54 protein-coding genes and 1 riboswitch (1 of these 55 only partly in view) are annotated in these 56,514 nt (G+C 69.4%); of the genes, 25 read left to right on the forward strand and 29 right to left on the reverse strand.

Annotated features, from left to right (window positions below; all coding sequences use genetic code 11):
* The first annotated feature begins 146 nt into the window (after positions 1 to 146).
* The 3 genes from NBG84_RS10315 (at position 147) to NBG84_RS10325 (ending at position 2,529) form a co-directional block, all read left to right on the forward strand.
* Positions 147 to 545 (forward strand): transcriptional regulator, encoded by a 399-nt coding sequence (locus NBG84_RS10315; protein ID WP_250919024.1) that lies wholly within the window; start codon positions 147 to 149, stop codon positions 543 to 545.
* Positions 542 to 1,525: an ABC transporter ATP-binding protein gene (locus NBG84_RS10320; RefSeq protein ID WP_425608604.1), complete on the forward strand. Its 984-nt coding sequence runs from the start codon at positions 542 to 544 to the stop codon at positions 1,523 to 1,525. The genes NBG84_RS10315 and NBG84_RS10320 overlap by 4 nt, the downstream gene beginning before the upstream one ends.
* Positions 1,526 to 1,644: 119 nt before the next feature.
* Entirely contained in the window at positions 1,645 to 2,529 is an 885-nt protein-coding gene (locus tag NBG84_RS10325; RefSeq protein WP_250919166.1) for an ABC transporter permease, read from the forward strand.
* Between the two features lie 238 nt (positions 2,530 to 2,767).
* On the opposite strand, the gene NBG84_RS10330 is transcribed toward NBG84_RS10325, so the two are convergent.
* Positions 2,768 to 2,953, reverse strand: a complete 186-nt coding sequence (locus NBG84_RS10330; protein WP_250919025.1) for a hypothetical protein — start codon at positions 2,951 to 2,953, stop codon at positions 2,768 to 2,770.
* 487 nt (positions 2,954 to 3,440) lie between these two features.
* On the opposite strand from NBG84_RS10330, the gene NBG84_RS10335 reads away from it, so the two are divergent.
* Both NBG84_RS10335 and NBG84_RS10340 read left to right on the forward strand, forming a co-directional pair.
* On the forward strand, positions 3,441 to 3,899 hold the full coding sequence (locus tag NBG84_RS10335; protein WP_250919026.1) for a phosphatase domain-containing protein: 459 nt from the start codon (positions 3,441 to 3,443) through the stop codon (positions 3,897 to 3,899).
* A 4-nt stretch (positions 3,900 to 3,903) separates the two neighbouring features.
* A complete protein-coding gene (locus NBG84_RS10340) occupies positions 3,904 to 4,155 on the forward strand; it encodes a DUF2277 domain-containing protein (RefSeq protein WP_250919027.1) in 252 nt (83 codons plus the stop codon).
* Here the strand turns inward: NBG84_RS10340 and NBG84_RS10345 are convergent.
* From NBG84_RS10345 to NBG84_RS10360, 4 genes are all read right to left on the reverse strand, one after another.
* Complete coding sequence (locus NBG84_RS10345; RefSeq protein ID WP_250919028.1) at positions 4,112 to 4,765, reverse strand: DedA family protein; 654 nt, start codon at positions 4,763 to 4,765, stop codon at positions 4,112 to 4,114. The two genes, NBG84_RS10340 and NBG84_RS10345, sit on opposite strands and share 44 nt — an antisense overlap.
* Before the next feature lie 318 nt (positions 4,766 to 5,083).
* Positions 5,084 to 5,557, reverse strand: a complete 474-nt coding sequence (locus NBG84_RS10350; RefSeq protein WP_425608605.1) for a DoxX family protein — start codon at positions 5,555 to 5,557, stop codon at positions 5,084 to 5,086.
* A gap of 111 nt (positions 5,558 to 5,668) precedes the next feature.
* Positions 5,669 to 7,534 carry an alkaline phosphatase D family protein gene (locus NBG84_RS10355; RefSeq protein ID WP_250919029.1) on the reverse strand — a complete coding sequence of 622 codons (1,866 nt, stop codon included), beginning with the start codon at positions 7,532 to 7,534 and terminating at the stop codon, positions 5,669 to 5,671.
* A gap of 139 nt (positions 7,535 to 7,673) precedes the next feature.
* A complete protein-coding gene (locus tag NBG84_RS10360; protein WP_250919030.1) occupies positions 7,674 to 8,348 on the reverse strand; it encodes an HNH endonuclease family protein in 675 nt (224 codons plus the stop codon).
* Positions 8,349 to 8,516: 168 nt separating this feature from the next.
* Between NBG84_RS10360 and NBG84_RS10365 the strand changes: the two genes are divergently transcribed.
* The 5 genes from NBG84_RS10365 (at position 8,517) to NBG84_RS10385 (ending at position 14,983) form a co-directional block, all read left to right on the forward strand.
* Positions 8,517 to 9,260 (forward strand): ABC transporter permease, encoded by a 744-nt coding sequence (locus tag NBG84_RS10365; RefSeq protein ID WP_250919031.1) that lies wholly within the window; start codon positions 8,517 to 8,519, stop codon positions 9,258 to 9,260.
* A 246-nt stretch (positions 9,261 to 9,506) separates the two neighbouring features.
* Complete coding sequence (locus tag NBG84_RS10370) at positions 9,507 to 10,091, forward strand: TMEM165/GDT1 family protein (RefSeq protein WP_250919032.1); 585 nt, start codon at positions 9,507 to 9,509, stop codon at positions 10,089 to 10,091.
* A gap of 229 nt (positions 10,092 to 10,320) precedes the next feature.
* Positions 10,321 to 11,481 carry a toll/interleukin-1 receptor domain-containing protein gene (locus tag NBG84_RS10375; RefSeq protein ID WP_250919033.1) on the forward strand — a complete coding sequence of 387 codons (1,161 nt, stop codon included), beginning with the start codon at positions 10,321 to 10,323 and terminating at the stop codon, positions 11,479 to 11,481.
* Positions 11,482 to 11,559: 78 nt separating this feature from the next.
* Positions 11,560 to 14,052 carry a WD40 repeat domain-containing protein gene (locus tag NBG84_RS10380; protein WP_250919034.1) on the forward strand — a complete coding sequence of 831 codons (2,493 nt, stop codon included), beginning with the start codon at positions 11,560 to 11,562 and terminating at the stop codon, positions 14,050 to 14,052.
* A 43-nt stretch (positions 14,053 to 14,095) separates the two neighbouring features.
* Complete coding sequence (locus tag NBG84_RS10385) at positions 14,096 to 14,983, forward strand: DUF4231 domain-containing protein (protein ID WP_250919035.1); 888 nt, start codon at positions 14,096 to 14,098, stop codon at positions 14,981 to 14,983.
* A gap of 65 nt (positions 14,984 to 15,048) precedes the next feature.
* On the opposite strand, the gene NBG84_RS10390 is transcribed toward NBG84_RS10385, so the two are convergent.
* Entirely contained in the window at positions 15,049 to 15,525 is a 477-nt protein-coding gene (locus tag NBG84_RS10390; RefSeq protein WP_250919036.1) for a hypothetical protein, read from the reverse strand.
* Between the two features lie 472 nt (positions 15,526 to 15,997).
* Here NBG84_RS10390 and NBG84_RS10395 point away from each other — a divergent pair, with 472 nt between their 5' ends.
* A complete protein-coding gene (locus NBG84_RS10395) occupies positions 15,998 to 18,796 on the forward strand; it encodes an alpha/beta hydrolase (protein ID WP_425608606.1) in 2,799 nt (932 codons plus the stop codon).
* Positions 18,797 to 18,950: 154 nt separating this feature from the next.
* Here the strand turns inward: NBG84_RS10395 and NBG84_RS10400 are convergent, their stop codons facing one another.
* Positions 18,951 to 19,610, reverse strand: a complete 660-nt coding sequence (locus tag NBG84_RS10400; protein WP_250919038.1) for an HAD-IA family hydrolase — start codon at positions 19,608 to 19,610, stop codon at positions 18,951 to 18,953.
* 123 nt (positions 19,611 to 19,733) lie between these two features.
* Between NBG84_RS10400 and NBG84_RS10405 the strand changes: the two genes are divergently transcribed.
* Together NBG84_RS10405 and NBG84_RS10410 are read left to right on the forward strand one after the other, a co-directional pair.
* Positions 19,734 to 21,872 carry an MFS transporter gene (locus NBG84_RS10405; RefSeq protein ID WP_425608607.1) on the forward strand — a complete coding sequence of 713 codons (2,139 nt, stop codon included), beginning with the start codon at positions 19,734 to 19,736 and terminating at the stop codon, positions 21,870 to 21,872.
* Positions 21,873 to 22,056: 184 nt separating this feature from the next.
* Positions 22,057 to 22,674, forward strand: coding sequence for a TOPRIM nucleotidyl transferase/hydrolase domain-containing protein (locus NBG84_RS10410; protein ID WP_250919040.1), 618 nt, complete (start codon positions 22,057 to 22,059; stop codon positions 22,672 to 22,674).
* A 24-nt stretch (positions 22,675 to 22,698) separates the two neighbouring features.
* On the opposite strand, the gene NBG84_RS10415 is transcribed toward NBG84_RS10410, so the two are convergent.
* The 4 genes from NBG84_RS10415 to NBG84_RS10430 all read right to left on the reverse strand — a co-directional run bounded on the left by NBG84_RS10415 (position 22,699) and on the right by NBG84_RS10430 (position 25,919).
* Positions 22,699 to 23,178, reverse strand: coding sequence for a GNAT family N-acetyltransferase (locus NBG84_RS10415; protein WP_250919041.1), 480 nt, complete (start codon positions 23,176 to 23,178; stop codon positions 22,699 to 22,701).
* Between the two features lie 201 nt (positions 23,179 to 23,379).
* Positions 23,380 to 23,847, reverse strand: a complete 468-nt coding sequence (locus NBG84_RS10420) for a DUF6069 family protein (protein ID WP_250919042.1) — start codon at positions 23,845 to 23,847, stop codon at positions 23,380 to 23,382.
* The gene (locus NBG84_RS10425; RefSeq protein WP_250919043.1) at positions 23,844 to 24,464 is read right to left on the reverse strand and encodes a TetR/AcrR family transcriptional regulator; all 621 of its coding nucleotides are present in this window, start codon (positions 24,462 to 24,464) and stop codon (positions 23,844 to 23,846) included. The genes NBG84_RS10420 and NBG84_RS10425 overlap by 4 nt, the downstream gene beginning before the upstream one ends.
* 120 nt (positions 24,465 to 24,584) lie before the next feature.
* Positions 24,585 to 25,919, reverse strand: a complete 1,335-nt coding sequence (locus NBG84_RS10430; RefSeq protein WP_425608614.1) for an NsdA family TPR-like regulatory protein — start codon at positions 25,917 to 25,919, stop codon at positions 24,585 to 24,587.
* Positions 25,920 to 26,191: 272 nt separating this feature from the next.
* On the opposite strand from NBG84_RS10430, the gene NBG84_RS10435 reads away from it, so the two are divergent.
* The 4 genes from NBG84_RS10435 (at position 26,192) to NBG84_RS10450 (ending at position 29,182) form a co-directional block, all read left to right on the forward strand.
* Complete coding sequence (locus NBG84_RS10435) at positions 26,192 to 26,470, forward strand: hypothetical protein (RefSeq protein WP_250919045.1); 279 nt, start codon at positions 26,192 to 26,194, stop codon at positions 26,468 to 26,470.
* The gene (locus NBG84_RS10440; RefSeq protein ID WP_250919046.1) at positions 26,463 to 26,945 is read left to right on the forward strand and encodes a hypothetical protein; all 483 of its coding nucleotides are present in this window, start codon (positions 26,463 to 26,465) and stop codon (positions 26,943 to 26,945) included. The genes NBG84_RS10435 and NBG84_RS10440 overlap by 8 nt, the downstream gene beginning before the upstream one ends.
* Positions 26,946 to 27,137: 192 nt before the next feature.
* Positions 27,138 to 28,022, forward strand: a complete 885-nt coding sequence (locus tag NBG84_RS10445) for a radical SAM/SPASM domain-containing protein (protein WP_250919047.1) — start codon at positions 27,138 to 27,140, stop codon at positions 28,020 to 28,022.
* Between the two features lie 11 nt (positions 28,023 to 28,033).
* Positions 28,034 to 29,182 carry a methyltransferase domain-containing protein gene (locus NBG84_RS10450; RefSeq protein WP_250919048.1) on the forward strand — a complete coding sequence of 383 codons (1,149 nt, stop codon included), beginning with the start codon at positions 28,034 to 28,036 and terminating at the stop codon, positions 29,180 to 29,182.
* Positions 29,183 to 29,308: 126 nt separating this feature from the next.
* On the opposite strand, the gene NBG84_RS10455 is transcribed toward NBG84_RS10450, so the two are convergent.
* The 5 genes from NBG84_RS10455 to NBG84_RS10475 form a co-directional block, all read right to left on the reverse strand.
* Positions 29,309 to 29,683: an antibiotic biosynthesis monooxygenase family protein gene (locus NBG84_RS10455; RefSeq protein WP_308312039.1), complete on the reverse strand. Its 375-nt coding sequence runs from the start codon at positions 29,681 to 29,683 to the stop codon at positions 29,309 to 29,311.
* A gap of 138 nt (positions 29,684 to 29,821) precedes the next feature.
* Entirely contained in the window at positions 29,822 to 29,962 is a 141-nt protein-coding gene (locus NBG84_RS41065; RefSeq protein WP_308312040.1) for a hypothetical protein, read from the reverse strand.
* A 451-nt stretch (positions 29,963 to 30,413) separates the two neighbouring features.
* Positions 30,414 to 32,690, reverse strand: coding sequence for a tetratricopeptide repeat protein (locus NBG84_RS10465; RefSeq protein ID WP_250919049.1), 2,277 nt, complete (start codon positions 32,688 to 32,690; stop codon positions 30,414 to 30,416).
* Positions 32,687 to 32,854 carry a hypothetical protein gene (locus NBG84_RS10470; protein ID WP_250919050.1) on the reverse strand — a complete coding sequence of 56 codons (168 nt, stop codon included), beginning with the start codon at positions 32,852 to 32,854 and terminating at the stop codon, positions 32,687 to 32,689. Before NBG84_RS10470 ends, NBG84_RS10465 begins: the two co-directional genes overlap by 4 nt.
* A 227-nt stretch (positions 32,855 to 33,081) precedes the next feature.
* On the reverse strand, positions 33,082 to 33,759 hold the full coding sequence (locus NBG84_RS10475; protein WP_250919051.1) for a MerR family transcriptional regulator: 678 nt from the start codon (positions 33,757 to 33,759) through the stop codon (positions 33,082 to 33,084).
* Between the two features lie 113 nt (positions 33,760 to 33,872).
* Here NBG84_RS10475 and NBG84_RS10480 point away from each other — a divergent pair, with 113 nt between their 5' ends.
* Positions 33,873 to 34,280: a DUF3291 domain-containing protein gene (locus NBG84_RS10480; RefSeq protein ID WP_250919052.1), complete on the forward strand. Its 408-nt coding sequence runs from the start codon at positions 33,873 to 33,875 to the stop codon at positions 34,278 to 34,280.
* A gap of 353 nt (positions 34,281 to 34,633) precedes the next feature.
* On the opposite strand, the gene NBG84_RS10485 is transcribed toward NBG84_RS10480, so the two are convergent.
* A complete protein-coding gene (locus NBG84_RS10485; protein ID WP_250919053.1) occupies positions 34,634 to 35,356 on the reverse strand; it encodes an O-methyltransferase in 723 nt (240 codons plus the stop codon).
* Between the two features lie 283 nt (positions 35,357 to 35,639).
* Here NBG84_RS10485 and NBG84_RS10490 point away from each other — a divergent pair, with 283 nt between their 5' ends.
* Positions 35,640 to 37,766, forward strand: a complete 2,127-nt coding sequence (locus NBG84_RS10490) for a bifunctional glycosyltransferase 87/phosphatase PAP2 family protein (RefSeq protein ID WP_250919054.1) — start codon at positions 35,640 to 35,642, stop codon at positions 37,764 to 37,766.
* Between the two features lie 286 nt (positions 37,767 to 38,052).
* On the opposite strand, the gene NBG84_RS10495 is transcribed toward NBG84_RS10490, so the two are convergent.
* The 7 genes from NBG84_RS10495 to NBG84_RS10525 form a co-directional block, all read right to left on the reverse strand.
* Positions 38,053 to 38,493, reverse strand: a complete 441-nt coding sequence (locus tag NBG84_RS10495) for an aggregation-promoting factor C-terminal-like domain-containing protein (RefSeq protein WP_250919055.1) — start codon at positions 38,491 to 38,493, stop codon at positions 38,053 to 38,055.
* A gap of 283 nt (positions 38,494 to 38,776) precedes the next feature.
* Positions 38,777 to 39,640 (reverse strand): ECF transporter S component, encoded by an 864-nt coding sequence (locus tag NBG84_RS10500; protein WP_250919056.1) that lies wholly within the window; start codon positions 39,638 to 39,640, stop codon positions 38,777 to 38,779.
* Positions 39,637 to 41,286, reverse strand: a complete 1,650-nt coding sequence (locus NBG84_RS10505) for an ABC transporter ATP-binding protein (protein WP_250919057.1) — start codon at positions 41,284 to 41,286, stop codon at positions 39,637 to 39,639. Before NBG84_RS10505 ends, NBG84_RS10500 begins: the two co-directional genes overlap by 4 nt.
* Positions 41,283 to 42,503, reverse strand: coding sequence for a CbiQ family ECF transporter T component (locus NBG84_RS10510; RefSeq protein ID WP_250919058.1), 1,221 nt, complete (start codon positions 42,501 to 42,503; stop codon positions 41,283 to 41,285). The genes NBG84_RS10505 and NBG84_RS10510 overlap by 4 nt, the downstream gene beginning before the upstream one ends.
* On the reverse strand, positions 42,500 to 43,159 hold the full coding sequence (locus NBG84_RS10515; protein ID WP_250919059.1) for an SCO2322 family protein: 660 nt from the start codon (positions 43,157 to 43,159) through the stop codon (positions 42,500 to 42,502). The genes NBG84_RS10510 and NBG84_RS10515 overlap by 4 nt, the downstream gene beginning before the upstream one ends.
* A complete protein-coding gene (locus tag NBG84_RS10520; RefSeq protein WP_250919060.1) occupies positions 43,159 to 44,370 on the reverse strand; it encodes an SCO2321 family membrane protein in 1,212 nt (403 codons plus the stop codon). Before NBG84_RS10520 ends, NBG84_RS10515 begins: the two co-directional genes overlap by 1 nt.
* Positions 44,371 to 44,501: 131 nt before the next feature.
* Positions 44,502 to 44,574, reverse strand: a riboswitch (cobalamin riboswitch).
* A 341-nt stretch (positions 44,575 to 44,915) separates the two neighbouring features.
* A complete protein-coding gene (locus tag NBG84_RS10525) occupies positions 44,916 to 45,587 on the reverse strand; it encodes a TetR family transcriptional regulator (RefSeq protein WP_250919061.1) in 672 nt (223 codons plus the stop codon).
* 398 nt (positions 45,588 to 45,985) lie between these two features.
* Here NBG84_RS10525 and NBG84_RS10530 point away from each other — a divergent pair, with 398 nt between their 5' ends.
* The 3 genes from NBG84_RS10530 to NBG84_RS10540 all read left to right on the forward strand — a co-directional run bounded on the left by NBG84_RS10530 (position 45,986) and on the right by NBG84_RS10540 (position 49,213).
* Positions 45,986 to 47,302: a glycosyltransferase family 4 protein gene (locus NBG84_RS10530; protein ID WP_285366603.1), complete on the forward strand. Its 1,317-nt coding sequence runs from the start codon at positions 45,986 to 45,988 to the stop codon at positions 47,300 to 47,302.
* Between the two features lie 106 nt (positions 47,303 to 47,408).
* Entirely contained in the window at positions 47,409 to 48,140 is a 732-nt protein-coding gene (locus NBG84_RS10535; protein ID WP_250919169.1) for a class I SAM-dependent methyltransferase, read from the forward strand.
* Entirely contained in the window at positions 48,137 to 49,213 is a 1,077-nt protein-coding gene (locus tag NBG84_RS10540; protein ID WP_250919063.1) for a prenyltransferase/squalene oxidase repeat-containing protein, read from the forward strand. The genes NBG84_RS10535 and NBG84_RS10540 overlap by 4 nt, the downstream gene beginning before the upstream one ends.
* Before the next feature lie 202 nt (positions 49,214 to 49,415).
* Here the strand turns inward: NBG84_RS10540 and NBG84_RS10545 are convergent, their stop codons facing one another.
* On the reverse strand, positions 49,416 to 49,709 hold the full coding sequence (locus NBG84_RS10545) for a hypothetical protein (RefSeq protein WP_250919064.1): 294 nt from the start codon (positions 49,707 to 49,709) through the stop codon (positions 49,416 to 49,418).
* 140 nt (positions 49,710 to 49,849) lie between these two features.
* On the opposite strand from NBG84_RS10545, the gene NBG84_RS10550 reads away from it, so the two are divergent.
* Entirely contained in the window at positions 49,850 to 50,401 is a 552-nt protein-coding gene (locus NBG84_RS10550; protein ID WP_250919065.1) for a hypothetical protein, read from the forward strand.
* 112 nt (positions 50,402 to 50,513) lie between these two features.
* On the opposite strand, the gene NBG84_RS10555 is transcribed toward NBG84_RS10550, so the two are convergent.
* The 4 genes from NBG84_RS10555 to NBG84_RS10570 all read right to left on the reverse strand — a co-directional run bounded on the left by NBG84_RS10555 (position 50,514) and on the right by NBG84_RS10570 (position 54,509).
* Positions 50,514 to 51,524, reverse strand: coding sequence for an LLM class F420-dependent oxidoreductase (locus NBG84_RS10555; protein WP_250919066.1), 1,011 nt, complete (start codon positions 51,522 to 51,524; stop codon positions 50,514 to 50,516).
* Positions 51,525 to 51,654: 130 nt separating this feature from the next.
* The gene (locus tag NBG84_RS10560; protein WP_250919067.1) at positions 51,655 to 52,473 is read right to left on the reverse strand and encodes a DUF5336 domain-containing protein; all 819 of its coding nucleotides are present in this window, start codon (positions 52,471 to 52,473) and stop codon (positions 51,655 to 51,657) included.
* 310 nt (positions 52,474 to 52,783) lie between these two features.
* Positions 52,784 to 53,731 carry an N-acetylmuramoyl-L-alanine amidase gene (locus NBG84_RS10565; RefSeq protein WP_250919068.1) on the reverse strand — a complete coding sequence of 316 codons (948 nt, stop codon included), beginning with the start codon at positions 53,729 to 53,731 and terminating at the stop codon, positions 52,784 to 52,786.
* Positions 53,732 to 53,861: 130 nt separating this feature from the next.
* Positions 53,862 to 54,509 (reverse strand): class I SAM-dependent methyltransferase, encoded by a 648-nt coding sequence (locus NBG84_RS10570; protein WP_250919069.1) that lies wholly within the window; start codon positions 54,507 to 54,509, stop codon positions 53,862 to 53,864.
* Positions 54,510 to 54,789: 280 nt separating this feature from the next.
* Between NBG84_RS10570 and NBG84_RS10575 the strand changes: the two genes are divergently transcribed.
* Positions 54,790 to 55,650, forward strand: coding sequence for a hypothetical protein (locus tag NBG84_RS10575; RefSeq protein ID WP_250919070.1), 861 nt, complete (start codon positions 54,790 to 54,792; stop codon positions 55,648 to 55,650).
* Positions 55,651 to 56,016: 366 nt separating this feature from the next.
* Positions 56,017 to 56,514: the beginning of an MFS transporter gene (locus NBG84_RS10580; protein ID WP_425608608.1), read on the forward strand. Its footprint extends 942 nt past the window's final position; 498 of the gene's 1,440 nt are visible here — the first part of the coding sequence; it begins with the start codon at positions 56,017 to 56,019; its stop codon lies off the right edge, out of view.

Raw genomic sequence — 56,514 nt, forward strand, 5'->3', positions numbered from 1 at the left:
TCCGGCCGTCTGCTCGGGTCGCTGGAGCCGATCCACGCCAGTCTGATCCAGGCCACGGTCTCGGCGGCGGTGTTCCTGCTGTTCGTCGGGCCGGCGAATCGCTGGGCAACAGGCTCATTGCGCGGCCGCGGTGCATGGGCGGGCCGATGAGCATCCCCACCGGCTTCGACGAGCTGATCCATCCCGCTACCCGGCTGTCGGTGGTCGCGCTGCTCGCCACCACCGAATGGGCGGACTTCGCGTTCATCCGCGACAGCCTCTCGCTCAGCGACTCCGCGCTCTCCAAGCAGCTGCACACCCTGGAAGAGGCCGGATACCTGGAAATCCACAAGGAGGGCGGCGGTCGCAAGCGGCGCACCAGGCTACGGCTGACGGAACGCGGCCGCACCGCCTTCGAGGGGCATGTGGCGGCGCTCCAGGCGATCGTCGAGAGTGCTCGGCGCACCGTGACGACCAGCCCGGCAACGGCAGCGGGCGACATTTCCACGACAGCCGCGACCGGGATGGCACAACAGCAGCAGCACCGCGCGGAGGCCGGACGATGACAACGCTCAAGCGCACATCCGCACCGCACACCGCGCCCCCCGGCCACACCCCGGCCACGCCGTCCCCCACCGCGCGACCCATCGTCCAGGCACGCGGCCTGACCATGGCATACGGCGATACCCATGTCCTTCATGGCATCGATCTGGACATCCACCGCGGCGAGGTCTTCGCCCTGCTCGGTCCCAACGGCGCCGGGAAGACCACCACCGTCGAGATCCTGGAGGGCTTTCGGCAGCGCTCCGCCGGAGAGGTCCGCGTCCTCGGTTCGGACCCGGAGCGGGGCGATGACGCCTGGCGCGGTCGCATCGGACTGGTCTTGCAGTCCTGGCGCGACCACCGCCGCTGGCGGGTCGCCGAGTTGCTGACGCACTTCGCGATGTACTACCCCGACCCGCGCGACCCGGCCGAACTGCTGGCCCTGGTCGGCCTCACCGAACAGGCCGACCAGCGGGTGGAGCGGCTGTCCGGCGGCCAGCGCCGACGGCTTGATGTCGCTCTCGGCATCGTCGGCCGCCCCGAGCTCCTCTTCCTGGACGAGCCAACCACCGGCTTCGATCCGCAGGCGCGGCACGAGTTCCACGTCCTGGTCGAACGGCTCGCCCGCGACGAAGGCGTCACCGTACTGCTCACCACCCACGATCTGGTGGAGGCCGAGCGGCTCGCCGATCGGATCGCCATGCTGGTCAACGGCCGGATCCGGGCCTGCGGCACCCCATCGGAACTGGCCCGGCGGGCCGCCGCGCAGGCCGAGGTCCGCTGGACGGCAGATGACGGGACGCCCCGCCGCGAACGCACCGAGGACCCCTCCCAGCTGGTCTGGGAACTCCACCGGGATGCCGGCGGCCCGATCGCCGACCTGGAGGTCCGCCGCCCGACGCTGGAGGACACCTATCTGCACATGGTGCATCGGAAGGCCGACGGTGCCGACGGTGCCGACGGTACGGACGTGGTCGTGGACCGGGAGGCACCGGCCGTATGAAGGGGGCACACATGACGAACAAGATGGCGAGGGCCGACAAGAGTGTGAAGACGGACAGCCCCCACACGGCAGGCCACGCCGACGCGACAGGCGGGCTGGGCATCTCGGACCGGACAGACATGCCGAACGGTGGCGCTGCCCCGGACGGGACGCGCCGCCGCTACTGGCGTGCCGGCCTCCTCCGCGGCCGCATCGAGCTACGGCACCTCCTGCGCAACCCCAAGGAGCTGTCCGGCCATCTGACCAATGTGGTCGTCGCGCTACTGATCGCCGGCTACGTCAGCGACGATGTGCCCGGCACCGACAGCCCGATGGCCCATCTGGTGATCGCGGGCTTCGCCGCCTATCTGCTGTTCCAGATCGGTCTGATCAACCTCCCGCAGATGCTGGTGACCGAGCGGGAGGAGGGCGTACTGCTGCGGCTGCGCGCCACGCCCGGCGGTATACCCGCCTATCTCGTCGCCAAGTGTCTGCTGGTGGTCGTCACGGCGGTCGGCACCCTGGCCCTGCTGCTGGTGATCGCCGCGCTGCTGGTGGACGGGCCACTGCCGCACGGGCCGGGCGGCTGGCTGACGCTGCTGTGGGTCATGACGCTCGGGCTGCTCGCCGTCGTACCACTGGGCGCGGCCATAGGCGCCGTGCTGCCCAACCCGCGCGAGGCACTGGCGTTGATCATGCTGCCCACGATGGGGCTGCTGGTCACCTCCGGAGCGGTGTTCCCGATCACCTCGCTGCCCGTGGTGGTCCAGCAGGTCGCCTCCGTCTTCCCGCTCAAGTGGATGGCACAGGGCCTGCGTTCAGCGCTGCTGCCGGACTCCGCACGGGTCGCCGAGGCGGCCGGCTCCTGGGAGCTGCCGATGGTCGCCCTGGTACTGACCGCCTGGGCGGTCCTCGGGTTCCTCCTCGCGATACCCCTCCTGCGCCGCGCCGCCCGCCGAGAGTCCGGATCCCGACTGACCGCGCGCCACCGCAAGGCGGCGCAGAGCGGGGCGATGCCCGCTTAGGCGGGCTCGTACGGTCGATGGCGCCCGCGCCCACCGAGGGATGAGGTTGCTCCAGAGGAGGGCCCCACCCGCAGCCTCGGGCCACGGCCCCTGCGAACGGGCCCCACAAAGCCACGGCCCCGGTCAACCGCCTGTCCCGGCCCCGGGCGCGGTCAACCGTCTGCCCCCCGCCCGCGGTCAACTACGCGCACCCGGGGCCGAGCCCGATGCCAGGGCCTGCTCGCTGCGGTGTGCCGGGTCAGTGGATCAGAGTGCGCAGGACGGGGACGCTCACCCCGGTGGCGGTCAGGCCGGCCAGCACGGCGCTCGGCACGGTTCCCGTCGACCAGAAGGTGATGGTCCCGAACACTGTTCCGAAGAAGACGGAGGTGAGCAGAATCAGGACCGTGCGAGCGGTGAGGAAAGGCGGCTGAGGGTTCGTCATGCCTCAATGAAAACGCTGGACGCGCCTCTGACCTGTAGGGATGGAACAAGCCGAACCGAGATCGACCACCCGTGAACATTCCGGTACGAAAGAGGATGCGCCCGGAACACCCACCTCGTCACCCGTTCCGTTCCCACCTGTTCTGAAGAGTTCTCACCTGTTCCCCCGAACTCCCTCTACGTTGTCGGAATGCTCCACGGACCACCGGTGATCCGGTTCCGTTCTCACCTCGTTGATCACTGCCGAAGAGGGCCCCGCGATCACCGGCGAAGTGTGTCCGTCAGGAGGCTCGAAGCCCGTACGCTGGCGGTCTTGCGGCCGTAAGGTCTTCCCCGGTACAACCTTCCCGTTCGGCGGATTCCGGCGCTGCCGGATCGAGGAATTGCCGCGTTCACACCGTGATAGCGCACACCCTGACAGCGAGGGGGTAGCACTGCATGGGACATCTGAGGAAACCGTTGCCAGTCCCGAGAAGGCGTGAACAAAGATGACCTGGGCCTCTGATACACCGGGCGTACTGCGACTGCCCTCCGGGCGGGTCATCCGGGGGCGAGGGCTTCGACACCCCTTGCCCGAGGGGGAGAAGCCCACCTTCGCCGTCTATCTCCTCGGCCGGCAGCCACCCGAGGTCGACTGGGAGTCCCGCTGGTTGACCTGGCCCGATTTTCGACTGCCTCGTGACCGCGATCTCGCCCGGCGACTGTTCGGTGAGGCATGGGAACGCGCCGCGCGGGAGCGAGTGGAAGTCGCCTGCGGCGGGGGGCGAGGGCGTACGGGCACTGCTCTTGCCTGTATTGCCGTGCTCGACGGCTGTCCGCCCGATCAGGCGGTTGCCTTTGTCCGCGCGGGCTATGAGCGCCATGCGGTGGAGACGCCCTGGCAGCGGCGGTATGTCAGCGGCTTTGTCGGCCCTGCCCGCACACCGGGCCCGATGGAGGCAGACTGAAGGTATGTGCCGCAGTATTAAGACTCTCCGCCCGCCCGTCCTCCCCGATGAGGCCACCGAGGACGATATCCACGCCGCCGCACTTCAGTACGTACGCAAAGTGTCCGGCTTCCGAGCCCCTGCCGAACACAACCGTGAGGTGTTCGAGCAGGCCGTCGAGGAGATCGCCGATGCCACTCAGCGGCTGCTCGACGGGCTGGAGATCAGAGGGGCTAGGCCGCCTCGGGAGCGGTCTGCCGCGTCGGACGCCGCATGACGTACGCCGCCAAGGCGCCGGCACCGAAGAGCGCGAGCACGGAGACCGCCGCCCCGACCCAGCTGGCGCCCAGCCACTGTCCGCCGAAGTAGCCGAGGCCGACGCTGTAGCCCGCCCAGGTCACGCCGGCCAGCGCGGACCAGGGTAGGAAGTGCTTGACCTTGCGGTGGGCGGTGCCGGCGGCGAGCGAGACGACCGAACGTCCGGCAGGGGCGAAGCGGGCGATCACGACAAGCGCACCGCCTCCCTTGTTCAGCGCGGTGCCGAGCCTTGCCTGAGCGGTGGTGAGCCTGCGCGACTTGGCGATGGCACGGTCGAAGCGGTCACCGCCGCGCCGGGCGAGGCGATAGGCGACCAGATCGCCGACCACGGAGGCCGAGGCGGCGCAGAGCACCAGAATCAGGAGCGAGGGCACCTCGTGCGGCACCTTCTCGGCTGCGCCGGCCACTTTGGTGACCGTGGTCGAACCAGCTGCGGCGGCTGCGGTCGCCGCGGTGATCACCAGAACACCGCTGGGGAGGATCGGCAGAAAAACATCAAGCAATACGGACAAACCGATAATCGCGTAGATCCAAGGGCTGCCGGTCAGGAACCCCAGACTTTCCAGCACCTTGTACTCTCCCCGTTTCCCCGATTCGTGAACTTGCCGCTACGTACAGTGGTCGGTTACGGCGGCGGTAACAGCTGTACAGCGTACGCGGGAAGTCCCCCTTTTGATCACTCAGGGGCCATCGTTGTTGTGATGATCACTTTCTGTCCGAATTTTGACCCATCGACATGATGTCAACAGCGCCTAAAGCCTCCCTGTAGAGGCTTTAGGCGCTGGTGGGTTTCTCGCGTCGCGCGGAGTCAGCTGGGTGGTCTGTTGTGGGGGCTACCGACCATTTACGTGCGATGACGCGGTGATCGCCGCTGATCCGCCGGGACTTCAGGCGGTTGCGGCCGTCCTGCCGTGCTCGCCGTCGTTCTTCTGCTGGGCGATGCGTCCCTCGCTGCGCGCCCCAAACAGCCTGTCCAATGCAAATGCGCCAGGCCCGGTGAAGACGAGCAGCAGGAAGGCCCAGCAGAAGAACGCCGACGCTTCACCGGAGTTCTCCAGCGGGAACAGGCCCTCGGGCTGGTGGACCTTGAAGTAGGCGTACGCCATCGAACCCGAGCAGATGAAAGCGGCGCTGCGGGTTCCTACGCCGAGCACCACCAGGCTGCCGCCGACGAGCTGGATCACCGCCGCGTACCACCCCGGCCAGGTGCCGGCCTCGATGGTGCCGCCGCCGTGGGCTCCGCCGAGCACTCCGAAGAGGGATGCGGCGCCATGGCACGCGAAGAGCAGGCCTATGACGATCCGGAAGAGACCCAGCGCGTAAGGCTGGGACTGATTGAGCTTGGCGCTCAGTGAGTTCATGGGGGGACTCCCGTTGTGTGGGGTACAGGGAACCGACGCTGCCAAGTTAGGCAGCCCTAAAATATGCTTGCAAGTTCAACATTCGATTTTCGGGGCTTTCTCATGCAACTCTCATCCGGTCGAGGCCGGAGTGCCTCCTTCCGCCAACTGCCTCTCATCCACGGTCAGTAGACGCGCGGCTACCCCCCTTCCCCCGCCCTGAGTCTTCCGTTCGGTCGGCTCGGTCCCTGCCTGCTCCAACCGGAGCCGGGCGGATCGCCCGCGCAGGGTCAGGGTCATCAACTGGTTGCCGAACCACGGACCGCCGGAGCGGGACCAGTGCACTGGTGGTCTGCCCGTGCGGCCATGACGGGCCAGCAGGTGCCCCAGTCGCCTACCCATCCGACTCCAGCCGAAGTGGAAACCCAACTGGATCATCCGGGGGATGGAGTTGTGCACCGGAGAGCAGGTCAGTTGGAACACCCGGGAGTCGGGATCGCCCGCACCACGCCAGTCCGGTTCGGCCACATAGGCGTGGTGCACATCCCCGGAGAGCACGGAGATCGTGGCCGGAGCGTGCGCGCCGGTGCCGACCTCCGCCACCAGGGCGGTCAGTTCGTCGAAGGAGCGGGGGAAGGCCGCCCAGTGCTCCAGGTCGGCCGCCCTGCGCAGTCGTTCGCCGAACCGCGCCCAGCGTGCTCCCCGTTCCCCCCGGCACAGGGCCGCGTTCCAGCTCTCCGTGTCATGGATCAGGGGCGGCAGCAGCCAGGGCAGTGAGGTGCCGATCAGCAGATGGTCATACGCGGCGCCCGCTGTGGGGTCGGACCCCGCCGAAGTCGGCTCCGGTTGCGCTGCGGGCATCGCTCCCGCCGGGACCGCGTCGGTCTCCCGCCCCAGTGGGTCCACCGAAGTGGGCGTTCCGCCCGAAACCGGACCGTCCACCGGTCCCCTGGGCGGCAGCCCCTCCAGCGCCTGTTCCCGTAGCCAGTGCGCTTCCTCCGGGTCCAGCATCGCCCGGTGCTGTTCATCGAGCACCCGGGCCGCCCGGGTGTCCACCATGAGCAGCCGGGTCCGGTCGAAGTCCCGGCGGTAGCTCCAGCGGGTGGAGAGGGGGTCCGCGTCGGCCCGCTCCGCGAACTCCCGCAGGGCGGCGGTTCCATCGGAACTCGCCCGTACGGCCTGGAACAGTTCATCCGATTCCAGTTCGGCGGGCGAGAGATTGCCCAGGTGCTGGTAGACCCAGTACGACATGAGCCCGCTGAGAATCCGTTCGTGCCACCACGGTTGGGCGCGGATCTCCGTCAGCCAGGAGGCGCTGGTGTTCCAGTCGTCGATCACATCGTGGTCGTCGAAGACCATCAGACTGGGGATGGTGGAGAACAGCCAGCGCACCTCGGGGTCGAGCCAGGACTCGTCATAGAGATGGGTGTACTCCTCGTAGTTCGTCACCTCGGCGCCCGGGGGCTCGCTGAGATCGCGGCGCTCGGCGAGCCAGGCCCGGGTCGCCTTGGAGGTCTCGTCCGCGTACACCTGATCGCCGAGCAGCAGCAGGACGTCGGGACGCGCCGCGAGGGGGTCGTGGGCGAGCCGGGCGGCCAGGGTGTCGAGGGCGTCCGGGCCGACGGGGTCGTGCTCGCCGGCGGGGGCTGCCGCCCAGCGGCAGGACCCGAAGGAGACCGTGACACCCGTCGAGGGCACCTGGGGTGTGGTGATGGTCGACGCCGGGAACGCGGAGTTCGCCAGTGGCCAGACCGTCGCCCCGTCGAGGCGGACTTCATAGGCGGTGCTCGTGCCGGGCGTCAGTCCGCGGACGGTCACCAGCGCGTAGTGGTGGTCGGCGATCCTGAAGGTGGACGACGAACCGCTGGCGCCGTCCGCGCAGCGGACCTCGACCGTGCAGGGGCGGTCGGTCTCGACCCAGACGGTCGCGTGGTCCCCGGCCTCCCAGTCGACATAGCGCAGCAGCGGTCCCAGTCGAAGTCCTGCCGAGTCGGCCATGGGTGTCCTCCTCTGTCGCCCCGTACGGTACGGAACGACAGAGGGATACGGACAGAGGTTCGGCCGCTCACGCGCCGGGCGTTCATCGAGTTAGCCGATGGTGCCCCGAATGCCGGTGTTGAGGACGGCCGTAAGGGGGCTAGCAGCCGTTCAGGGTCGACCGGAGTGCGCTCTTCTCCGCCGTGTCCACGGTCATTCCGTAGGAGTGCTTCACCTGCACCCACATCCGGACGTAGACACAGCGGTACGCGGTGCGCGGGGGCAGCCACTCGGCCGGGTCCTTGTCGCCCTTGGCCTGGTTGACGTTGTCGGTGACCGCGATCAACTGGGGCCCGCTGAGGTCATTGGCGAAGGCCTGCCGTCGGGCCGTGGTCCAACTACTGGCGCCCGAACGCCATGCCTCGGCGAGCGGCACGATGTGGTCGATGTCCACATCGGACGCGGCGGACCAGGTCGCCCCGTCGAACTCCGAGTACCAGGTGCCGCTGACCGCCGCACAGCCCGCGTCCTGCACCACATTGCGGCCATCGCGCTTGAGGACCGTCTCCCGGGTGTTGCAGGTACCCGACTGGGTGATCCAGTGCGGGAACCTGGAACGGCTGTAGCCGCTCGAACTTCCCTCCGCCCGCTCGGTGAGCTGGCCCAGATAGGAGCGCGCGGTGGCCGCGCTGACCGGTGTGGGTGGTGCCGCCTGCGCGGTGGGTGCGCTGGTCAGGAGGCTGGTGAGGGCGAGCGCGACGGCTGGGACCAGAACGGTGGTACGCCTCGGACGGCTGTTGCCGCGACGGATGTGACGCGCGTAGAGGGTGGTCATGCGAACTCCTCTGGAGTGGGGGGAGTTTGACCGCGGGGGCACGGCCACTGCTGATGGCGCCCCGACTTCCCGGGGGAGGGGCCCAGACAACAGAGTGACGACATGCCCACGTCAAATCAAGGGTGCTGACGGACCGCCATGCCCGCGGGACCGGCGTAGGGTTGCCGCGTGCTGCTGCCGGTCAATGTCACCTTTGGCGCCGTTCTGGCCGTACTGCTCGCCGTGGCGGCGGTGGTGGCCGCCCTCGCTCATCTCGGGCGCTCCCGAGAGATCGTCATCGCGGGAGTGCGGGCGGCGATTCAGCTCGCCGTCGTTTCGCTGATCATCGGCGCGGTGGTGCGCTCCCTCCCGCTGCTGCTCTGCTTCGTGCTGCTGATGTACGCCGTCGCCGTACGCACGGCGGGTCGCCGGATCACCAGGAACGCCAGCTGGTGGTGGGCCGGGCTGCCCATCGCGGCCGGAGTCTTTCCCGTGGTGTCGGCGCTGCTGCTCACCGGACTGCTGCCGCTGAAGGGCATCGCGCTCATCCCGGTCACCGGGATCCTCATCGGTGGCGCGCTGACCGTGACCGTGCTCGCGGGAAGGCGGGCCCTGGACGAGCTGGCGCTGCGGCACGGCGAGGTCGAGGCCGGGATGGCGCTGGGCCTGCTCGACCGGGACGCCCGCCTTGAGGTGGCGCGGGCCCCGGCCGCGGACGCCCTTCTGCCGGGACTGGATCAGACCAGGACCGTGGGGCTCGTCACACTGCCGGGAGCGTTCGTCGGGATGCTGCTGGGGGGCGCCTCACCGTTGCTGGCCGGGGCCGTACAGCTCTTTGTGCTGGTGGGGCTGATGGCGGTGCAGGCGGTGGCGGTGGCGGTCGTCCTGGAGCTGGTCACCCGGGGGAGGATCTACCGGGACGTGGAGGTCTGAGGCCCGCAGAGGTCCGTGGCGTATCATGGGCCGAGCAGAAGGGGAGTAGCTCTTCGCCGGAACGTCGACATACTGCTGGGCCTCGTGCCTGGCCGGCGCCCGGAGGCAGGTTCTGGCCGATCGGCTCGGACCTTGCCAGCGAGACCTTCGGCCGCAGTGTCCTACTTGATGCTGCCGTGCCGAAGCGACCCCTTTTCCTCCCAGGTCTCTCGGTGTGGGCAGCCCGACCGACAGAGGAACCAATCCATGATCAGCTTCACCATCATGGCGATCACCTTCGGCGTTGTCTTCCTGGCCGAGCTCCCCGACAAGACCGCCCTCGCCGGGCTGATGCTCGGCACCCGCTACCGAGCGTCCTATGTCTTCGTCGGCGTCGCCGCGGCCTTCGCGGTCCATGTGGCGCTCGCCATCGCCGCGGGCAGTGTGCTGACCCTGCTGCCGCAGCGGCTCGTACAGGCCGTGGTCGGGCTGCTGTTCCTCGCGGGGGCGCTGATTCTGCTCCTGAAGAAGAACGACGAGGACGAGGAGAACATCAAGGCCCCGGCCGACCAGTCGTTCTGGAAGGTGTCGGGGGCCGGGTTCATGCTGATCCTGGTCGCTGAGTTCGGCGATCTGACCCAGATCATGACGGCCAACCTGGCGGCTCGGTACGACGACCCGGTGTCGGTGGGCCTCGGGGCGGTGCTGGCGCTGTGGGCGGTGGCGGGGATCGGCATCCTCGGCGGGCGCACCCTGATGAAGTACGTGCCCCTGCGGTTGATCACCAAGGTCGCGGCCGGGTTGATGCTGCTGCTCGCGGGATTCAGCCTCTACGAGGCGCTGACGGGCTGACCCTCGGGGTGAATCCCGGTGGGGGGCTCGCGCTTCCCAGCCCCCCCGCCGGGGGTCTCCGTGGGGGACGGGCATCAGGGCACCGGCGGTGTCGGGTGGTCCGCTCCGGAGCCGAGTTGGGGTGGTGGATCGAAATCAGCCAGAGCACGGCGGCATTATTGATTCACCCCGGCATGGGCGGTACCTAGGGTGGCTCCTACCAGTCGGTACTGTGCTCGCGGGGGTGGGCTTGCGAACGACGTCCAGGGAGCGCGGCAGCCGTCGTAGACGCCTGTGGTGGCTGTTCAGTTGTGTCCTTGCGTGGGCGTTGTGCCTTCCGCTCGTCGGCCCCTGGGCTGCCTTCATCGGCTTGACCGTGCCCGCGGCGGTCTTCATCCGCTGTGTACCCCTGTGGCTGTACCGGTTGGGCCCCACGGGGAGCATCACCGACTATCGGTTGCGCTGGTCCTGGAGCGCCCTGGCAGACCCCGAGCGCGTCCTCTTCCTGGTGTGCGCGGGGTCGCTGGGCACCGGCATGCTCTGGCTGCTCGAACCGCTGGTGCCCGCGCCCCTGTACTGGCTCGCCCAACTCACCATCGCGCTGGAAGTGCTGCTGTGGATGGGAGCACTGACCGTGGTGCCGGCCGGGCGCCCCTGGACCCCCGCCGAAGAAGCAGTGGTACCCACCCGCCGACCAGAGGTCTTCATCGTCGGGTGCGCTCTGGCCGGGGCCGTCCTCTACGGGGTGGCCGCCTGGTGCGTCCGGCGGTTGGCGCTGCCGGTCGGGCGGCGCACCGGATCGTTCAGGTGGGAACTGCCCCGTCTGGAGGACGGCGTTCGATGGCTGGACGGCCAGATCGCCGACAGCCTGTTCGGGGTGTCGCTGCCTCAGCCGTACTGGCCGCTGCTGGCCGCCGGTGCCGGGCTGATCGCGGGAGGCGCGGCCGCCACCGCCCGTGAACTCGTCATGCGCGCCGCCACCGTCGGCCAACTCTTCGAGGAACTCGCCGAGGCCCAGGAGGAGGGGCCCGGGGCCGCCAAGATCGGGAAGGTGTTCGTCAGCTACTCCCGGCGGGACAGCGCCTTCGCCGAGCAGTTGCGGGTACGACTCGCCACTCGGGTCCGAGAGGTGTGGGTGGACTGGCTGAGCATCGAACCGTCGACCCAGTGGCGGCAGAGCATCGACGACGCCATTCAGGGCTCGGACGCGGTGGTGGTGCTGCTCAGCAAGGACGCGTTGCGGTCGAAGTACTGCTGGTCCGAGTGCGAGCGAGCCATTGAGCTGGGCAAGCGCATACTGCCCGTGATCATCGACCCCGGCTTGGAGAAGGGCGCCAGCGCGGCGCTCCGGGCCGATGGCTGGGACTCCCTGACGGGCTATCAACTCCTGCGGATGAGCCGCCCGGAGTAGTTCGACTCCGGTGCGGAGCGCATCCACTCCTTCGTCGAGAGCCGGTACCGCTGGACCGCCTTCCACACCCGGATCGGTGTGCGCGCACAGGAATGGCACAGCAGCGGTCGCCTGGGAGGCCTGCTGCTGCGCGGACACGAGTTGGTCATCGCGGAGGCGTGGCGACGTCACGCACCGGCGGCCGACGAGGAGTACCGGGCGGTGCTCACCGATGGCCAGACGGCCTTCCTGGAGGCGAGCAGGGCAGCGGCGCGCCGACGTAGCGCCAGACTGGGCTTCGGCGTGACAGCCACCAGCCTCGCGCTCGCGGCCCTTGCCTCCCTGGTCGTCTCCAGCGAGTCCACGGCCGTGGCTCAGGGGCGCGAGGCCGATTCACGGCGGCTGGCCGCGGACGCCAACGAGCGGGCGACTGCCGATGTGCGTCGAGCGGTCCTGCTGAGCGCCGCCGCTTTCCACCAGTCCGACTCGGCCGAGGCGCGCGAGTCGATGGTCCGGCAGCTCACCCGATTCAACCAGGTGCGCGGTGTGATTCCGGCCGGGAAGTCGGGGGTCACCGGCATGACCCTGAGCCAGGACGAGAAACTGCTCGTCCTCTGGCGCGCGGATGAGACGGTCGAGGTCTGGGACACGGTCGCCATGCGATCCCGTGGCACCCTGCCGGGCAGACGAATGTCCAGTGAGGCCGGGGGCGACCTCAGTGCCAACGGCCAGCTTCTCGGCATCCTGCGCAATGGCGTCGCGATCATCGTCGACACCCGCACGATGAAGGAACTCCACCAGGCCGATCTCCGGGCTTTTGGAACCACCGGGATCTTCAGTAACGCTGATCTGACCAGGGACGGCAGAACGCTGATGCTGAGAGCGGAACGCGTCCACGGCGAGGAGAACTACATCTGGCTGTGGGATGTGGCCGCCGCTAAGGTGATCAGGAAGGTGCGGGGAGACCTCCTGGCCGCCGGGGCATACGGCACGGCGACGGAGACCTGGGGAGACAACGAGGGGCCCAGCACGATCCGTGACCTGGCGGACCCGAAACGCCTGGTCACCATGCCGCCCGGTACGAGGTTCCTCGGACTGAGCGAGTCCGGCGCCCCCGTGGTGATCGACAGTGGGACCGTGAAGGTGCTTTCCCCCTTCAGCACCAAACTGTCCTGGACCATGGGAAGCGGCTATACGGCGGAGAAGATCACATCCAACGGCCGCTTCCTGGCGGTCAGCCGAACCGCCGAACCGGGCCGGTACGAGGTGTGGGACCTGCGCAAGCGCAAGCGGATCAGCCGAGTACTCGCCTCGGCGAACGTCGGCGGATACGGCCCGGAGACCATCCTCAGCGGCGACGGAAGCCGACTCGCCGTGGCCAACACCTCCTTCGACATCTACCGGGAGACATCCCAGTACTCCGTCTACAACACACTGACCGGGCGCAGGGAAGCCGAGCTGCCGGGGCCGGTGACGGTACTTGGCCCTGGACGTCTCATGGCCGGCGCGGCCACCGCCGGGACGGTGACCTTGTGGGACCGCGGCCCCTCAGGAAGCCTCCTCACCCGGCACAAGACACCCGTTCCCGTCGCCCCGTACATCGCGGTCGCTGCACGGGCCTCTACCATGGCCGTCTTCGGTAAGAAGGGCCGCACGGCAGGTTCGGATGGCACGGTGCGGCTGCTGCGCCGGTCAGACGGTCGGCTTCTGCGGACGATCCGCCTCGCCGCGTCCCCGTTCGAGCTGGCGCTCTCCCCCGATGGGAAACTCCTCGCCGTGGCGGAAGCCGATGGGCGGGAGTGGGAACGGCAGGCGTATGTCGAGGTGTTCGATACGGCGACCGGGCGCCGTCTCAAGCACCTGATGGGCGGCGGAATCCACTCGCCCCGTATCCGACCCAGCACCCTGATGTTCTCCCCCGACGGAAGCCGGCTGTATCTGGGCGAGGTAAACGGTGTGTCCGTCTATGAATGGCATACGGACACCTGGCGGCGGGGCCACCGCTACGGCCCCGACGGGGACACCGGCGCTGTGGCCTACAGCGCGGTGAGCCCGGACGGTGCGATCCTCGCGGTCGGCGGTGGCCAGAAGAGAGTGCAACTCTGGGACACGGCCACCGGAAAGCGGCTGGGCAAGCCCATCCTGGATGCCGTCGCGGTCGGCTTCCGCCCTGATGGGCTGCTGGTCACGGGTGGTGTGGGCGGTGGAGATCCAGCCGTGCGCCTGTGGGAGCCGTATGAACGACGCCTCCTCGCGGCAGGGCCGGACGTGGGTGAGCGGACTCTGGGACTCGCCGTCAGCCCCGACGGCCAGACCGTGGCATCGGCAACGGGTGATCAGCGCCTGCTGCTGTGGGACTCGGAGCTCGATCGGAACATCCCGATCGAGGGAGTGACGGTTCCGGACAGCAGCGCCATGGCGTTCACCGGCGAAGGAGACAGGCTGGTCATCGCACAGCCCGGGGAATCCCTCTCACTGCTCGTGGGGCCGCGCCGCTGGCTGTCGGCGTTGTGCCGGATCGCCGGCGGGCCGATGACGCCCGCCGAATGGCAGGCCGCGGCGCCCGGTGAGCGCTACCGGCGGATCTGCTGACATCGCGTTGCGCTGCGGATCACCCACTCTGCACAATCCGCGTATGAGTGAACTCGGGTCTGTGTCCGCGGAGATGGCGGTCTGGGATGAGCAGAGCGTATGGTCGCAGGCGGCCAACAACCTCAAGAGGAAGATCGGTTGGGCGCGCGCCGCATCGCTCCTGCTGGGAATCGCAGCGGCCGCTCTGGGCACGGTAGCCGCCCAGACCATGAACTGGAACGAGACGGTCGGCAAGAGCGCCGCCTTTGCGTCGGCTCTCGCCGCAGGGTTGATTCCGCTCCTCGCCGGCCGTCTCGGGGCGACCACCATCGAGAACTGGACCCGGCTGCGCTCGGTGAGCGAAGCGATGAAGCACGAGGTCTATGCCTTCCTCGCCGGAGTGACCCCCTATCGCACTCAGGAGGCGCGTTCCGCGCTGACCGGAAAGATCGACCAACTGAAGGCCGACTCCTCCGACCTGCTGCCGCACACCACCGGTATCACCCCGGTTCGCCGTGAGCTCCCAGCGGTCACGGACATCGCGTCGTACACCGAAATCCGAGTGAAGGGTCAGATATCCGGCTACTACCGGCCGAAGGCCGAGTGGATGGGGCGCCGTGCGGCGACCGCGCGACGGGTACAGCTCGCGCTAGGTGCCCTGGGCGCCCTTCTGGGCGCACTGGCCGGAGCCTTCGGTCTGCAACACGCCGCGGCCTGGGTGGCGGTCGTGGCCACCGTGGGTACCGCGATCAGCGTGCACGCACTGGCGGCGAAGTACGACTACCAGCACATCGAGTTCACTCGCACCGCCGCCGAGCTACAACGACTGCTCGGTCAACGGCGGCTGGCGTCCGAGGGGGACCCACTGAGTGAGGACGACTTCGTCAACCAGTGCGAACAGGTGATCTCGATCCTCAACGACGCGTGGATGGCGAAATGGAACACCCAGTGAGCTCATCACGACCGGGCTGAGGAGCAGGCATTCACCCCGTGCCGGTGTGCTGCGCGTCGCGACCCCTAGGGCGCGACGGGGCAGTCCGACTGGGCCGTCCAGGTCGCCACGAGATCGCGGCAGACCACGGTGATGGTGCCCTCCCAGAAGGCGATCTCATGGCTGCAGCCGATCTCATGGGGCAGGACCTCGTCCAAGACCAGCGAACCGATGTCCAGGGTGTGATCGACCCCGGGCGGATCGGTGACCAGACTGGACACTCCTGTGTAGTGGATGACCAGGTCTTCGTCATGCTTCCAGCAGTTGTGCCGAAACGTGATCTCCAGCTCGCCGTCAGCGCCGCCGACGCCCCGGATGCGCTGAAGCGTGAGGTCCTTCACACACCGTTTGCCGGAGAAGTCGTAGTGGCCGCTCGCCGTGGCGAATGCCCTGGCTCCCACCGGCAGCGCGGAAGCCAGCGCGGGCAGCTGTTCCAGATAGGGCACGGGGTCCAGCACGCCGGATATATCACCGATCTGTGCATCGAGATTGACGTACTTCACCGTTTTTCGTTTCCTTTGTGGCTTTCTATGGACCGCTGAATCTTTGCACGCCATCCATGGCTCCTCGCCGCGGCCGCCCCTGAGGCACGGTGTCCTTGACGTGCGGTGTTCCTCAGGGCCGGTGTCCTCGCGGCACGGTGTTCCTGAGGCACGGTGTCCTTGAGGCACGGGGGAGGAGACCTGGCGCGCTGTTGTGAGTCGGCGGGGCGGTGGGTGCTGTGTTCGTGGGTCGGGTGCTGCTCTGGCCGACGAAGCTCGGGCCATCCGGTACGGGCTGGTGGCTCCGCGGTTCACCAGGGCGTCCGGTGAGACAGGAGGCACGCCCGGGGCGCCCATGGCGGCGTGGCAGGTCTCCATACAGCCTCAATGCGCGCCATGAGGCAACCAGGGGGCATCAGTTGCCGTCCTCCGGGATCGAGACCCCAGGGATCTCCGGGGTGCTCGGTCATGACTAATGACAGGGAGGACCACCTTGATCCGTGTCTCGCGCAGGGTGACCGCCGCTGTGGCGGTGCTCGCGCTGACGGTGGGGTTGCCAGGGTTGGCACATGCGTCGCCCGGCTCGACGCAAGCACAGCGATCCACCGGTCTCATAGCGTCCGCACCGGGAAACCCTGATGGACAACTCCCCGCCGGCTGGCGAATATCCGGTACGGGCGCCGAGCGGCAGTTGGTCTGGACGTCGGCCAAGCCGGTGCCCGTGGGAAACGCCCGTATCGAGTTCTACGCCGGGGACCGGCTCCTCGGCCGACCGGAGCCGACAAAGGACCAGCGGGAGTTCCGACTCGGTCTGGACGGGGTGCGGATCGGGTCGGCGGACGAGCTCAAGGTACTGGCCGCCGGTCGGCGCCTCGACGCCGCCGGGGCAACCAGGACCCCGGACGCCCGACGCTCCGCTCCGGTGAAGCCGGCGACCCCCCTCCCCGCCAACCCGGTCGACCCCGGCGTCCCGGGCAAGTACCGCACGGTCAGTGGTGAGTACGCGCTGAACTCGGTACGCCTGCCCGGCTACCCCGTGCCGGTGGAGATGCAGGCCACGGTGGTCTCACCCACCGACGCTCCGGGGCGTCGGCCCGTCGCCCTCTTTCTCCACGGCCGTCATTTCACCTGCTACGACCCCAAGGGCGAGATCACTCTCTCCTGGCCCTGCGAGACCGGTCTGAAGCCGGTGCCGAGCTATCGCGGCTATCTGCACGACCAGAAGCTCCTGGCCTCCCAGGGGTATGTGACGGTGTCCATCTCCGCCAACAGCATCAACGCGCAGGACGCGATGCTGAGCGACGCTGGTGCGCAGGCCCGTTCGTCCCTGGTGCGGCTCCACCTCGCCCGCTGGGCGGAGTGGACGCGCTCTCCGGCCAAGGCGCCGGCGGCCGTACGCGCCGGGGCACCGGCCGATCTCTCCCGGGTGCTGCTGGTCGGCCATTCCCGTGGCGGCGAAGGCGTCAACCGGGCCGCGCTCGACAGCCGCTTCAAGCCCCCGGCCGCACAGGACGCCCATCAGGGCCCGGTGCGCTGGCGCATCCGCGGCACGGTCCTGATCGGCCCCACCATCTTCGGGCAGAACCCGGCCCCCGATGTGCCGTCCGTGAGCATCCTGCCCGGCTGCGACGGCGATGTGTCCGACCTGCAGGGCCAGATGTATGTGGACGCCACCCGGGGCATCAGCCGCGGCAACGCCCTCCAGAGCGCGGTCTATGTCGTCGGCGCCAACCACAACTACTTCAACACCGAGTGGACTCCGGGACAGGCCGAGGCACCGGCCGACGATGACTTCTCCACCGGAGAGACTCCCGACCCGGTGTGCACGCCGGGTGCCAAGAGCCGGCTGACCGCGACCCAGCAGCAGACCGCGGGTTCCACCTATATCGCCGCTGCGGCCGCGCTGTTCATCGGGGGCGACGACCGAGTGCGCCCGCTGTTGGACGGCTCGAATCTGCGTGCCCCATCGGCGGACCCCGCCCGGGTGCTCACCAACGCCGTCGGTGGCAACCGTACGCCCGTGGTGGTGCCGGACACCTCCGTCTCCGTCTCCGGCGGCCGGGTGTGCTCCCAACTGGAGTCGAACCCGATCCAGGGCTGTCTGGTCGGGAACAGCGCCGGGGTTTCCCCGCACTTCGCCTACTGGCAGGTGGGCAATGAACCCGGCCGCCACGCCGTCTTGATGCGCTGGTCCAAGGCTGGCTCGGCGGTACGGGTCACTCCCGCCCGTCCGGTCTCCCTGGCGGGCGCCGAGTCACTGGCGCTACGGGTGATCGTGCCGCCCAACACCACCGGTACCCAGTTGGACGTCACCGTGACCGACAAGTCGGGTCGGCGGGCGACTCTGGGGCGGACCACGGTCGATGGGCTGCCGGGCAGCAATCGAACCGCCTCCTACTGGGCGCGCGAGGTGCGCGTACCGATGACCGCCGCGATCAAGGCCAAGCTGGACCTCAAGCAGGTGAAGAGCCTGGAGTTGACCCCGCGCACCAAGTCAGGAAGGGCCTGGCTGATGGATGCCTGGGGTTGGCGCCCCGGCACACCGGCGGTGCAGCCCGCGGCGTTGCCGAGGGTGGACCTCGGCGAGTTGACGGTGAAGGAGGGAAACTCCGGGGTGCGGACCTACCGCGTTCCGGTGCGGGTCGCCGGCAAGGGCAGCGGCCAGGTCAGGCTGTTCATCACCGATCAGAACACCGGCAAGGTCACCCACCGGACGGTGACGGTCAGTGCCAGCAGGCCCGCGATCAATGTGCCGATCACGGTCAAGGGCAACACCCGGTTCGGCTATGACGCCTCGTACACGGCGTTGATCAAGGCGGTTCGGGGTGTCGCGGTCGGTTCCTACTCCGGTGGAGTGGTCGTGCTGGACGATGACCCGATGCCCAAGATCAAGGTCACACCGCTCGCCGATCGGGTCACCGAGGGGCAGCCGCTGAAGTGGCGGGTCACCCTGTCGACGCGCGCCGACGCGGAGATCGTGGCCGGGTTCGTCATCCAGCCGGTCAGCGGTGGCCCCGAACTCTCCACCACGGACGTCGATCCGCAATGGCTGGACAACAACTTCGGCGCACGGCCCACCCCGGAACGCCCAATCTCCCAGGCCGTGGAGGAGCCCTGGCTGTCGGCGGGGGTACCGCCCGGTCAGCTGACGACCGAGGTGAGCGTGCCCACCCGTACGGATGGTGTGAGCGAGCCGGAGGAGTCGCTCAGGATGCAGCTGTTCAGTTTTGACGAAGCCTGGGAGCCACTGCCTGGCTCGATCTTCACCGGAAAGGTGAAGGACAGGACGTAACACCCGACCTCAACGCAGCATGGCTCTCCGTGCCCCGGGACCGCGACGCAGGGTCCCGGGGCACCGTGCTGTGCGCCGGTCGGCCGCTGGGCGGGGGTGCCGCTCTCCGCGCCGCGGTGACCGGTGCTCAGTCCCTTTCGGCCCTGAGCGCCGGTCAGCCGCGCTGGCGGATGTCGATCCGGCCGTTGTGGAACGTCACCTCAAGCTCCCGCAGATCGGTCACCTGGAGGTCGGTGTTCAGCGCCTTGGCGCGCTCACCCACGCCGACCACGCGCATCCCCGCCGCCCGGGCGGCGAGTATCCCCGCCTCCGAGTCCTCGAACACCACACACTCCGCCGCGGTGAAACCCAACTCCGCCGCACCCTTCAAGAAGCCCTCCGGGTCCGGCTTGCTCGCGCTCACATCCTCGGCCGTGACCCGGGTGCGCGGCATCGGCAGCCCGGCCGCGGCCATCCGCGCCTGCGCGAGGGGCCGATCAGCCGAGGTCACCAGGGCATGGGGTGCCTCCGCGAGCGCCGCCATGAACGCCTCCGCGCCCGGCACCGGGACGACCCCGTCCATATCGGCCGTCTCATGCTCCAGCATCACCGCGTTCTCGGCGTGGTTCTGCTCCATGGGGCGGTCCGGTAGCAGTGCGGCCATCGTGGCGTAGCCCTGCCGGCCGTGGACGACCTTGAGGGTCTGATCGGGGTCGAGCCCCTGCTCCTTCGCCCACCGCCGCCAGTAGCGCTCCACCACCACATCCGAGTTCACCAGGGTGCCGTCCATGTCGAGGAGGAGGGCTCGGGCGGTCAGGGTGGTACGTGCCGGCATCGGCGTACTCCGTACTCCGTAGCGATGGTGCGGAAAGGTGCGGCAAGCGACAAGCAGCCCCGTCCGCCGGTCAGGGAGTTCGGACGGAGCCACTTTGTTTATGTATGGTACAAAATCGCTTCGGTGCCCGCCACCCCCGGCCCAACCCCGCAGGCCAGATGCGCCCGCACCCACCACGATGGGAAGGACGCGGACCCTGAGGAGAACGGCATGGCTCAGGAAGTGAGCACCACACCCAAGAGTCCGGCCCCCGGCGAGGGCCAGAACCGCCGACAGGTCCTGGTCGCCATCGGTGCGCTGCTGCTCGGTCTGCTGCTCGCCGCACTCGACCAGACCATCGTCTCCACCGCGCTCCCCACCATCGTCAGCGAACTCGGCGGCCTCGACCATCTCTCCTGGGTCGTCACCGCCTATCTGCTCGCCTCCACCGCCGCCACCCCCCTCTGGGGCAAGCTCGGCGACCAGTACGGGCGCAAGAAGCTCTTCCAAGCCGCGATCGTCATCTTCCTCATCGGCTCCGCGCTCTGCGGCGTCGCCCAGAGCATGCCCCAGCTCATCGCCTTCCGAGGCCTCCAGGGCCTCGGTGGCGGCGGTCTGATCGTGCTGTCGATGGCGATCGTGGGCGATATCGTCTCGCCGCGCGAACGCGGCAAGTACCAAGGACTCTTCGGCGCGGTCTTCGGCGCCACCAGCGTCCTTGGCCCACTGCTCGGCGGCTTCTTCACCGAGCACCTCAGCTGGCGCTGGGTCTTCTACATCAATCTGCCCATCGGCGTTGTCGCGCTCTGTGTGATCGCCACGGTCCTCCACATCCCGGTCCGGCGCACCCGTCACACGATCGACTACCTCGGCACCTTCCTCATCGCGTCCGTCGCCACCTGCCTCGTCCTCGTCGCCTCACTCGGTGGCACCACCTGGGCCTGGGCATCGACCCAGATCATCGCCCTCGCCGTGCTCGGAGCGGTGCTGCTCGTGGTCTTCGTCCTGGTCGAGCGACGGGCCGCCGAACCCGTACTGCCACTGAAGCTCTTCCACATCCGCACCTTCAGCCTGGTCGCGCTGATCAGCTTTGTGGTCGGCTTCGCCATGTTCGGCACGATGACCTATCTGCCGACGTTCCTCCAGATCGTGCAGGGCGTCACCCCCACGATGTCCGGCGTCCATATGCTGCCCATGGTCCTGGGACTGCTGATCGCCTCCACCGCGTCCGGGCAGATCGTCAGCCGCACCGGACGCTGGAAGGTCTTCCCCATCGCCGGCACGGGCATCACCGCGATCGGGCTGCTGCTGCTCCACCGGCTCACCGAGTTCAGCTCCACCTGGGAGATGAGCGCGTACTTCTTCGTCTTCGGCACCGGACTCGGCCTGGTCATGCAGGTACTGGTCCTGGTGGTGCAGAACGCGGTCCCCTACGAGGACCTCGGCGTGGCCACCTCCGGCGCCACCTTCTTCCGCTCCATCGGAGCCTCCTTCGGCGTCGCCATCTTCGGCACGATCTTCACCAGCAGCCTGGAACGCAATCTCACCGCCGCCCTGCGCGGCCAGAGCGTCCCACCGGGCGCCCGGGTCTCAGAGCTGGCCGCCGACCCCAGGACCATCGGCGACCTGCCCGCCGGACTCCGCCCATCGGCGCTGCACGCCTTCGCCGAATCCATCACGGACGTGTTCCTGTACGCGGTCCCCGTGGTCCTCGTCGCCTTCATCACCGCCTGGTTCCTCAAGGAGGACCGACTCCGCGGCTCGGTCACCGCCCCCGAACCCAGCCAGACCCTCGCCTCCAACCCCGTACAGCGCTCCTCCCACGACGAGGTCGCCCGAGCGCTCTCCGTGCTCGGCTCACGGGAGGGCAGACGCCATGTGTACGAGAAGATCACCGAACGGGCGGGCTATGACCTGCTGCCCGCGGCCAGTTGGCTCCTGCTGCGCATCCGCCGCCACGGGACCGTCGAACCCGGGCTGCTCGCCGACACCACCCCCGTACCGCTGACGGCGATCACCGATGCCTCCCGCCAGTTGGAGGAACGCGAACTCGCCCAGCGCGAAGGGGTCCAGCTGATGCTCACGGAGAAGGGCCTGGAGATGGCCGTCGGGCTGGCGAAGGCCCGTGAGGAGTCCTTGGCGGAGCTGCTGGGGGACTGGTGGGGGCCCGAGCGGCCAACGGATCTGGTGCAACTGGTCGAGGAGCTGAACGCCGAGCTCTGCGGCTCCGACGAAGAACGGCCCGACGGCGCAGGCCCCAAGCGCGACCATCGAGCGCCCTAGCACCCCGCCCTTCGCGGCCGATGACGGCCCGTTTCAGACCGGTCGTGGAGTCTTGTCCGGGCGGTCGCGGCTGGTGGCGGGCTTGCTCCCGTGCGCGGACCGCCGGGCCCGACCGCTCACCGTGGAACCCTGCGCGGACGGAAAACTCCTACCGTGGTGACGGGAAAGAGCGGAGACTCGTCCCATGGCTGACATGGGGTTGTTCCGGGAAGCGGTCACCGCATGGGCGGCCGGTGGCCCGGGCGACCCCGCGCGCGAGCTGGCGGCCCGGCTGCCGGTTCGGACGGTCGTCCTGCTCGAAGGGCCGAGCGACGCCGCAGCGGTCAGCGCGCTGGCCACGAGCCGCGGCCGGGACCTGGCGGCTGAGGGAGTCTGCGTCCTGTCGATGGGCGGTGCGATGAGCGTCGGGCGCTTCGCCCGCCTTCTCGGGCCCTCCGGCCTGGGGCTCCGCCTCACGGGACTGTGCGACGAACGGGAGCGCGGCTACTACGACCGCGCCTTGGCGGATGCCAGCGCGGCCCAGCAGGCCTTCTTCGTCTGCGCGGCGGATCTGGAGGACGAGCTCATCCGCGCGCTGGGTGTGTCCCGGGTCGAGGAGCTCATCCGGGCGGAGGGCGAGCAGCGCGCTCTCGGTACCTTTCTGAGCCAGCCCGCTCAGCGGGGCCGCCCTCCACAGCAGCGGTTGCGGCGTTTCTTCGGCACCAAGAAGGGCCGCAAGATCCACTACGGCCGCATCCTCGTCGAGGCCCTCGACCCCGACCACACGCCCGCCCCACTCGATGACCTGTTCGCCAGCCTCTGACCCCTGGTCGATGCCATCTCCCGGTCAGAGAGTCTTGCCGTACCAAACATCCATATACGGGCCAGTGCAGTACGCGGGGATCTCCCGATAGCCGTGTCGGAGATACAACCGGCGGGCCTCGATCAGATCGAGCCGGGTGTTCAGCACCATCTCCTTCGCACCCAGCGCCCGAGCCTCCTCCTCCAGCGCCGCCATCATGAGCGCCGCACCCTGCCCGCCCCGGAACGCGGGCCGCAGATAGACCCGCGTCACCTCGGCCCGCTCGGAGTCGAGCATCAGCACCCCACCGCAGGCCGCCGCCGTCCCACCGAACCGCCCGATGAGGAACTGACCGGTGGGCGGAGTCAGCAGCTCCACCCCATCCCCGGAGAGCCCCTCCGCTATCTCCGCAGAGGTCGCGGGCCGCTTCCAATAGCGACTCGCGACCTCGGCGTAGTAGTCATGGCGCAGACTGCCCGCTGCGGGCGAGTCATACGCTTCGGGGGCGAGGGTCCAGGACGTCATGGACCCTCTTTACCTGGGGGTAAGGGGAGCTGGCCAGCGAATTTAGGCCCGCACACGGGACGGGTTGCAGGCATCGCCCACGGCTTCGGTATCGCCCGCATCGGCCTGACCGTCACGGCGGTGGCCGTCGCGGCGATCCGGCACGAGGGTCCGCTGCCGCCGGGTCTCGGCCGGGCCCACCCCGGTACCGCACTTCTCGGGTTATCCCCGGCCGTGCGACTCTCTGGCGGGGCTGCCTCCATCTGTCTCTGTTTGCGGCACACTCAGCGCTGGCGGTGTCGCCGCGGGGACGTCCTTCATCCGCAGGCCCGGGATCAGCACCGCTGCCACTGCCAGGTGCATCAGGGCCAGCGCGGCCCGGGTGCCGCCGTCCATGCCGTCGCCGGCCAACGGCAGGAAGGACAGGGCCAGTACGGCGAAGGCCACCCCGGCCCAGACGGCACGGGCACGCCGTAACCCGAACCGCTCCAGAGCGGCCAGCAGCCCCCAGCCGGCGAGGGCCGCCAGCAGCGCGGCCAACACCACCGCCACCGCGCCGATGTCGAGCTTCTCCTCTCCGTTGCTGATCCGCAGCCGGTGCCCCAGCACCGGGTCCGCGACCAGCCACACCAGTACGGGCGCCAGGACCGCGAGGCCCGCAACCGCCAGGCGGCTTCTGCGCGCGCTCACTTGGCACCTCCCGCGAGGGCGCCGTGCAAGAAGAGCTCCACCAGCTCCTGTGTGGTCAGCTCCGGCTCGTCCTCCAAATGCGGCTGGGTGAAGAGCAGTCCGAAAAAGAGGGCCGCGATCTGCTCCGGCGGCCTGCGCAGCGCGGCCTTGTCCGGCTCCAAGAGATCCGCGAGAGCCGTACGGATGCGGGTCGTCGACTCCTCACGGCCCGCACCGCGCACCGTGCCGGGATGCCTGCCACCGCGGTGACCGGATGCGTGCAGCGAGCCGGCGATCGCGCCCATCCGGTCCAGGTACGCCTGTAGCCCCTCGGCCGCCTCCGCGAGCCGGTCGGGCAGCGGCTGGGACAGATCGATCGCACCGAGTTCGCGGATCGCGTGCTCGGGCGAGAGCGCCTCCGCCAGGCAGGCTTGCAGCAACTCGTCCTTATCGGCGAAGACCCGGAAGATCGTGCCCTCACCGATGCCCGCGGCGCGGGCGACCTTCGCGGTGGTCACCGCGGCCCCGTACTCGGCGATCAGCGGGATCGCGGTCTGGATGATCATCGCGCGCCGCTGCTCCGGCGACATACCGGGGGCGCGGCGGCGGGCGGTCTGGTTCTCCTTGGGTGCTGTCATGACCGCAAGAGTACGGAGTGAGTCCTCACTCCGTCAATGAGTGAGGACTCACTCTGCTCGCTCTTCCGTACTCGCCTGCTTGCCGATGGCGGCCCATCATGATCCGCAACTACGGCTGGGCTATGAGGTTTTGACTCGTTTGGCGCTGAGGGTCGCGCGTTCGTAGAGGTCTCGGGCGATGGGGTTCTTCTGGTAGGGGCGGAGGAGGGGGCCGATACTGGCGACATGGCGATCCACTCGACCGGAATGGATCGCCGGGTACTCGTCGAGCACCTGGTTCCATGTCTTGCAGGCGGCTTCCAGGTGTCCGATCTCTAGTTGACGTTCAGCCAGAATCGAACTGAACCTCAGGGCGGACCTTCGAGTATCCCCTGGAGCTCGCAAGCGAAAGTGCAGATGTAGAGACTCTACGCTTCCGGAAACATCGCCCAACGCGTGTCGAACCTGGGAAACGTGATAAGCCAGGACCGCGGGGTCGTATCCGCCAAAAGTGGTTGGGGTGCTTTCAGCTTTGTCCATGGCCTTCTCTGTTTCACGAATGCTGCGAAGCGCATTCGTGCGGTCACCTGCCACGGCGAAGCTATGTGCCTGCTGCCCGGCCATGAAAGCTCGCATCCGCGGCCCGGTCTGCGGAGATACCGTTGCTGCGGCATTCGCTAGGCGTACCGCCATGGGGCCATGGCCAAGGTCTACCGCCTGAACCGAAATGCCCCGCAATACATGGCAGTAGGTCATATGGTCTCCACTCGCCCCGGCGAGTTCCAGCCCCTTGACGTAGTACTTTTGTGCAAGGCCGTGTAGTCCTTCATCCACTGCCATCCAGCCAGTCAAATAGCACAAGTAAGAAGCGGCAGACATCATGGCCTTGCGGACTTCGGTGGGGCCTTCTGCTCGTAAGTATGGGGCGACGACATCGGCGAGAAATGTTCCGGCCATGGGTCGAGTATGGCGGCCACCGAAGTCATCGTAGACTCCGGACAGGCGGTCCGTCATTTTGGTGACTAGTTGAACGTCCGCCATCCCAATACGGTGTGAGACACCTGACTGCACGGACTCCATTCTCCCGACGACATCCTGCCAATCGGGAATGGTGAGTGCGACAGTGAAAAGGCTTGCTCCGAGAAAGTTGCGACGTTCCACGTCCTGCCTCCCTAGTTCAATCAGCCCTTCCGCCGTGGGGCAGTTGTTCGGGTCAGGGGGAGGGGCGGGGAACCCCGCCTCGCTGTGGGGGATCGGTCGGCCCAGCTTCCGTGCCAGGGCTTCCAGGATCAGCGGCCTCACCTCCTTCTGGGGCATATGGCCCTTGACCCACTGGCTCACCGACTGCCGGGTGTACCGAATGCACATCCCGTGCTCGGCGCCAACCTTGCTTACGGCGTGGATGACCTGCTGATTCGTCCAACCCGCTTCCTTGAGTAAGAGCTTCAGTCGGATGTTCGATTCCCGTGAGGTCACTTCGGCTAACTCCTCGACGCTGCGTTTACCGCGTTTGCTCTGAACCGCCGCATCCACGGTACCGCTGTGCGTGATCAGAGAGTTGCCTAGAGCGACGGGGCGCAGCAGGACGGCACAGGGAAGGGGCGGCGACCGACGATGGCTGATCAACAGCAGCATCCGGGTTCGGCTGACTGCGTAGCGGAGCCGCAGGACACGGCCACCGAGGACGACTCTCCCGTACTTCGCTCCCTACGAGAACGGGTGCGCGAGGTCAACGAGGAACACAGGCAATGGCGGTTGCCGTGAAGCGCTTGGCTGTGTGGTGTGCCCTCAGGGTGGGCGCTGCGGAAATCCGGTTACGGCAGTGGTTTCCGGCACTCGCCTGGTTCTTGCGTGGGGCCGGTGAGCGGCGGGCGCTCATGGCCGAGTTGCAGAGGCTGGAGCAAGACCCGGAGTTCGCTGCTGAGTGGCGGGCCGCACTGGATGACGAGTTACGGCAGATGCAGTTCAACTGCGCTGTGGAGCGACTACTTCGGGAACTCCTTGACGAGGGCGGCGCGGATGGCTGACTTCGGGAACTTCGCCTATTGGGCGGAAGTGATCGCGGAGGGGCCGATAGCGGGTAGCGGTGAAGTGGCTCGGGTGGTGCTTGGGGCGTTTGCCACTCCGCATGTCGGGCGGGCGTTGCGGTGGCTCTGTGTGCAAGCGGTCCGTATCGCCAATGGATTGGACCCCGACCCCGAGGTGCCGTGGTCAGGAGCGCTGATCTGCCTGGAACCCGTGGGGGGCCTTGAACTCGGCGACGTATCGACGCAGTTACGGAACTGGGTCGCAGATGAGGACTCCCGCTTCGCCGCCTATCGGCAACTGAGGCGTGGGGACCCGTTCACGCTCACCGCTTCTGATTGGGCCGGCCGATACGCCCTGACTGTATGGCCCGTGATCGTTCCCGTCTCCCCTTTTGCCGGCTGCGATACCTCAAGCCCTGGTGTCGATCTCTCTGACCAACCGAAACGCCGTGCGATGTTCGGCTTCCTCCGCTGAAGCGCGGCTACCGCAGGCTCCGAGGGGCCTCCCAGAAAGCGTCCACCCCCCTGAATACCCGGCCAATGGAAAGCAGCGGGATTATCAAGCGGGGTGGCGAAAGGGTCCGTCCGGCTGTTGGCACAAACAGCCGGGCGGACCGAGCACGAGAACAGTTGACAGACTCACCTCACCATGGAAGGGACAGGGAGAATGACCTTAGTCATTGAGGCCCAGGCCGCCCCGTTCGCAGTGATCACCACACTTGAACTGGAGATCACTGGCAAGTGCCAGCTCGCGTGTTCCCACTGTCTGTCGGAGTCCAGCCCGCGGGCGTCACACGGCTCGATGAGTCCCGAGGATTGGCGGACGGTCATCCGTGATGCTGCCGTACTCGGCATCCGACGGTTGCAGCTCATCGGGGGCGAGCCGACCGTTCACCCGTACTGGCAGGACTTCACCGAACTCGCCCTCTCACTCGGGCTTGGCGTAGAGGTCTACTCGAACCTCTTTCATGTTCGAGATGAGTGGTGGGACCTGCTCACCCGTGATGGGGTGACGCTCGCGACGAGCTACTACAGCGACGACCCCGCAGAACACGACAAGATCACCGGCCGCGAGGGCAGTTATCGCCGAACCCGAAACAACATTCGGGAAGCGGTCACCCGAGGCGTGGCTGTGCGCGCGGGGATCGTGGATGTACTCCAGGGGCAGAGGGTCACTGAAGCGCGTGGTGAGTTGATCGGTATGGGGGTGACACGGATCAATACCGACAGGGTGCGCACGATCGGGCGGGCCTCGCTTCCGGGACAGTCGCCCTCGTTGGAGGAGATGTGCGGCAAGTGCACACGTGGACGGGCGGCTGTGCTCCCGAACGGCGATCTCGCCGGTTGCGTGCTCTCGCGGGACTTCCCGTGCGGCAACGTCAGGGAAAGGCGGCTCGCTGAACTCCTTCGGGCGGAAGAATGGGTGGCCCTCTCCGCACGTATTCCGGCACGTTCGGACGGTGACCCGTGCAACCCGGACTGCAATCCCGCGAAGGACGGCAGTGACTGCGCACCAGCAGAGCAGGAAGCCTGCGATCCCGCCTACGAATGAGGGAGGTCCGTATGAAGAACTGGACATCGTTCGGTGCACGCCTTGCCGAGCAGGTGGCTGATCCGGACTCGCGCTGGCGGGCACCCGTGGCGAGCGTGCCCCGGCATGAGCTCATCCCCCGGTGGTGGGAACGGGATGGCGAGGGGCGCTGGAGACTCCGGGCCGGGGCCGCCGACCCTGAGGCATGGATGGAAGCCGCGTACACGGACACCTCGCTGGTCACCCGAGTAGGCGCGCTGCACGCTGACCATGCCAAGCTCGATGACCAGCCCGAGGGAACTCCCACATCGTCAGCGACGATGCCGGGTCTGGTCGTCACCATGCTGCGTCATGGAAGGCTCGGGGACGGGGTGGACCTGTTGGACCTCGGCACCGGCGCGGGCGGGCTCGCCGCGTACGCCGCCCGGCGGCTCGGTGATCAGCACGTGACCAGCCTGGATGTGGACCCGTATCTCACCGCTGCGGCGGAGGAACGACTCGCACGGTTCGGGCTGCGACCGCGCTTCCTCGCGACGGACGCCACAGCGGAGATCCCGGGGAGTTATGACCGCATCATCGCCACCGTGGGAATGCCCGCTGGGTCGGGGCTCCGGCCCGTGCTCGGTGCGCTCCGGGTGGGTGGGCGCCTGGTGGCCACTCTCGCGCGGACGACGATCATTCTCACCGGGTGGAAACAGGCGGACGGTGATGTCGTGGGGATCGTGGAACGCGACCTTGCCGGATTTATGTCGACCCGCTCGGGGGACGGGGACGACGGTTCGCCCGCCCTGGCCGATCTCCTCGGCCATGCACGGCAGGCTGACGGAGAGGTGACCACGGGCCGGTACCCCGTACTCGACGTCTCCCGCACATGGGAGTTGCGGACCATGCTGGAGATCGCCGCCCCCGGAACCGAAGCGCACTTCAGACAAGAAGGACAGCAGCGCACCACCTGCCTCATCCACCCGGACGGTTCATGGGCGCGGGCCTGCGCCGAGTGGACCGACCAGCCCACCGTTCACCAGGGCGGTCCGCAACGGTTGTGGAGCGTGCTGGAACGTATTCGGCACCGGCTCAACATGGAAGGCGCACTGCCGCTGCTCGGGGCCCGGGTCCGGATCACCGGTGACGGTGTGGTTCATCTGTCACGAGGAAAGTGGAGCGCGACCATGGGGCACTGAGCCGGGTGCCCAGCTCATTCCGCGAACCAGGGGAGGAACCAAGCCCATCGGTCGGCTCGATCGGGCCGGGGAGCAGCTCACGCAGCCGCTCGGCCGGGACCTCCAGCCGAGCGGTGAGCAGCGAATTCAGCTCGCAGATCCCTCAGCGTCCGCAGATCCCTCAGCCACCGTGGGCCGGGGCTCGGCCGTCTGGACGACCTCGAAGGACCACACGGTGGAGCCGGTGGCGGCGGGCTTGCGGGCCTCGCCGCCTTCGCTGCCGGGGGCAGGGGCGTGGGCGCCGCGCATCGAGCCCGCCATCCAGGCCTCGAAGTCGGCCTCGCTGCGCCAGCGGGTGTAGACGAGGTACTGGTCCGTGCCCTCGACCGGGCGCAGCAGCTCGAACCACTCGAAGCCGTCGGCGCTCTCCACGGCACCGGCCCGAGCGGCGAACCGCTTCTCCAGGACCTCGCGCTGCTCGGCGGGGACGGTCAGAACGTTGATCTTCACCACACTGGCCACGGGGGACATCCTTCGCATAGAGGGAACTCGACCGTACCTCTGACCGCGTTCCGCCCCCACGGCGGTATCCGGCTCCGCCCGGTGGCGGCCGTTCGGCGAAGTGCGACCGGGCCGACCCGCCCTGTTCGGCAAGGCCGCCTACCGGGTCTGACCGGTGCTTTCGCGGTAGCGGGTCCTCGCCTTGCGCCGGTCTGCGCGGGTGGCGGCGATCGACGCGGTGTCCCAGGAGAACGGGCGTACCTCGGCGATCCGCCCGTTCCTGACGGTGACCGTCTGCAAGATCGGGAAGGTGGGTTCGCGGCCGGTGGCACGAGCGCGGGCGCGGACCTGGGGTGAGTATCACCGCGGTCTTCCCGGTGGCGAGGAATTCCCGCTCTTCCCAGATGAATGACTTCCAGGTCCGGCTCATCGCGACAGAGAAGCGCGCCAGGTCGGTGTGACCGTGCCATGTTCCGCCGTAGGAAGGGTCGGCTTGGTGGAGTACGACATCAGGCGCGAAGAAGGGGGCGAGTAGGTCACATATGGCCTGGCCCGCACCGCCGGCAGCGAGGTACTCGGCCTCGGTGGCGTATATGCCGGTGAGGACGGTTACCGAGTCGCTCGTGGATTCGTCGTCATACCACCAGGTTGGTCTTCCGCGGTGGAAGGTGCTGGCGGATATCGGACAGTGGGCTGCGGCGCTGGTCAGGACGGCATCGGCTCAAGGGCCGGGCCCGGTCGATCGATGCGGTCAGCCGGTGGGTTCCGGCGCGGGCCGAAGCCCTGCGGCTGTCTGGGCCAGGAGCAGCAGTTCACACTGGTCGGGTGTGGGCAGCGGCCCCAAGGCCCCCCAGGACGGTTCGAGTTCGGCCGCCGCGAGGGTGGCCAGGGGGCGTTCCACGGCGGCGGTGGGGTGCAGCAGATCCTGAACCTCCACCCTGGCCCCCCGCCCGCCGCGGCCGAAGCGGTCGATGGTCGCGTACGCGAGATAGCGGCCGTCCGGTGATGCGGCGACGGCCCGTGGTGGACGCCGGCTCGGTCTGGGCAGACCGCGTGCCGTCAGGGTCGCGGTGTCAAAGGAGTAGACGCGTTTTCTGCTGGGCGCCCAGCCGCCGACCGTACGCCACGCCGGTACGGAGAACAGTTGGCGAAGGCGCGGTGGGTTCTTGGCCTCGGCGACCATCAGTAGCTGGCCATCGACGGCCTGCCAGAGGAAGACGCTGCCGCGATCTCCCACCGTGACCAGTTCATTCGTAGACACAAACACCAGTTCCTCCACATTTCCATGGTCGGGCGGCGCCATGCTCATGGCGATCGCCGTGGTCAGGGCGGTGTCGGTGAGCACCACCCGCGGGCCGTCGGCGAAAGCGAGCCGGGTCCCGGTCGGGTCGGCCGCCACCACATCGCCGCGGCCCAGTCCGAAGGGGGCCAGGTCCACTTCGCGAAGGGCGGAGCCCCGCTCGCTGAGGAGGGCGCCCGAGCGCAGCCGTAGGCCGATCACATATCCGTCCGCGGTCGCTACGGCGGTCGCCCCGCCGAGCAGGGCCCCGTCACCGACGCGGTCCGCGCGGCCGGCCGCGTACCGGATGAGCTCCCAGGGGCCGGACGGCGAAACGGTCCCCGCGCCTGAGGACCCTGATGGCCGCCCCGGCTGTCCCGAAGGCCGCGTGCGGGTGCGGATCGCCAGCACATCGCCCGACGGTAGAACAACGAACGAGCCGTGCCGGGCCGGGCCTTCGTACAGGGGCGTCCGCTCGCCGGTGTCGGTGTGCACCAGTCGCAGTTGCTCGGTACCGGTCTTGGTCACCGTGGCCAGTGCCAGGAGGGGGCGTGCACGGGCGAAGGAGAGCCGGCGGGCGTCCAGGACGTGATCATCGGTGCGTATCACGGCGGTACGGCCCAGGGCCCGTGCCGCATGTGCCAGCGGTCGAGGTTCCGCGACCCTCAGCCGGGCGACCAACGACCGTTCCCTCGCGTCGGTTGGCCTCCAGTGCCGAGGAAGCTGACGGACCACCCGAACCGCGTCGGCGACCGGCACCGAGAGGATGAACTCCCACAGCTCCGGCCAGTTCCGCTGGCGCCGCAACCGCCGCGCCCTGAGGTCGATCTCCCGCGGGGTGCCCCAGGCCGTCCCCGCCGAGGTCGTCAGGCTCCGTAGCTCATGTACGGTCCGGGCGGCGGCGGGCAGCCACTGCCCCGGGTCGGACCGGGCGAGGTGGCGGTGGTGGTCCAACGCCTCGGTCAGATACGGCCGGGCATCCGCGCGGCGGTCGGCCTTGGCCAGCAGTGCGCCGAGTTCGTGCAGTGTGGTGGAGTACCGAGCGAGGAGGTCGTGGCGAGTGGCGATCAACGGCCGGTAGAGGTCGATGGCCTCCTCGGCCGCTGCGACCGCTTCCGTGGTTCGTCCGGCGTGGCCCAACTGGGCGCTGAGCGTGGCGAGGGCCGCGGCCAGTTGAGGGGTGCGCGACTGGGGTGCCTGGGGGCGTAACTGCCGCAGATTCCTTACCGTGTGCTCGGCGACCACCAGGGCCTCCTTGTGTCTCCCCGCCTCTGCGAGCAGCAGGGCCCGCTGATGGGTCAGCGCCGTTCGCTGCGGGGCCGCCTTGGTGAAGGCCCAGAGGTCGGTGTCGGCGAGCCGTTGATGGATCTTCTCGGCTTCCTCGGACACCAGGAGCGCCCGGCTGAGGCTGCCGCCGCGATGGAGGGCTTCCGCCAGGCCGGACAGGGCGGTCGCCAGTTGGGGCCCTACCGCTGGGTCCTCCTGGGCGAGGGCGCGATAGCGGGCGACGGCGTCCTCGCACCGGGTCAGGGCTTCGGCCGGGCGATCGCTCCGCGCCAGCAGCTGCCCGGTGTGGAGCAGCGCCGCTGCCAGGGCCGTACGGTACGACGGCTCCGCTGCGGCGAGTTTTCGATACCGAGCTATGGAGTCTTCCGCGGCGGCCAACGCGGCGGCGCTGCGGTCGGCTTCGCCGCTGACCGGGTGCGCCTGCCGCCGCACCGACTCCGGGAGTCGCCGCTCTTCGCTCACCGGGGGTCCGCGCTGCCATCCGCCGGGAGAACCGGGATGTCGACCGGAACCGGGATATCGGCTAGGACACGAGTGCCGGAGAGAGTCGGGACATCGGTGGCCGGCGCTCGGGTCAGGGCCGTATCCCCGGCCGCTGTGAGCGCTGTGAGCGCCTGTGCCAACATGCTCCGATTTCCTCCCCCATCGGCAGTTGGCCGCCGACCCTGCCGGCGGGTTGTTTCAGCGTATGGTGCCCCTGCCCGGCCGTAGGGGGTCAGGTCCGATCAATTCGGTCCAGAGGGTGGGAAGTTGTGTTCGACGCATCCGTCCTGTGGGTGGAGCACGCGACCGCTGTGCAGCTCCAGGAGGTAGCCCATCACCGATCCTTGAGAGGGGCGGAGGGCGGTAGGGATCAGTCGGTGTGCCGGGCGGCTGATTCCGCTTCCTGTGCGAGCCGGCGCAGGGCCAGCAGAGCTGGCTCCAGCAGGAAGGTCAGTAGGACGGCGCGTTCGGCCTTGTCCAGCGGGTCGTCCTGGCCCTCCAGCTGATCGAGGTCCAGTACGGCGGTACGGGCGGCGAGTTCCGCGTACGGCAGGAGGTCCTCCCAGCCGTACTCCACTCCGAGCGAGCGCAGGGTGTGGAGCGTTTGGGTGATGGCCTGGCGGGCGGGGCTGTGCTCGGTGATCTGCCAGCCCATGGCCGATACCAGGGCGTCGACCGCGTAGGTGTCGCTCGTGTCATCGGTGCCGTCGGCTTCCCCGGTGGGCCTGGCGGGTTCGCCGACCACTCGGGGCCCTCCGCTTTCCCTGGCGGCGGATGCGGGCCAGATGCCGAAGACAAGGCCCAGCAGGCCATGGGTATCGGTCTTGACGCTGGAGACGGCGTCCAGCACCTCCTTGGCGGCACTGACCGAGAGCCCGCGCACCCCCACCAGGGCCCTTATGAGCCGTAGCCGGCGTATATGCGTCTCGTCGTACTCCGCCTGGGTCGCGGCGGTGGGGCGCCCCGGCGGGAGAAGGCCCTCGCGGAGATAGAACTTGATCGTGGCGGTGGGCACCGCACTGCGACGGCTCAGTTCGGAGATCCTCACCGACCCACTCCTCTGACGTCTTTCCCCGCGGCCGGGGAGAGCCTACGGCTCTTGGTGAGTGTCACTGTCTAATATGGATAGTGTCACTCTCCAACTATGGATGTGAGGTTACCGTGCCAGCTCTTCCATGGGTGAAGCCCAACCCGGCCCGGTCCGGCACCACCGCCTATGTGATGGCCTCCCGCTTCGAGGTGAAGTCCCTGGCCGATGTGCCGCGTTTCCTGCTGAAGTCGATCGCCGCCTGGCAGCAGGTGCGCAAGGCGCCCGGGGCGCTCGGCGCCTCCCTGGAAGCCCACCCGCTGCGGCGCACCTTCTGCACGCTCTCCGCCTGGGAGGACCGGGAGGCTCTCTACACCTACGCGCGCACCGAGCCGCACAAGGGCGTGGTGAGCGCCATCCGCCCGGTGATGCGCGCATCGACCTTCACCTTCTGGGAGGTGCCGGTGGGGGAGTTGCCCATCGCGTGGGCCGACGCCCGGCGGCGCCTCGATGAGCAGGCGGCCGCCGACGCCCGTGGCTAGCACCCGATCGGTCGTGGTGTGCCGGGGAAGCCGAGGACCCATGGGCGGGCGGGGCCCTGGTTCCCCGGCTTCAGCTGGGCTGGGGCTTCCGAGCGCCGTCGTGCGGCGAGGCCCCGGGCAGCCTGGCAGTCGGACCGACCACCTCGCGCCGTGGCCTTCGCGCCCGGCAGCCAGCGCCCTGCGCCCCGGCCCCAGGCGCCGCTCCCCAGACCCGGGCCGGTCGGGCCGGTCAGGCGGGCCGGAGCAGAGGACCAAGGCGCCTCGGCGTCAACCGGCGCTCAAGCCAACCGTCCAGGCCCCGCGCTCCGTCCCGTACCCGTACCCGTACTACGGGCCGGATCACCGGCCCGGCCCTAGGAAACGACCCGCGCCAGCAGGAACCCGTCGTACCCCTTCACTCCCACGGTCTGCACCGCCGTGGCATCGAGACGGGGCTCCCGAGCCACCAGTTCGTACATCTCCCGAGTGCCCAGCACCGCCCGATCGGCGCTGTCCGGGTCCGCCACCGCTCCACCGCGGACGGTGTTGTCGACGACGATCAGACTCCCCGGCCGAGACAGCTTCAGCGCCCACTCCACATACCGCGGGTTGTTCTGCTTGTCCGCGTCGATGAAGAACAGGTCGAACGGACCGGCCCCCGGCTCCGCCGCCAACTTCGGCAAGATCTCCAGCGCCGGCCCGGTGCGGACCTCCGCGATGTGGTCGAGCCCGGCGCGGGCCAGATTCCCCCGCGCCACCTCCGCATGGTCCGGGCTGTACTCCAGGGAGATCAGCCGTCCCCCGTCGGGCAGCGCCCGCGCCAGCCAGATGGTGCTGTACCCGCCGAGCGTGCCGATCTCCAACACCGTGCGCGCGCCCATGGAAACAGCCAGCAGATGGAGTAGCTTCCCCTGGTTGCCGGCGACCGCGATGGCCGGTAGACCCGCCTGCTCGCTCGCGGCCAGGGCGGAAGTGAGGGCCTCGTCATCGGGTGCGAGGAGGTCGGTGAGATAGCGGTCCACCGCCTCCCACCGCGCTTCGGCCGCCCGCTCGGACGCTGCCCGCGCTCGCTGCGCTTCCTGCTGTGGTTCCGTCATGCGCAACAACCTAAGCGGGACAGCTGACGGAGGGACAGACAAGACCCGGCATGTGGGCACGTATCGTAGTCGATCTGGCAAACCGTGTGCGCGGTGGTCTTGTATGTTCCCCCGCGTACCTCTTTCGCGTCCGACCAGACGCCCGCCGATGGAAAACCCGAACAAACCGGGATGACCGTCAGGCAAAGAGGGGGTTGCCGCGGTCTCTTGAGACGGGCAGTGCAAGGCTCTGTGAGCCAAATGACCACGATGGTAACGGAACGTAGGGGAGGCGCGGCGCGACGTGGCGAACGCGGAGCACAGCGTGCGCGGGAGTGCGACGACGGACTCAAGAATGGGCGCGGCCAGGGTCGCCCTGTGGCTTGTGGCCGCCGTCCTCGCTATACGACAGTCAGCGGTAGTCCTCCGTAATCCGCCGGGCGAGCGGTTTATGGATCTGGAGACCTGGATCGGTGAGAACGGAGTCCTCCATCTGGAGGGCTCGCTCTATGCCGCCGACCGTTTCACCGGTACCCCCTTCGCGGGCCTGGTACTCAATCCGCTCACCCGTACCGCCGAGCAGGGGCTCGGGGTCGCCTGGACCTTCGGCACCCTGCTGCTGGTCGTCGGGATAGGGCTTCTTGTCGCACGTGCCCTGCCGGGGCCGGTGTCACGCCGCAGCAGTCTGCTGGCCGCACCCCTCGCCATCAGCCTGTTGATGATCTCGCTGCCGGTGCGCAACAGCTTCCACCTCGGCCAGACCAGCATCATTCCGGTGCTGCTGGTCCTCCTCGGCTGCCTCGCCGTACGAGGCGAGCGAACGTCAGGGCTGCTGATCGGCATCGCCGCCGCCCTTCAGCCCACTGTGCTCCTCTTCGCGCCGCTGCTGTGGTTCACCGGCCGTAGACGGGCGGCGATCACCTCCGGGGCCACCTTCGCGGTGGGCACGGCGCTGGCCTGGGCCGCGCTGCCGAGCGATTCCACCACCTACTGGTTCGACCATGTGGCCGGTACCGGGCTCGGGAGTCACCCCGACGGACTGGCCAACCAGTCGCTGCACGGCGCACTGCTCCGCTTCGGACTGGAAGGCCCGCTGGAGATAGCGGTCTATCTCGCCCTCGCCGCCGTGGTGGCCTGGTTCGGCATCCGCCGCGCCGTGCGCTACGCCCAGGACGGGCAGCTGCTGCTCGCCGTGGCGGTGACCGGTTGTGTCGCCATCGCCATATCGCCCACCACCTGGCAGCACCAGCTGCTGTGGCTGCTGCTCGCGGCGGTCGGTCGGGTGGGCAAGCGGGCGTCGGACCGGATGCTGTGGCCGGTGCTGATCGTGCTGACGATCACGCTCCCCAGCAAGATGCTGCTGCCCAACATGGTGGTCCTGGAGCCGATCCGGCATAACGCCGTGCTGATCGCGGCCCTCGCGGCCGCCTGTGTCGTGCCGTTCCTCTCGCGCACCTCACCGCACTTCCGGCGCCCCATCCCCACCGAGTACGTCACGCCCGCGCCGTCGCGGTGGAGCCGCATCCCGCTACTGCCGTTCTGGCGGCGCGTGGTGACCCGGCCCAATCTGCTCCTTGAACTGATGGTGATCAGGGCCGGCTACTCGATCTACTCCAGGATCAGGCTGGCCGCCACGGGCAGTGTGGAGGAGGCCCGGGAGCACGGCCGCCAGATCAACTCCATCGAGCAGACGCTCGGCTTCGACATCGAGCACTGGTTCAACCACGCCGTGGTGAAGGTGGAGTGGCTGGAGGGGTTCTTCAACTTCTACTACACCTCGTTCCACTTCCCCGTGCCGCTGATCATTCTCGCGCTGCTCTACATCCGCCGTCCCGGTGACTACCGCTGGGCGCGCTCCGCGCTGGCGTTCGCGACCCTGCTGGCGCTGGTCGGCTTCTGGCTGTATCCGCTCTCGCCGCCGCGGCTGATGCCGGGCATGGGGTTCATCGACACGGTGCACAGGACGGCGGACCTGAGCAAGCCCGAGTTCGGCGCGATGACGGCGGTCACCAACCAGTACGCGGCCATGCCGTCGCTGCACTTCGGCTGGTCGCTGTGGTGCGGTGTGGTCGCGGTGATGCTGGCGCCGAAGCTCTGGATGAAGCTGCTGGGCCTGATCCATCCGTTCATCACGCTCGCGGTGATCGTCGGTACCGCGAACCACTGGATTCTCGACGCGGTGGGCGGCGCGGCCGTCGTCGGCATCGGCTTCGCTCTGACCTATGTGCTCTCGGGCCGGCGCAAGCTGCTGCCGCCCCCGGTGTCGGTGGTGCTGCCCGGCGCGCGGGAACCGGAGCCCGACGGGGAGCGTCGGGCGGGCTCCGCGGACTCGGGGAAGTCCGCTTCGACGCCTGAGCCCGCCATGGCCGGCTCAGGCGGCCAGGAGGAACCCGACGGCGGATCGCGCGGGGAGCCCGCGGGCGCCAAATAGCCAGGTAGCCAGGTAGCCGCGACGAAACGGCAGCGCCCCGGAGGCGACGGGAGGTCCCGCCACCCCCGGGGTGGATCGCCGCTTCGTCAGCATCCGACGTCGGCCCGCTTCTCGCCACCGGGAGGCGGGCCGACGGTTGTGCCGGGCCCGGGGCCGGTGTTCCTCGACGCTCCAGGGGCGGCGGCCAACGCTCACCGGAAACAGTTCGGCCAGCGGTCACCGGAAACAGCTTGAGCGCACACCCCGTGGGGCGTGCGCTCAAACACCGTGCAGACGCCGGGGCTGATCAGTACCAGCCCTGGACCTGCCAGGACGACCAGGCGCCGCACGGGCTGCCGTAGCGGTCCTTCATGTAGTCCAGACCCCACTCGATCTGCGTGGCCGGGTTGGTCTTCCAGTCGGCACCGGCCGAAGCCATCTTGCCGCCCGGCAGCGCCTGCACCAGGCCATAGGCGCCGCTCGACGGGTTGGACGCGTCGATGTCCCAGTTGCTCTCATGCTCAACGATCTTGTTGAAGCAGGCGAACTGCGCCTCGTCGCCGATCATCTTCTTGGCGATCGTCTTGGCGGACGCCACCTCAGCGGCGGCAGGCACCGCGGTCGGCGCGGCCGACGCGGAGGGGGCACTGACGCCGAGCACCATCGCTGCGGACGAGGCCACCAGGGCGGAGCCCAGCAGCGCGGCCTTCGGGCGGACGGTGATACGGCTGAGAACGGAGCGGGTCACTAACGGCACCTAACGTCGGGTACGGGGGCGGCCGCCGGGCACCCCACAGCCGCGAGCAGCCGGACGAGGGGGCCGAAGACTCAACCCGTGGGTGAAGCGAGTACGGGATGGCCGTTGGCGACCGGACCAGTGTTAGCGGGCCCCGGAAGCGCTGGCAATGACCCGACGTACTAGCCAGCCTCGCATTCGGCACCGCTGCCCATGGTGAGCTTTGACCGACTTTGCCCGATTTCCTGGGCCCTGAGGCACCCGCGCGTGCCTCCTAAGCGTCTACGTAGAGGACCTAAGCCCTGTGGGGCGGCTCACCCTCGCGTTCCCCGGCTGGGGCGTCGAAAGTGACCTGGGTCTCGAAGGCGGCCCGCCGGGTCGCCCGACGCAGTGCCTTGAGGATCGCCGGGCCCAGCGTCAGGGTCAGTACGAGCGTGATCGCGGCCCGTCCCAGGTCCCAGCCCATGGAGGTCACCAGGCAGTAGGTGAGGAAGCGGACCAGATTCTCCGAGAGCGGCTCTCCCGGGTGGAAGGAGATGTTCGATGACACGCCCTGGAGATAGGTCCAGCCCTGGAGGTTCATGACCGTGCCGTAGGCGAAGGCCGCGACCGTCCCGTAGAGACCGAGCATCGCCACCTCGGCACGGCCGCGGACGCGATCCGCACCCGGCAGCAGGCCCACCCCCATCGTGAACCAGCCCATGGCCAGCATCTGGAACGGCATCCAGGGCCCGACCCCACCCGTGAGCAGCGCCGACGCGAACATGGTCACCGCACCGAGCACAAAGCCGAACCCGGGGCCCAGCACCCGTCCGCTGAGCACCATCAGGAAGAACATCGGCTCAAGGCCCGCGGTGCCCGCGCCCAGCGGGCGCAGCGCCGCTCCCACCGCGGCCAGCACCCCGAGCATCGCCACCGCCTTGGCGTCCATCCCGGTGTCGGCGATGGTGGCGACGACGACGGCCACCAGGAGCGGTAGCAGGGCCGCGAACAGCCACGGCGCGTCCGCCGCGTGGTCGTGGAGGCTTGAGCGCTCATCCGCGAGCAGCGGCCAGCCGAAGGCGACGATCCCGACCGCGCTGATCAGCACCAGGGCGGCGATGGCCCGGGGGCCCAACCGGACCGGTCGCGCGGACGGCGGGGAATCCACGGCGCTCACAACGAGTCCTGCGGGCGCTGTGCCAGGGCACGCTCGACCTCGGAGACGGTCAGCCAGTGCTGTGGGGCGAGGACCTTGGTCACCTGGGGCGCGAACGCCGGGGAGGACACCACGACCTCGGCCGTCGGCCCGTCCGCGACGATCTCACCGTCGGCCATGATGAGTACCCGGTCCGCGAGGTCCGCGGCCAGTTCCACATCGTGGGTGGCCAGCACCACGGCGTGGCCGTCGGCTGCGAGCCCCTTCAGGATGGTGGCCAGCCGGGCCTTGGCCGCGTAGTCCAGACCGCGGGTGGGCTCATCCAGGAGCAGCAGGGGCGGTCGCCCGGTCAGCACGATGGCCAGCGCGAGGGCGAGTCGCTGCCCTTCGGAGAGATCCCGCGGATGGGTCTCGTCCGCGACCCCCGGCAGCAGCTCGCTCACCAGGGCGCGACAGGAGCCGGGTGCCGCGTCGGCGTCCGCGTCCGCAGCCGCGCACTCGGCGGCGACGGTGTCCGCGTACAGCAGATCCCTCGGCTCCTGCGGTACGAGACCGACCTGGCGGATCAACTCGGCGGGTGCCGCCCGGCGCGGGGTGAGTCCACCGACGACCACGGTTCCCGACGCGGGGGCCACCATGCCCACGAGCGTGCCGAGCAGGGTGGACTTGCCGGCCCCGTTGCGTCCCATCAGCGCCACGGTCTCGCCGGGCGAGAAGGCGAGGTCGATTCCGCGCAGTGTCTCGGCACGCCCCCGGCGGACGGTGAGCTTGGACAGGGTGGCGACGGGGTCCCGCTGACCCCTGCTGGCATCGGGCTTCCGCTCCGCGCTGCCCGACAGCGGGGCCGACCGGTCGGCCAACCGCTCCCGCAGGGACGCGGCACGGCGACGGGCGTCCCGTACCGACAGCGGCAACGGTGACCAGCCCGCCAGTCGTCCCAGGCCCACCACCGGCGGATACACCGGCGAGCGGGTCATCATCTCGGCGGGCGCGCCCATCAGCGGGGCCTCGCCCGGGGCCGGTAGCACCAGGACCTGGTCCGCGTACTGCACCACGCGCTCCAGCCGGTGCTCGGCCATCAGCACCGTCGTCCCGAGGTCATGGACGAGCCGTTGCAGCACCGCCAGTACCTCTTCGGCGGCCGCGGGGTCCAGTGCGGAGGTCGGCTCGTCCAACACCAGCACCTTGGGGTGGGTGGTCAGCACCGAGCCGATCGCCACCCGCTGCTGCTGCCCGCCGGAGAGGGTCGCGATGGGCCGGTCCCGAAGCTCGGCGAGCCCCAGCAGGTCGAGCGTCTCCTCGACGCGTCTGCGCATCACATCGGGGGCGATCCCCAAGGACTCCATGCCGTAGGCGAGTTCGTCCTCGACGGTGTCGGTGACGAAGTGCGCCAGTGGGTCCTGACCGACCGTGCCCACCAGATCGGCGAGTTCGCGTGGTTTGTGGGTGCGGGTGTCCCGACCGTCGACGGTGACCCGGCCGCGCAGGGTGCCGCCGGTGAAGTGGGGCACCAGCCCGCAGACCGTGCCGAGCAGGGTGGACTTCCCCACCCCCGACTCCCCGACGAGCAGCACCAGTTCACCCTCGGGGACGGTGAGGTCGATGTGCTGCAGGGTCGGGCGTCCCGCATCGGCGTAGGTGACCGACACCTTCTCGAAGCGGATCACGCGGACTCCTTGGTGGACTGCGACAGGGGCGGTACGGGGGCGATGAACGCCGGGAGCAGCCCGATCAGGATCGACAGCGCGGGCCACAGCGGCAGTGCCGGGACCACCAGCGGTACGACTGAGGGGTGCAGGGCGTCCGGGGCGTAGCCGCCGGCCCAGATCATCAGCACGGCGACGGCGGCGCCCGATCCGGCGACGCACCAGGATCGCGGGCCGAAGCGGTCGGGGCGGTAGCGGGTGCGTACCGAGCGGCGACCGCCGAGCCGCAGCCCGGCGACGGCGGTGATCAGCCCGATGAACAGCAGCGGGAGAGCGTAGGAACCGCCCTCGGCCGTGAGCAGGGCGTAGGAGCCGGCGCACACCCCCAAAAGACCGCCGAGGGTCAGCGCGGTGGTGGTGTGCCGTACGGCGGGCGGCACCTGGGCGCTGCGGCCGTAGCCGCGCGCGTCCATCGAGGCCGCGATGGCGATGGAGCGCTCCAGGGCGCCCTCCAGCACGGGGAGCCCGATCTGGGCGATGGCCCCGATGCCGCCGGTGCGTCGACCGCGCAGCCGTCGAGCGGTCCGCAGCCGTGCGATGTCGGCCACCAGGTTGGGGGCGAACGTCATCGCCACCACCACCGCGACACCGACCTCGTACAGCGCTCCTGGCAGGGATTTCAGCAGCCGGGCGGGGTTGGCGAGGGCGTTGGCCGCGCCGACGCAGATCAGCAGGGTGGCGAGCTTGGCGCCGTCGTACAGCGCGAACACCACCTGCTCGGCGGTGATCCGACCGCCGACGCGGATTCCGCGCGCCCAGTCGGGGAGCGGCACCTCGGGTAGCAGGAGCAGGGTGTGGGTGCCGGGGATGGGGGAGCCGAGGGCGACGGAGAAGAGGACGCGTACGGCGATGACGAAGAGTCCGAGCTTGACGAAGGCCGCGTACGAGCGGGCCCAGGGGGCGTCGGTGCGCCGGGCGGCGACGACATAGCCGGCCACGGCGACGAGCAGGCCGAGCAGGAGCGGGTTGGTGGTCCGCGACGCGGCGGTGGCCAGCCCCAGGGCCCAGAGCCACCAGGCCCCGGGATGCAGGGCGTTGCGCCGGTCCGCCTCGGGCGCCCGCAACGCCCGCCACCAGGTGCCGGCGGACGGGTCGGGGACGGTCGGCTCGGCCGGCTCCGCGATGGGGGCCCCGCCATCGAGCCGGGGGTGGGGGCGGTCCACGGGTGGCTGACTCATCGCCTACGGCGACGGGACTGCCAGAGCGCCGCCCCTCCCAGCGTCAGAATCGCGGCCACCCCGGCCAGTACACCGACCGAAGGGCCGGCATCCTGGTCGGACTGGTCGGCTTCGCTCTGCGTACCGGGGGAGGCGGCGGGGGTGGGGCGATTGCCCGAGAGCTGCTCGCCACAGCCCGTCCTCGGATAGCCCGAGATCGCGCACAACAGCGCCTGGCTGTTGTAGCGCAGTGGTTTGGCGACCGCCGCCAGCGCGTCGGCGGCCGTGGCCGCCCTGGGCACCTGGGCACAGGCGGTGCGCGGCGCGGGCGGCTGCTCACCGGTCGGGGCGTCCTTCGCCGTGCCCGGGTCGATGACCAGGGCGATCCGCTTGGCGCCGGGTCGGGGCGGGGTCGCACCGCAGACGGCCTCGAAGTCGGGCGCCTGCCGTGGCTGGGCCGAGTCCGCGCTGTCCTCGCTGACCGAGAAGCGGTACCCGGTCACCGAACCGTCAGCCGGGCGGGCGCTCGCCGGGCCTTCGGTGGCGTACACCCACGAGCCGCCTTCGCCGAGCCAGAACGACCAGTAGCGGTACCCCGCCGCCTGCGCGGGGCCCGCCCCCAGCAGGGTCAGCGCGGCGGTGAGGGCGAGAACGTACGCGAGGAGTCGGCCGCGCATCAGCTCTGTGACTTGCGACGGCCGCTGAACAGGACGCCGACGCCGACGCTCGCGGCGAAGAACGCACCGACGATCCACCACACCGCGACCCCCGAGTCGTTCTCCTTCTTCTTCTCCTCGGGCTCGGGCCCGAGCGCGGTCAGCTCGGCGAGAAGATCCTGGCCGCCGAACTTCTCGGGGTCCGTGTCCGCCGCGTGGGCGGCGAAGATCAACTGTGCGTACGCCGCCGGGCCGGACTCCTTGGCCCAGCCCGCGGAGTCCGCCTGGAGCCAGCTCAGCGACTTCTTCGCCTGGTCGCCGAGGCCCTGGGCGTAGAGCGCGACCACGGCGTCGGCGGTGTTGCCGAAGTCGGGCTTCTCGGCCGGGTCGTCGGAGCCGGGCATGGGCGGGGTGGTGAGATGGCCGGTCTTGGCGAGCGCGGCGGTCAGATAGGTGCCGCCGTTGTGCGCGGCGCCCTCGATGGTGGTGGCGGCCTCGCAGCCGGTGCCTTGGGGGTCCTTCTTCCCCGCCGCCGCGGCCAGACCCTCGCCCCGGGCGGCGGTGACAGCGGCCGCGGTCGAGTCGCCGACCAGGCCCGGCATCGCGGGCTGGTAGACGAAGGCCCCGCCGTTGGCCCCTCCGCACGGCTGGGCGAAGGTGAGGAGTGCGTCATACGGCGACTTGCCACTCTTGGAGCGCACCGATTCCGGCTTCTCATCCGCCGCGGCGAGCGCACCGATCACCACGGCGGTGGAGTTGGCGTCGCTGGCCCCACCGGGGTTGTAGCTCCAGCCGCCATCGGTGTTCTGCACCGACTTCAGCCAGTCGATGGACTTCTGTACGGTCTTGTCCCGGCCGCCGAGCGCGGAGAGCGCCTGCACCGCCGCCGCCGTGGCATTGGAGTCCAGCGGCAGCTTCGCCGCGCAGGGGGCCTCGGCGTCGGCGCGGTAGGCGGGGAAGGCCCCGTTGTCACACTGCTGGCCCGCCAGCCAGTCCACGGCCTTGTCGGCGGGCTTGACGCCCTCGGTGTCCAGGGCGAGCAGCGCGAGGGACTGGCGCCAGACACCGTCGTAGGCGGGGTCACCCTTGCCGTACAGACCGGCCGGCAGCGCGGCGGCGGACGGTGTCGGGGTGGGCGCCGCAACGGCTGCCGGAGCGGCGACCGAAGCGATGGCCGTGCCGATGAGAGCGGTGACGGCGAGCGCTGCGGCGCTACGGCGAACGGGGGTCATGACGGGCGGTGCCTCTCCTGCGGGAGCCGGGCACGGGCACGATCAGGCACCAGGGCTCCGGTTCCGTATACCTCGACGGTGCCGGTCACCGGCGGGTGCCGGTGGCGCAAGCCGGTCACGGCCACATACGAGGCATTCCGACTCACCGCTCTCGGTGGGGCGGCTCACGGCTGCGGGTCAGTGCCGGAATTCCACCGGCTTCCCCCCGTACGGGTGTGATGACGACTCGCCTACTGTACCGGCGGGAGCAAGGGAGACGGAGCGGGCATCTCCGCTTCATTGAGGGCAGGGCGCCCGCTCGCCACCCGCGCACTGGGCGCCCGGTCCTCCGATCCGGCCGCACCGTGTCGGACCCTCTCGCGGCCCACCCCGGGCGGCGCTCCCCCTCGAACCCGCTCACTCATGGGCGACCTCACCCCACTCACTCGTGGTCAAACCGCGACGGTCCTCGACCCTCAGGGGAAGTCCGCCCGGGGTGCGCGGCTGGTGGACCAGGCAGGGCGGGCGGGCAGGCCGGTGGTCGCGACGGTTCGCCGCCCGATCGTTCAAGGCGATGCGCTCCGGGCACCCGCCCTGGCCGTCCTGCCCGTCCGCCCGGGCTCGGGGGGCTCCGGGGGTGTGCGGTCGATCAGCCGGCACACCGTTTCGATGTCCGCCTTCACCTGGGCGATCGACGCCCGCCCCGAGAGCCAGGTGATCAGCGCCGAGTGCCAGGTGTGCTCAATGACCCGCACCACCGAGAGCTGTTCGGGCGCGGGGTCCTCCAGTCCCATGGCGTCCAGGATGATCGCCGTGGTCTGCCGTGAGACCGCTTCCACCTCGGGGCTGACACCGCGGTCGGCGAAGGTCAGGGCGCGCACCATGGCATCCGCGAGATGCGGCTCCCGCTGGAGTGCGCGAAAGGCCCGCATCAGGGTCTCCGCGACCCGCTCGGCGGCGCTCTCCCCGCCCGGAGGGCGCTTGCGCAAGGTGGTGTGCAGATGCTGGAGCTGGTCCTGCATGGTGGCGACCAGGAGATGGATCTTGGACGGGAAGTACCGGTACAGAGTGCCGAGGGCGACGCCGGAGGACTCGGCGACCTCCCGCATCTGCACCGCGTCGAAGCCGCCTTGGCCCGCCAGTTGCGCGGTGGAGTGCAGAATGCGGCGCCGACGCGCTTCCTGGCGTTCCGTCAGGGGTGGTGATGGGGACCCGGACGGCTTGGCTGCGGCTGTCATATGTCCTGTTCCGTTTGTCCTGTTCGGCACGAGTGCGGACCGCGGAGCGCGGCAGTGCGTCCGCCGTGGCGCGAATCACCTGATCCGGCTCCTACGGCGGGACTACCTGCGGGTAGATTCGAGTCTCGTTGGACGACCAAGTCTGAAACTTGTTCTAGATTAGCGCGGGCGGTTACGCTCCGCGAAACATAGCGAGAAGGGGGCCCTGAGTGACCGCTGAGGCCATTGAGGCCGGCCCTCATTCGAGGCCCGACGCGGGGTCGGATGCAGGGTCGAGTTCCGGGCCCGACCAGCGCTCCGGCCAGCTCTCCGACCAGGTGCCCGATCCCCCTCGGGCGTCGCCCCCTCGCCCTGAGGCCACCACTGCGCACCAGGCGCCAACGGCTCGCCCCACCTCCCTGACCGCCCACTCGGCACGCGCCCTCGACCAGGGCGCGACCGCACCCCAGCACGGCCACCACCGCGCTGGGCACAAGTCGCTGCGCATCGCGCTCCTCAGCTACAAGGGCAACCCCTACTGCGGAGGCCAGGGCGTCTACGTCCGCCATCTCTCACGGGAGTTGGCCCGTCTCGGCCATCAGGTCGAAGTGATCGGCGCCCAGCCCTATCCGGTGCTCGACAACGGCGTGACCCTCACCGAGCTGCCCAGTCTCGACCTGTACCGCAACCCCGACCCCTTCCGCACCCCGGCCCGCGACGAGTACCGCGACTGGATCGACGCACTCGAGGTCGCCACCATGTGGACCGGCGGCTTCCCCGAGCCGCTCACCTTCTCCCTGCGGGTGGGCCGCCATCTCTCCGCCCGCCGTGGGCAGTTCGATGTGGTGCACGACAACCAGACCCTCGGCTACGGCCTGCTCAGAGACCTCGGCGCGCCCCTGGTCACCACCGTCCACCACCCGATCACGGTGGACCGCAGGCTCGACCTCGACGCCGCGCCCGACTGGCGCAAGCGGGCATCGGTGCGCCGCTGGTACGGCTTCACCCGGATGCAGAAACGCGTCGCTCGGCGGCTGCCGTCCGTGCTGACCGTCTCCGGTACCTCCCGGCAGGAGATCGTTGAGCATCTCGGTGTGCGGCGGGAGCGTATTCAGGTCGTTCATATCGGCGCCGACACCGACCTCTTCTCGCCCGACCCCGCCGTTGCCGAGGTGCCCGGCCGGATCGTCACCACCTCCAGTGCGGACGTACCCCTGAAGGGCCTCATCCATCTGGTGGAGGCGCTGGCGAAGGTCCGCACCGAACACCCCGCCGCCCATCTGGTGGTCGTGGGCAAACGCGCCGAGGACGGCCCGGTCGCCCGACTGATCGAGCGCTATGGACTCGGCGACGCGGTCGAGTTCGTCAAGGGCATCTCCGACACCGAACTGGTCGAGCTGGTCCGCGGCGCCCAGATCGCCTGTGTGCCGTCGCTGTACGAGGGGTTCTCCCTGCCCGCCGCCGAGGCGATGGCCACCGCGACACCCCTGGTCGCCACCACCGGCGGTGCCATCCCGGAAGTGGCGGGCGCCGATGGTGTGACCTGTCTCGCCGTCCCACCGGGCGACGCGGGCGCCCTCGCCGCCGCGCTCGGCAGACTGCTGGGCGACCCCGAGCTGCGCACCCGGCTGGGTGAGGCCGGACGCCGACGGGTGCTGGAGCGCTTTACCTGGGCGAAGGCGGCACAGGGCACGGTGGAGCTCTACCGCGCGGCGATCGCGAGGACGGCCCGGTGACGTCGTCCGTACACCGGATGCCATGCTGGCCCCGCCTGTGCCACCCCTCCCCGCCGACAACGACGACGGCGCCCCTGACACCCTTCGACTGCGAAAGCGGGATTCCGTGCTGACCGTCGACTTCTCCCGGTTCCCGCTCGCCGCGGGCGATCGCGTACTCGACCTTGGCTGCGGCGCCGGCCGACACGCCTTCGAGTGCTACCGCCGCGGTGCGCAGGTCGTGGCGCTCGACCAGAACGGCGATGAGATCCGCGAGGTCGCCACCTGGTTCGCCGCCATGAAGGAGGCCGGCGAGGCCCCCGAAGGCGCCACCGCCACCGCCGTGGAGGGCGACGCGCTCAATCTGCCCTTCCCCGACGCCTCGTTCGATGTGGTGATCATCTCCGAGGTGATGGAGCACATCCACGACGACAAGGGCGTCCTGGCCGAGATGGTACGGGTCCTCAAACCCGGCGGTCGGATCGCGATCACCGTGCCCCGCTACGGCCCCGAGAAGGTGTGCTGGACGCTCAGCGACGCCTACCACGAGGTCGAGGGCGGTCATATCCGTATCTACAAGGCCGATGAGTTGCTGGAGCGGATCGAGGAGGCGGGACTCGTCCCGTACGGCACCCACCACGCACACGCGCTGCACAGCCCCTACTGGTGGCTCAAGTGCGCCTTCGGCGTGGACAACGACCAGGTCTTGCCCGTCAAGGCGTACCACAAGCTCCTCGTCTGGGACATCATGAAGAAACCCCTGGTGACCCGGCTCGCCGAACAGGCGCTCAACCCGCTGATCGGCAAGAGCTTCGTGGCGTACGCGACCAAGCCCCAGCTGCCCGGGGTCGCCGCGTGACAACTCCTCAGACCGAACACCTGGTGCTGCCCGGGGTGCTCACCGCCGAGCAGGCGGCCGAGACCGTCGCGGGGATACTCGCGATCCAGCGCGAGGACGGCGCGATCCCCTGGTTCTCGGGGCACCATCTCGACCCCTGGGACCACACCGAGGCCGCGATGGCCCTCGACGCCGCCGGTGAGCACAAGGCCGCGGCACGGGCGTACGCATGGCTGCGAAGCCACCAGAACCAGGACGGCTCCTGGTACGCCGCCTATCAGAACGGCGATGCCGAGCAGCCTGGTGATCGGGCGCGGGAGACCAACTTCTGCGCCTATCCGGCCGTCGGGGTCTGGCACCACTACCTGGCCACGGGGGACGAGGGTTTTCTGGACCTGATGTGGCCGGTGGTCTACGGAGCGATCGAATTCGTCCTGCGCCATCAGCAGCCCGGCGGCCAGATCGGTTGGAAGTCCGAGCCCGCCGAAGCCGGCGGCCAACCCGTTGCCGACGCGCTGCTGACCGGGAGCTCCTCGATCCACCACGCACTGCGCTGTGCGCTGGCGATAGCCGACGAGCGCGAGGAGCCGCAGCCGGACTGGGAACTGGCGGCGGGCGGCCTGGCGCACGCGATCCGCCGCCACCCCGAGCGATTCCTCGACAAGGACCGCTACTCCATGGACTGGTACTACCCGGTCCTTGGCACAGCGATCACGGGAGCGGAGGCCACCGCCCGGATCGCGGCACGCTGGGATGAGTTCGTGGTGCCGGGGCTCGGGGTGCGGTGTGTGCTGCCCAACCCCTGGGTCACCGGCGGTGAGAGCTGCGAACTCGCCCTCGCTCTCTGGGCGATGGGCGAGTCGGACCGGGCGCTGGAGATCCTCCAGTCCATCGGCCATCTGCGGGCCGAGGACGGGATGTACTGGACGGGGTACGTCTTCGAGGGCAAGCGCGCGATGTGGCCGGCGGAGCGGACGAGTTGGACCGCGGGTTCGCTGCTGCTGGCGGTGGCCGCCCTCGGGGGAGATGAGGCGACCACCGCGGTCTTCGGCGGCGAGCGGCTACCCCGGGGGTTGGACCCCAACTGCTGCTGAGGCGCCGGGGATTGCCGCGGCGCCCCTGCCGCGGGGTGACACCGGGCCCGCGGCGGTGGCTACTCCCGGTGCGGCACTGAGCCCGCGGCCAGCCGGACGGCATGGCGGCGAGCTCAGCGGCGGCATGGGCGGTGACGCTCCAGCGCGCCCCGGACCATTGGTGTCAGCAGTGGACCTGGTGTCAGTGGTGTCAGCGGTGGGGTCAGCGCCGACGGAGCCGGCCGGCGACCGCGTGCCCGACAAACAGGTACACCACCGCGGCCAGACCGTAACCGGCCACGACCCGGGCCCATGCCTCATCGAAGGTGAAGAGGTCATGTGACCAGCCCGCAAGCCAGCGGGCGGTCTCCTGGACAAAGCCGACCAGGTCATTGCCCCGGTTGGCATCCAGCAGATACATCAGAATCCAGAGCCCCAAGATCAGGGCCATGACATACGCGACGATCGCTATGACCGTCGCGGCCTGGTGCGTTCCATTGCGATGACGAGGACTCATAGCCCTCGTGTTGCCGCTTGTGAGCCTGTGAAACCCCGGGGTTCGTCACTGAGGGGCATCACCCGGGTGGGCTCGCCCGAGTGGCGGAACGCGCCCGGTCGGGTGACGCTGCCAGAACAGTCCCCTCAGGGAGGTCTGCCGTGTTCCGTGATCCGGTACGCCGAGCCCTGGCCGCGCTGGTGTTGTGCTGCGCACTGCTGGGCGGCGCCGCGGCCTGCGGGAGCGATGACGGCTCCGGTTCGTCGGCGTCGACATCGCCCAGCGCCACCAGCTCGGCCCAGGCGCAGAAGTACGCCAAGGCCAAGTTCGTTGCCAACGCGTCCCTCGCGGCGGGTGCGATCTACCAGTGGATCGTCAAGCCCTATCGGGACGGCAGGTTCGCCAAGGGGGCGGACGGCCGGAGCTTCACGCTGGTGAAGGCGGGGCTCGCGGGGGCCTTCGCCTACAACCGGCTGCAAGCGGCCCTCGGCAACGCCAAGGGCGATGACCTGCTGTCCAAGGCGGTCGCCCCGCTGACCGCGGGTATCGATTCACTGAAGGGCCTGGGGACCAAGCTCCGTAACGGTGACGCCGATGCCACCGACATCGGGACCTTCCAGGACGTGATCAACGATGTGAAGAAGGCGGGCCAGGACGCGGGTGTGAAGGTCACCGAGAAGGTGCCTGACCTCTCCCAGCTCACCGGAGGATAAGCGCCGTGGCACCGGCCGCCCTGGCGGTTTGCGCGTCCCCGCGGCGGTCAAGTGGCGAGGCAGATGGCGAGGCAGACGGTGGCCAAGCGACGGGCCGGCGCGGAGGACCCGCTCAGAGCGCCAGCTCCGCGAGCACCCGCATCGTGTGGAGGTCCGGCGAGGTCAGCAGCAGATCAGTCACCGGGCCCGATCGCCAGAGCTCCAGTCGCTCGGCGATCCGCTCCCTCGGCCCGACCAGCGACACCTCATCCGCGAAGGCGTCCGGCACGGCGAGTACGGCCTCCTGGCGGCGACCCTGTGCGAAGAGCCGCTGGATCTGGCGGGCCTCGGATTCGTATCCCATCCGCGCCATCAGATCGGCGTGGAAGTTCCGGGCCGAGGGGCCCGTTCCGCCGATGTGGAAGCCGAGCGTCGCCTTGACCGGCAGCAGACCTTCCGACACGTCGTCGCAGACCTGCACCCGCGCCATCGGGGCGATCATAAAGCCGTCCCGCACCTCGGCGAGGGAGTCCTTGTGCATATCGGTGCGCAGCGGCGACCAGTACAGCGGCAGCCAGCCATCGGCGATCCGGGACGTCTGGGCGATGTTCTTCGGTCCTTCCGCGCCGAGCAGCACCGGCAGGGTGGCCCGCAGCGGGTGGGTGATCGACTTCAGTGGTTTCCCGAGGCCCGTGCCGTCCTCTCCGCGGTGCGGATGACAGTGGTAGCGACCATCGACTTCCACGGGCGCCTCACGGCGCAGCACCTGGCGGATGACCTCCACATACTCCCGGGTCGCGGTGAGTGGGCTGGCGGGGAAGGGCCGGCCGTACCACCCCTCCACCACCTGCGGCCCGGATAAGCCGAGGCCGAGCATCATCCGCCCGCCCGAGAGGTGATCGAGGGTGAGCGCGTGCATCGCCGTCGCGGTGGGGGTGCGGGCCGCCATCTGGGCGATGGCCGTGCCGAGTCGGATGCGTGAGGTGTGGGCGGCGATCCAGGTGAGCGGGGTGAAGGCGTCGGAGCCCCATGCCTCGGCCGTCCACACCGAGTCGTACCCGAGCCGCTCGGCTTCGCGCGCGAGATCGAGATGACCAGGGGTCGGTCCGCGACCCCAGTGGCCGAGAGCGAGTCCCAGTCGCATGGTGCCTCCGCTGCCCAGAAGGGAGTCTGACGAGGCGTCAGGGTATGTCAGGCGATGGGGAACGGCAATGGCCCTCCGCCCCCCTGGAGTTCACCGAGGGGTGGAGGGCCATGGAAAGCGGTGCGCGGGGTCAGCCGCGCTGGATGCCCGTGGTGTCCTGGAGCAGACCGCGACGACCGTCCTGCGTCTGCGCGATCAGACCCGTACCGCGCTGGTCCACGGCGAGGTACCAGGTGCCGGGGGCGAGTTCGGCGATCGGAGTGGGAGAACCGTCCTCGCCGTACAGCGGACGGGCCACCGGAACGGCGAACCAGAACGGTGCGAAGTCGCCGCCCGCGGGTCCACCGGGGGCGGGCTGCGAGGGCTGTCCGCCGTACGAGGGCTGCGGCTGACCCTGCTGGGCCGGCGGCTGGCCTTGCTGGTTGGGGTAGGGCTGCGGCTGAGCACCCGGGTAGCCGTAACCACCCTGCGGCTGACCGCTGTAGGGGGTGGGAGCCGCCGGACGCGGCGCACCGATCAGCGGAGCCTTGAGCGCGGGGACCAACTGGTTGCAGACCGCACCGGCGGCGAGTACGAGCGCTGCGATGAACCCGAGGATCAACCCGGCGCCCGCGTCGAAGGAGATACCGCCGTCACTGAGTGAACCCGCCGGGTCGAAGAGCGCGCCGAGGGCGGACCAGGCGGTGAAGACGGCCAGTACGAGACCGATCTGCCCGAGTTCAAGGCCGAGCACCTTCGGCGGGCGGGGCAGCAGATGGGAGAGAACGATCAGCGCGGCGCTGATGATGCCGGCCAGATAGACGCTGAGGAGCAGGGACCCGCTGTCCCAGGCGGAAATCTCTCCGCACGTGGCCTCGCAGTCGAACGTGCTGAGGAACGAGGCGATGAACAGCAGTACCGCTGCTCCGATCACCACGCCATCGCCTCGTGTGAGGGAGCGGATGTTCACGTAACGAAGTCCTTTGTCGGTCGTCTGTCGGTCGTCTCAACGGGCGGTCATCGCTGCCGCCGGAGGAGGAGTGTGCAACACATGGCCCGGGGTGACGTGCCATCGTAGGGTGAATCTATCGTCTGCCCGATCAGGACGTCTGCCAGGTGATGGCACTCACCTCTGATCAGCAGCCGGATCGAGACGGTATCGGAATCAGCGGCCGGCCCGGTGCGGGAAGGACTCGAACGCCCGTGCGTGGCCTAGGGGCGGTGCGTCGGGCGGTGGCGGCGGTCCGTCCGGGAACCGCCGCCCACCACGATTGACCTGCTCATTTCACAAGGAAGCTCTGTAGTCCCGCGGCCATGCCGTGCGCCGCCCGCTGCCGCCAGCGCGGGTTCGTCAGGAGGTCGGCGTCCTCGGGGTCGCGCATATTGCCGCACTCGATAAATACTTTCGGCACGGTGGAGAGATTCAGTCCCCCCAGATCCTTGCGCACATGCAGCCCGGTGCCTTCACCCACATAGTTCGAGGGTTCGCTGCCAGTGCTGCGGGCGAAGCCCGCCGCGATGTGTTCGCCCAGCTCACGTGAGGGGCCGACAATCCGCCTGGTGTCCGCTGTGCCCGCCGTGACCAGGCCCGGGAGGATCATATGGAATCCGCGGTTGCCCCGTGCCGAGCCATCGGCGTGTACGGAGATGACCGCGTCGGCCCTGGCGTTGTTGCCGAAGCGCGCCCGTTCATCGACACAGGGGCCGAAAGGGCGCTCACCGTCATGGGTGAAGGAGACCTTCGCCCCCCGCCGCTCCAGGAGGGCCCGCAGCCGCACGGAAACATCCCGGGTGAAAGCGGCCTCGGTGTAACCGGCGTTGGTGGCGGTGCCGGTCGTATCGCATTCCTTGCGGTGGGTTCCGGCGTCCACGAGTCGATTGATCTCGGCGGTGTGCTGGAAGTTGCCGGGGTTGTGGCCCGGGTCGATCACGATCACCTTGCCGGCCAGTGGGCCGTCGGTCCCGGCACCGGATGACCGCGAGGGGTGGGGCGGCTTGGCGTCGACCGTCTTTCCGCCCGGTGAGGGGGAGCCAGCCGTGGTGGCGGCAGCCTCCGAGGGGGTGTCCGGGCCAGGGCTGCTGTCCGGGGATCGCGACAGCAACCAGCCCACCAGCGAACCGGCCAGCAGAGCGATGACGGTGAGGGTGAGGGCGATGCGCACACCGGGCGGTCGGCGGCGGGGCGGAGCGGTCGGTGTTGCTGATCCTGCGGTCTCGTCATGCGGCACGTCGGCGATCGTAGGGCCTCGCGCCCGGATCGGTCCGATCCGATCGGCGCCCATGGGCGCGTCGCCACCGTCGGCCGCTGTTCCTTGATCGCCACCCGCGGGCGGTGCGGGGCCGTTTCACCGCGGCCGGTCAGATCCCCTCGGCGGTTCGGCGCAGAACGCGCAGCGAGTCCGTCACGGAGACCTCGGTGAACGCGCCGGAGGCAAGGGCACGGCGAAAGACCCGGTAGGGGGCCTGACCGCCGTCCGCGGGATCGGGAAAGACATCGTGGATCACCAGCAGTCCACCCGGTGCGAGATGGGGCACCCACCCCTCGTAGTCGCCGCCCGCGTGCTCCTCGGTGTGCCCGCCGTCGATGAACACCAGCCCGAGCGGGGTTCCCCAGAGCCGTGCGACCTGGGGGGAGCGGCCGACGACAGCGACCACATGGTCTTCCAGGCCGGCCTGGTGCAGGGTGCGCCGAAAGGTCGGCAAGGTGTCCATCCGACCGAGTTCGGGATCGACCACGGAAGGGTCGTGGTACTCCCAGCCGGGCTGCTGCTCCTCACTGCCCCGGTGGTGGTCCACCGTGATGGCGGTGATGCCTGCCGCCCGTGCGGCGTCGGCGAGCAGAAGGGTCGAGCGCCCGCAGTAGGTGCCGACCTCAAGCAGCGGCAGTCCGAGCGCACCCGCTTGCACCGCGGCCGCATACAGGGCGAGGCCTTCGGCCAGGGGCATGAACCCCTTGGCGCCGTCAAAGGCTGAGAGGGTGTCCTGCGCGGGTGCGGCGGTGGCCATGGGGTGGCTTTCCTCCTGGTCGTACGGGTGTTCTGGCGCCCATGGTGCCGCATACGGCCCCTGCGTCCCACCCGCGGGCAACGGCCCCGAGCACACCGCGTCCTCACCGGCCCGCCGAGGCCGCCGCCTGCGGCGCGCAACACAACGGACGCGGCGGCCCCCTCCAAGGCCGTCAAACGGCCTGGTCTGGCTGAATGCTGAGGCGCACTGGCCAGACCCGGGGGCATGCTCTATTCCTGGGCGGATGGATGGTGTGGAGTGGCTGGCGCTGAGTACGAGCGTGCTTGTCGTGTTACTGAACATGGGCATCGGCGGACTGGCCCTGTGGAGCTACCGCACCCATCGCCGGGCGGCGGAGCGCCTGATGGCGTCGGACGTCCTGGACGCGTATCACGCGGCCTGGTTGCTCGGCTCCGGATTCGGCGCGGAGGCATCACGGCGACGGGAGTCCGATGCCGCCGAGATGGCCTTGGAAGCGCTGGTCTCGGCTGGGTCGGTCCAGTTGGATCAAGGCGGCGACCTGGTACTGACCGAGGGCGGGGACCAAGCGCGGGCGGTGTCTTCGGCGCATCCCTTGGAGCGGGTGGCCTGGCGGTTCAGCCGCGACGCACTGGCCGCCGGAAGCACCGTGACGGTGGAGGGCCTGGCCGCTCACTCCCACTTCCGTACCGCCTGCGTGACGCACAGCGGGCAGTTGGCGGAGTACCTACCGAGCCGCCATTGGCGCCACGACGATCTCGGCGGCCTGGTTCCGATGGTCGCGGGGCTTATCGCGGCGGGATGGTTCACCGTGAACACCTGCCTGGTCATGGTGCTGGCCTTCCGCGACGAGACCGACTGGTCGGACTCCGAGGATGCCTCCGGGGTCATCGGCGGGGTGATGTTCCTGACTCTGCTCACCGCGGTGATCTCCGCGATCGTCCTGATGGTCCTGCACATGTCCCTCTGGCTGTGGTGGAAGAGGCGATGGCCGCGCAGGCTTCGCAGGTACTGCCGCGCACTGGTTCACCAGCGGACCGGCGGTGGGACCCTCCCCCCTACGCCCCACCCGGCGACTCCAGCCACGGGCAGCACGGGAGATGCCCGCCGCACCTCGCCGCCCGACCTGGACACCTTCGATGCTGACCTATCGTCAGAATGAAGGAGCCTCAGGCGCGGTGGGGGAGTGATCCCTGTCACCGTTCTGCCGGAGGGAGACCCGGGGCATCGGTAGGAGACCGATGGGTGCTGCGCGGCTTGGGGACTGGCCGGGCAACACCCTGGAGCTCATGAGGCAGGGGAGGCCGAGCCCCTGTCTGCCCTGTCTGCCCCTGTCGGGAGGAGGCGGTACAAGGCCTGGAGCAGGGCGGGATGCGGCGCCGCACCGCCCGGACCGAGCCCGGGTGCTGAGTCTGCGCGCCAGACCGGGTCCGAGGTCCCGGCCAGAGCCCCATCCGAAGTCCTAGGACAGGCGTTTCAGTCCCGTACGGCAATATCCGGATGTACTGACCGTAGACCGGCTGAGACCATGACAGTCATGGTCCAAGCCCCCACAGATCTTCAACAGACCCGAATACCCACCCCCGCACTCCGCTCCACGCGCACCTTCCTGGTGCTCTTCGCCGCCTGCGCCGGACAGTTCCTCGTCGTCCTCGATGTGTCCGTCGTCAATGTCGCGCTCCCCTCCATGCGCGCCGACCTCGGACTCTCCACCACCGGTCTGCAATGGGTGGTCAACGCCTACGCCATCGCCTTCGCCGGCTTTATGCTCCTCGGCGGTCGGGCCGCCGATGTCTTCGGGCGCAAGCGGACCTTCCTCTTCGGTCTCGGCCTCTTCACGGTTGCCTCGCTGGCGGGCGGGCTCGCCCAGGAAGGCTGGCAGTTGCTCGCGGCCCGGGCGGTCCAGGGGCTCGGTGCGGCGGTGCTCGCCCCGGCGACGCTGACCATCGTGACGGCTGCCGCGCCTGCGGGCCCGGCCAGGACCCGAGCGATCGGCACCTGGTCGGCCGTGGGTGCGGCAGGCGGC

Source organism: Streptomyces albipurpureus, from assembly GCF_023701525.1.
In the GTDB taxonomy this organism is placed as follows: Bacteria; Actinomycetota; Actinomycetes; order Streptomycetales; family Streptomycetaceae; genus Streptomyces; species Streptomyces albipurpureus.

Excerpts from the sequence above, each read along its gene's own strand:
- NBG84_RS10425 (WP_250919043.1), bottom strand. The coding sequence starts at position 24,464 with ATGACAGCACCCAAGGAGAACCAGACCGCCCGCCGCCGCGCCCCCGGT.
- NBG84_RS10520 (WP_250919060.1), bottom strand. The coding sequence starts at position 44,370 with ATGACCCCCGTTCGCCGTAGCGCCGCAGCGCTCGCCGTCACCGCTCTC.
- NBG84_RS10385 (WP_250919035.1), top strand. The coding sequence starts at position 14,096 with ATGAGTGAACTCGGGTCTGTGTCCGCGGAGATGGCGGTCTGGGATGAG.
- NBG84_RS10320 (WP_425608604.1), top strand. The coding sequence starts at position 542 with ATGACAACGCTCAAGCGCACATCCGCACCGCACACCGCGCCCCCCGGC.
- NBG84_RS10485 (WP_250919053.1), bottom strand. The coding sequence starts at position 35,356 with ATGACGGAACCACAGCAGGAAGCGCAGCGAGCGCGGGCAGCGTCCGAG.
- NBG84_RS10450 (WP_250919048.1), top strand. The coding sequence starts at position 28,034 with ATGAAGAACTGGACATCGTTCGGTGCACGCCTTGCCGAGCAGGTGGCT.
- NBG84_RS10435 (WP_250919045.1), top strand. The coding sequence starts at position 26,192 with ATGGCGGTTGCCGTGAAGCGCTTGGCTGTGTGGTGTGCCCTCAGGGTG.
- NBG84_RS10400 (WP_250919038.1), bottom strand. The coding sequence starts at position 19,610 with ATGCCGGCACGTACCACCCTGACCGCCCGAGCCCTCCTCCTCGACATG.
- NBG84_RS10415 (WP_250919041.1), bottom strand. The coding sequence starts at position 23,178 with ATGACGTCCTGGACCCTCGCCCCCGAAGCGTATGACTCGCCCGCAGCG.
- NBG84_RS10355 (WP_250919029.1), bottom strand. The coding sequence starts at position 7,534 with ATGGCCGACTCGGCAGGACTTCGACTGGGACCGCTGCTGCGCTATGTC.
- NBG84_RS10335 (WP_250919026.1), top strand. The coding sequence starts at position 3,441 with ATGACCTGGGCCTCTGATACACCGGGCGTACTGCGACTGCCCTCCGGG.
- NBG84_RS10545 (WP_250919064.1), bottom strand. The coding sequence starts at position 49,709 with ATGAGTCCTCGTCATCGCAATGGAACGCACCAGGCCGCGACGGTCATA.
- NBG84_RS10330 (WP_250919025.1), bottom strand. The coding sequence starts at position 2,953 with ATGACGAACCCTCAGCCGCCTTTCCTCACCGCTCGCACGGTCCTGATT.
- NBG84_RS10370 (WP_250919032.1), top strand. The coding sequence starts at position 9,507 with ATGATCAGCTTCACCATCATGGCGATCACCTTCGGCGTTGTCTTCCTG.
- NBG84_RS10315 (WP_250919024.1), top strand. The coding sequence starts at position 147 with ATGAGCATCCCCACCGGCTTCGACGAGCTGATCCATCCCGCTACCCGG.
- NBG84_RS10350 (WP_425608605.1), bottom strand. The coding sequence starts at position 5,557 with ATGAACTCACTGAGCGCCAAGCTCAATCAGTCCCAGCCTTACGCGCTG.
- NBG84_RS10570 (WP_250919069.1), bottom strand. The coding sequence starts at position 54,509 with ATGGCCACCGCCGCACCCGCGCAGGACACCCTCTCAGCCTTTGACGGC.
- NBG84_RS10525 (WP_250919061.1), bottom strand. The coding sequence starts at position 45,587 with ATGACAGCCGCAGCCAAGCCGTCCGGGTCCCCATCACCACCCCTGACG.
- NBG84_RS10410 (WP_250919040.1), top strand. The coding sequence starts at position 22,057 with ATGGCTGACATGGGGTTGTTCCGGGAAGCGGTCACCGCATGGGCGGCC.
- NBG84_RS10470 (WP_250919050.1), bottom strand. The coding sequence starts at position 32,854 with ATGTTGGCACAGGCGCTCACAGCGCTCACAGCGGCCGGGGATACGGCC.
- NBG84_RS10510 (WP_250919058.1), bottom strand. The coding sequence starts at position 42,503 with ATGAGTCAGCCACCCGTGGACCGCCCCCACCCCCGGCTCGATGGCGGG.
- NBG84_RS10445 (WP_250919047.1), top strand. The coding sequence starts at position 27,138 with ATGACCTTAGTCATTGAGGCCCAGGCCGCCCCGTTCGCAGTGATCACC.
- NBG84_RS10325 (WP_250919166.1), top strand. The coding sequence starts at position 1,645 with ATGCCGAACGGTGGCGCTGCCCCGGACGGGACGCGCCGCCGCTACTGG.
- NBG84_RS10440 (WP_250919046.1), top strand. The coding sequence starts at position 26,463 with ATGGCTGACTTCGGGAACTTCGCCTATTGGGCGGAAGTGATCGCGGAG.
- NBG84_RS10555 (WP_250919066.1), bottom strand. The coding sequence starts at position 51,524 with ATGCGACTGGGACTCGCTCTCGGCCACTGGGGTCGCGGACCGACCCCT.
- NBG84_RS10515 (WP_250919059.1), bottom strand. The coding sequence starts at position 43,159 with ATGCGCGGCCGACTCCTCGCGTACGTTCTCGCCCTCACCGCCGCGCTG.
- NBG84_RS10360 (WP_250919030.1), bottom strand. The coding sequence starts at position 8,348 with ATGACCACCCTCTACGCGCGTCACATCCGTCGCGGCAACAGCCGTCCG.
- NBG84_RS10340 (WP_250919027.1), top strand. The coding sequence starts at position 3,904 with ATGTGCCGCAGTATTAAGACTCTCCGCCCGCCCGTCCTCCCCGATGAG.